Below are 57,671 nucleotides of genomic sequence, written 5' to 3' on the forward strand. Positions count from 1 at the left end.
AGTCGAAGGAGTAGCTGCGGGAAAGGAAGAAATTTACGAGTTTTTTGTAAGTATAATTACTAACAGATGAAATATACGATGAAGCATCATTTAACTCATATCGGTATGGTAATGAGTTTTCACCACAGAGTAACACAGAGTCTCACGGAATTCTATTCTTTCGATTTCAAATCGATTAAATTCTGTGAGACTCTGTGTTACTCTGTGGTGAATGAATTCATACCCGAAAAGGAATGAGCTAACTTTACATGAGCGCTTAATCCAGACTATTAATACACTTATAATGCCATTTACTTACTTCACTATTTCCATTTGAAACGGCGAAGCCGGAAGCCCTGCCTTATTCTTCAGGTTAGCCTCTTGGGGATTATCATCCCAAGCGTAACGAACCTTTACAGGCTGAATAATGTCTTCGCCCCAAACCATCACCTTATTGCCTTCTACGGCAGCCTTTGCCCATTTAAAACGTCCGTCTGCTCCTGCCAGTGCAAAACCTTTCAATTGAGTTACAGGCATTAAATCATTCGTTCCTTCTTCAAAAGAGAGAATGATCTTTCCTTCTTCAACAGATACAGATGTACATAATGGACCGCTATGAACTATATCTTTATGACCATATACCTTCTTTTTAACCTGAAGTGCCACTCTTCTTGCCAGTTCTTTCTTATTTAATGGATGAATATCATTCCACTCTCCCAAGTCTATTGCTACGACTAAAGAAGTATTAGGCAACTTCAAGGTCACTTGCCGTTGAGCCTCTCGCATACCCGCCCAACCACTCTCTACAGGCTGCAGATGCGTCTGCATAAAATTGGGTAGCTGCATAATAAAGAACGGGAGATTTTCATCTGCAAACTTCACTCGCCAATCTTTTATCATAGCAGTCAATAAAGCCTCATATTCACTTGAACGCCCTGCATTCGTCTCGCCCTGATACCACAAAGCTCCTTTAAAATGCAAATTTCGTAAAGGAGAAATCATGGAATTATACATGCCGGTCGGAATATTCTGAAAAGACACCCCACCTCTTCCGGCAGGCATTTCACAACCTAATCTATATTTCCACTGTTCCGCCAAACGAACCGTGTCTCCATCTATCGCCATACAATAAGGCTTGTCTTTGACAAAGCTGGGGCGACCACCTGAATTGATAAGACGAACCGTCACCAGATTCTCACCTGCTTTCAATACCGATGCAGGAACTTTATAAATACGTGGCGGATATTGATACGAAGTGGTACCTACAAATACACCATTCACATACACAGAGTCCGCATTCACCATACAACCCAAACGCAATATGGCATCTTTATCAGCTTGATCAGCCGTAAGACGAATATCCTGACGGAACCAATGTGAGCCACTTACCGGATAGCCATTCTTAGTGCCCAATTGATAGGAAAACATATTCACTTCCTCCCAATCGGAATCATCCAATTCCGGTTCATACCACTTGACCGGAGCATGAAGTCCTTCATCCCCTTTATACAAAGAGAGATTCCAAAACCTCGACATCATACCACCTGCCTTATTCATCAAAACCTTATATTCGTCAGAGTTATAAATATCCCTTTCACGCAAATTCTTTGGGAATTCCTGTAGAGCATCCTCACTCATCCAAGCCTCAATAGAACTTCCGCCCCAACTTGAATTAATAATCCCGACAGGAACTTTCGTCTCATTATACATCTCTATAGCAAAAAAATAAGGTAGTGCGGCATAAGACTGAGCAACCTCCGGATCCAAGGATGTCCAGTCCATCCGGGAAATATCTTCTTTCGGACCATGCAAATCATTGCCATAGGGAGTTTTAACGTAACGGATCATTGGATTTTCGTAAGCAGCCGTTTCCTTGCCAAACATATCCGCTACACGTGCCACGGTCAGTTCCATATTCGATTGCCCTGAGCACAGCCACACATCCCCTACCAAGATATCCTTTACTATCACTTCATTCACCGTCATCTCATAAGGACCGCCAGCTTTCATAGCAGGGAGCATGACCTGCCATCTGCCATTCTCATCAGCCTTTGCCGTGTATTTCTTCTTCTTAAAAGTTACCACTACATCCTCACCCGCTTCAGCTGTTCCCCATATCTTAATGGGTCTTTCACGTTGTAATACCATTCCATCCGAAAGAACGGAGGGGAGTTTAACCTTAGCTTCAGCCCATACAGAACATATACAGACCAATACTACCAATAAAGTAAATTTATATCTCATAATATTGTAATTTTTAACATTCCTACTCCTTTATCAAACTTTCAGGTGCTCCCAGGAAAGAAGGTTTCAAACCTCCCAGGTCAATCATTATTTTCTGCATAACAAGTGCCGGATCAAGCGGACGGATACGCAAGGTATGCCTTCCTTTCTTATCAAGTAAGTGTCTGCTTTGAGTAGTAATTATGTGCTCTGCCTGCAACTTGCCAAGCTCACCTTTATAATCACTGTTGATATTGACTAATTGTTCTTCACCACCATCCAAACTGACCGCATAACGCAATCCTTTATAATCATTGAAATTCAAAGTTGAAGAAAAACGAACGATAACTGTAGCATCCCCACTTTTCTCCGTTTCAAAATCATATTCCAAACACATATCTGCTCCCGGAACAGCTGTGGCAGGTGAAGTAGTGACAGCAGATAACGTACGCCCCAGGTTAGGAATTGTAATCCAATGAGCAGATGTACTGTTAGCTGAACGGGTATAATGTTCTGCTTCGATAGATACATACCCATCCGTTTCCACAAACACAGGTGGTGCGGGAGCGATACGAGGTTCGGGAACGAAAGTTACTTTAGGCATAATATTATGTTTCGGATCATTCCAGAAGCTATATCCGATATGTGTCTGATCCATGATATGATTCCATTTGCCACCGCTCATTACATGGTTATATTGATAAGTCAATACGGAGTCACGTTCAAAACACGCACGTGCCTTATCAGCCCATTTATTGGCTTGCACATCGTTGCCCTCTGCCAGTTTACGATTCATCGCTACGGCATAATACATATCATATAGGTTGGAACATGCTTGTATCGGGAAAAGTACCAATTGATCAAAAGCATCCCGATACTCGGCAGGCATCAGATAATAGAGTTTCAAGGCATCCAGGCATAATGCGGCATATTCATCTCTTACACTTTGCCATTCATTATAGTTTTCCAGACTGTAAGTCCTGTCATCCAACATTTCCGGAGTCACCCTACGATTATATTTAGTATAAGTATCAATCAGACGGGCTGCTTCTTCGGCATAGTTTCCACCAAACTGCTGACGACAGAAATCTACTGTATGCTGAAACAGATTATTTTCGTTGAAACGTTGCGGACCCCAGGCCATATCCAGGAAGAAGGTGATCGGATACTCCATTGGTTTCAGATCGCCCACATTCACCACCCACAGTTCACGTACACCATAGTCATAAGTCAGAGTCATCTGCTCCCATGTACGCTGTATCTGGGTGATATTTATCCATTTAGAGTTGCGGGGAGCTCCTACATAATCGAAATGATAATACATACCATAACCACCCTTACGGGGCTTAGCTTTCAAATCGGGTAATTTACGTACATTCCCCCAGTTATCATCACAGAGCAGCAGTGTTACATCGTCAGGTACTCGCATACCTTTATCATAATAATCCTGTACTTCCTTATAAAGTGCCCACACCTGTGGAGTTTCTTTCGCCTTCTTACCAGTAGCTTTTTCTATAATCTTCCGCTGATCTTTCACAATATTCTGTAACAGGGAAATATTTGCATCTTCACTCATTGGTTCATCACCATCACCACGCATAGCAAGGGTTATCACTGCTTCCCAATCTTTACAGCGTTCCATACCTTTCTGCCAGAAGTCACGTAATACAGCAGCATTTGTGTTATAGTTCCATTCCCCTGTTCCACGACGTTTCCAGTCTTTCTGAGCCTGTCCCATCGGTTCATGGTGAGAGGTACTCATTACAATTCCCATTTCATTGGCCAACGGGCCATTCATCGGATCATCATCATAGAAGGCACTGTTCCACATAGCAGGCCACATAAAGTTTCCTTTCAAGCGAAGCACCAATTCGAATACAGTTTCATAGAATTTACTGTTAAAACCACCGAAAGTAGCACTGGCCCATCCACCCAAAGAAGGCCATTCATCATTCAGGAAAATACCGCGATACTTCACAGCAGGCTCACCATCCGTATAAATTCCTTCCTTGATAGATATAACATCATGTTTTTCTACCGGTACATCCGCCCAGAAATACCAGGGAGATACTCCCATCTGCCGGGCAAGTTCATAAATGCCATAAATAGTACCACGTTTATCACTACCGGCAATCACCACTGCTTCTTCTACTCCGTCTATGGGATTTTTCACAGTCTGTAGAATATACTTCTCACGTTTGCCCTGCAAATCAGCCGCATTGATCTTCCCGGACTGCAACAGTTGTTTAATCCAAGAACTATTTTCTATAGAACCGACAATCAACATACGCTTCGCGGATGCAGAGTAAATAATTTCAGGTGTAACACCCGTTACCTTACCCGCATCTGTCTGCAAATTTACTACGGCACGCACTACACCTTTATCTTCCTGCGGATCTATCAATATGGGATAAGCTTTTCCCTGCTGTATCCAGACAAAACCACTCCCCTCATTTGCTACAAACCGTTCTGTTGCAGATAATGGCTGTAATAGCACTAAACTCATCAAGCAATAGATAACCCAACTAATTTTTGTTTTCATGGTATGATACTTTTTAATTAATTTCTGTCTTGTACAAAAATAGTCTATTACAATATATTTTCTTGTTCCGCATGTTCCCACTTACTATAGTCGATGTTACATCCGGCATTTTCATGTTACATAAATTTCCATTCATGTAACATCTGCCCTGCAAACAACCATAATTACCAAAAAGAATCCGCATTTTGTGATTTTCCTCATTCTTCTCTGACAAATATAGCAAGAAACAATTTTAATATTCATAAACATGAAACATCTATTTCGTAATTTATTGCTTATAGCATTTATCGTATGCTGTAATTTTCAACAGGCTCTTGCACAACAGATGCCTCCTATTCCAATCGATTCCAATGTACGCATTGGAAAACTGGATAACGGCCTAACTTACTATATCCGCAAAAACAATCTCCCCGCCGAACGGGCAGACTTTTATATCGCTCAGAAAGTAGGTTCCATCCAGGAAGAAGAGAACCAACGCGGTCTGGCACATTTCCTCGAACACATGTGCTTTAACGGAACCACCCATTTCCCGGGTGATGCCCTGAAACAATATCTGGAACGCATCGGAGTTAAGTTCGGTGAAAACCTGAATGCCTACACTGCAGTAGATGAAACCGTATATAATATTTCGAATGTACCTGTCAATACTCCGGGAGCCATCGATTCTTGTTTATTAATTCTGCACGACTGGAGCAATGACCTGACTCTGGACCCTAAAGAGATTGATAAAGAACGCGGAGTCATCAACGAAGAATGGCGTACACGCATGAGTGCAGTGCAACGTTTCCAGGAAAAGTTGCTTCCTGCCATGTTTGCCGGTACCAAGTATGCTACTTGTTTCCCCATTGGAACCATGGATGTAGTGATGAACTTCAAGCCGCAGACACTAAGAGACTATTATGAAAAGTGGTATCGTCCCGATTTGCAAGGCATTATTGTGGTGGGAGACGTAGATGTAGATGCCATCGAAGCACAGATTAAGAAACTGTTCGCCGATGTCCCCGCACAGCCCAATGCCGCCAAACGCGAATATTATCCGGTAAACGACAATAAAGAACCGATTGTGCTGATTGCCCGAGATAAAGAACAGCCCCATATCCAAGCTATCATCTTTAACAAACACGAAGCAACTCCCGACTCGGAGAAAGGCAATATGAATTATCTGATACAAGACTATGCCATCGACCTCATCAATAACATGCTGAATGCCCGACTGAACGAACTGCTTCAAGCTGCCAACCCTCCGTATATCTACGCAGGAACCTATGATGGAGATTTCTTCGTTGCAAAAACCAAACAAGCCTTTACCGGCATTGTTGTTTGCAAAGAAGATGCAGTGGAAAACGGTATCACCACCCTGGTTCGCGAAATGGAACGTGCCCGTCAGTTTGGCTTCACCGAAAGCGAATACCAACGTGCCCGTGCCGAGTATCTGCGCAATATGGAATCTGACTACAACGAACGTGATACACGTAGGAACGAGGTATTTATTGATGAATATGTACGCCACTTCCTTGACAACGAACCCATACCGGGTATTGAAAACGAATACGCCATCATCAACCAAATAGCTCCGGCCATCCCCGTACAAGCATTGAATCAGATGATGCAGATGTTGATAACAGATACCAACCAGGTAGTCGCCATTTTCGGTCCCGAAAAAGAGGAACTGAAAATGCCGACAGAAGAAGCTATCAAGAAGATTCTGAAAGATGTAAAAGCCGAGAAGCTGACTCCGTATGTAGACAAAGTATCAGACGAGCCCTTGATGAAAGAAGCCCCGAAGGGTGGAAAAATCATCTCCGAACAAAAAGATGATGTATTCGGCACTACCATACTGACATTATCCAACGGAGTAAAAGTTATCATCAAGAAAACTGACTTCAAAGCTGATGAGATTACCATGAAGGGTGTAAGCCTGGGAGGAAGTTCACTGTTTCCCAACTCTGAAATCATCAACATCAACGGTTTGGATGCCGTTTCTGCAGGCGGTTTAGGCAATTTCAGCGCTGTAGACCTTGAAAAAGTATTGGCAGGCAAAAGGGCTTCCGTAAGTTACGGTATCGGTGATAAGACCGAAACTGTCAATGGCTACTGTTCTCCGAAAGACTTTGAAACGATGATGCAACTCACCTATCTGACATTCACTGCTCCGCGCCGTGATGATGAAGCTTTTGCATCTTATAAGAACCGCAACAAAGCAGCATTACTGAACCAGGAAATGAACCCGAACGTTGCATTCAGCGACAGTATTACCTTTGCATTGCAAATGGGACATCCCCGTACCATCCGCATGAAGGCCGATATGATTGACAAGATGGATTATGATAAAATCCTGGCAATGTACCAAGACCGTTACAAGGATGCCAGCGACTTCACCTTTATCTTCGTAGGCAATGTAGACGTTGAAGAAATGAAACCGCTTATTGCCGAATATCTTGGAGCATTGCCTGCCATCAACCGTAAAGAATCATTTAAGGATAACAAGATAGAATACCGCAAAGGTGTATATAAAAATGAGTTCATCCGTGAACAAGAAACAGCTAAAGCCTCTAACTTCGTCAGTTTCATCGGTACGTGCAAATATGATTTAAAGAATTCCATTCTGCAGGACATGACTTGCCAGATTATGGATTTAGTTTATACCGAGAAAGTACGCGAAGATGAAGGCGGAACTTATGGGGTATATGTAGGTGGCAATCTCTCCAAATATCCAAAGGAAATAGCCGGAATACAAATTGTTTTCGATACAGCACCTTCTAAGAGAGAGAAACTGATGAAAATCATCTTTGCCGAGATAGAGCACATATCCAAAGAGGGGCCGTCTCAAGCCAATCTTAATAAGGTGAAGGAGTTTATGCTGAAGAAGCATGCCGAAAACCTGAAAGAAAACAGCTACTGGATGGGAAGTATTGATGAATACTTGTTCACCGGAATGAATCCGATAAAAGACTATGAACAAATAGTCAACAGTATTATGGCAAAAGATATTCAAAAGTTTGCCTCTGACCTGTTCAAACAGAAAAATGAGATAGAAGTCTCAATGATCAGTCCGGATAAAAAATAATAGTATATAATAATAATAAAGAAAGGCTGCACTGTGTTTCAAGCACAGTGCAGCCTTTCTTTATTAACTTCTTTCTGTAGGGTTATGAGTTAAGCCGCTGCATCGCCACTTTTATCTCTTTTCGCTGCGACGGTTAATGAAAATCATAGTAAATACTTATTCTTTCCACCATGGTAGAAAGAATAAACGTTCGGATGGAAAAGGCTAACCGCTGGAAGGGAAAAAGCATAGGAATGCCTAAGAAAGGAGTTAGCTATTGCATTTCGTCAAATCCATCCGCTTCTTGATTTGTTAGTAACGCGGAATCAGTAGTTGAAATTTGTTTGTTTTTGAACGGACTATAAATTATTAGATTCTAAATCCTGATACCCAAACAAACTGATTGTAATCTGCCAGAATAAGTTTAACGGCATATTTGAAATAAGCCTCTGACATAATTGCAAAACAATATTATTTGGATTATAAATATTTATTGCTACTTTTGTAACAGCTTACTTCTATGTGTAGAAAGTGGCTTTGAAAATTTTGATTTGAGAACGGTTATTTATTGCATTCCCCTATAAATTCCGCTAAAATTTACAACGGATGACAATAAGTGACAGGTCTCACGCACATTTGTATATACACCTTGTTATATACCCAATGGAGCGTGGGGCTATCACTTGTGTCGTTGTAAGGTCCTAGCGGAGCCTTTAGGGGACATGAGTAGATAGTTTCCCACGCTCTTCTTTTTATAAACCACGCATCACAGGGAAATGATGCGGCAACCAAAATAAACCATGTACGAGGACTTCAAAGAATGTGTCATCCGGTTAATGCAACATCCCATCATGAGCAAACCTGTTTCTTTTTTAAGCGATTCCGAATGCCTGCAAGCCTATGATCTTATCAAACAATTAATCGACCTATCCGTGAATGAAGAGTATACCCAACTGGATTATATCCAGATGGCACGCCTCAAATACCACCTCGGAGAATTAGCCTATCAATTAAATACCGACAACGAAAACACAATCCTGCACTACAAATCCCTTCCCCACCTGTTAGAAAAAGGCGGTTTCGACCTCAGTCTCCGTAAATGGGCAGAACTGGTCAGCCTGAGAACCAAAGAATAAAAAGAGTTCAAAGAGTTGTCCGCATTTTTACTTCTGAATATTTTTACATGTTTTTTACGGATAACCTTTGCTATTCAATAAAAAATATATAAATTGCCATATTTAAAAACACGAAGGCGGTATTGCCCGATAATAAAAAATAAAACTATGCAGTATGAGAAGGATGTGATTTACTCCCTGAAAGTAACCGGGACTATGATAACAAATGATTGTCATTATTATCTGATAGAAAATGAAGGAATCAAATACAAGGTAAAAATGCTGAAATTCCAGCACAAACTACCGGTTCCCGATGAAGTGAAATGTATCGTTTATAGCTATGATGCCGACGACACTCCTCTCTTTGCACAACACAAAGGTGAAATATCACGCAAACTTTATACAGTCGGCAGCACTTATCCTTTCGTTGTGCAACAAAAGCCAGGCTATCAATCCGGACACCGCAACATCTATTATGGATATGATATGAATGGTATACGCGCCTTAATTCAGGTAGGAATAGGAAAAGAACTGACTATAGGAAGAAATGTCCGCTGCACGGTCAAGCATATCAATCCGGATGGAATCTTGGGCGTCGTTCCTGTCAACCAGGAAATGGACTGTGAAACCAATTTCATTACCTTCGAGCAATTGATGCATAACATCCATACCGAGCAACTGCCAGCCTGTATTCAACTGGAAACATTACGCACCGACTCGACCGGAGATCCGAAAACACAGCAAGTATTGAAACAATATGACAGTCACGAAGGAGAATGGCTACTATCGTTCCAAAGTATACTGCTTGCCAAAAGAGAAGAAAAAATAGAAAAAAAAGATTGGGAAGGAGTATGCGAATTAATACACTACCAACTTCTTATCACCGAATGGATACTCGAGGATTCCCTGTTCCTTACATTCTACTCGTCGTCCGTAGTCCAATCCCTGCGCGAAAAGGGAGAACGGGAAATATTTGTCTGCGAAGCAATACTGAAAGCCATAGAACTTATCCGGAGCAATGCTGTGGATAATTTTCTAAAACATATATTTACAAAAATACGAACTTCGGGATATTTGTCCGACCGGAGCCGAAAGGCCGAATTACTGACTGCCTTGTTCCGGCTGGACGACACATTGGCTGATAAAAACATGTTTACCCTCACAGAGTTCTGCCAATATATAGCCTGCAACACTTCAACTACGGAAACTTCCTCCCTGACATCCATTATAGAACTAATCAGGAGGATGATAGAGAAAAACAGAGCTGTGCATGACGTTTCCCCCACTAAAATCATGCACTTACTGGCCATCTACCTGCTGCTTTGCTACAACCGCGAAGCACATACGGCAGTCTATCGCATCATGCTTTATCGTTATGCAGCTTTGGCAAGCCCTTCTTCCGCCGGGATTCTGACGGATAAGGCATTCGATGTATTGACACGGGCAAATCAATCTTACCGCACGGAGTTTAGTTGGGAAGATGTCGTCCACTTCAAGCCTGAGCCATTCATTACCAAATTACGCTCATTCATGACGGATACATCTGATGATAAAGACAAGCTGATAGCCCAGCATATCACACAGGGAGGACGGATATTGCTACGTAATGGAAAGTTCGGGCTCTATGCCGGTTGCAATCCGGGCGCACTGCTACCCGAACACCAGAAGGTAACAGAGATGGTGTCCGTATTCGACGACAGAATTAGTGTATATGCAAAGAAAGACATCAAACCGAAAGCAAATGAAGCACAAAATATTTTTGTATTAAAGAATCTTTGGGGAGAGTTGTCAGGACAGCTATCCGAACACATAACGGCATCTACCAAAAAGACACCGGAAAAGATTCTTCCTACGGAAGGAACGCGTGTCAGGATCACGCTGAAAGCATTCAATCCACGTTTTCCACTGATGATGTTTGCAGAAGTAACAGAACCGGGATACGAAGGAACCGGCGCACTACTGGCCAATGAAGTAACCCGTAGCCATATCCACAGCATGGACGGCATTTTTTATGAAGGAGATACCTTTGAAGCCACAGTATCGAAAGTCGGGCAGAATGGGCGTCTGACATTCAGCATCCTTCGGGAGTTGTTTGAATTTGTAACGGGAACAATCAAATACGGCCATCGTGTATATGCCAGGCTGATACGAATCTCCAAAGGAACAGGTGTATGGGTATGTGAGGAAGGATACACACTGTTCACACCGGGCGCAACACTCTATCCTGAAGTAGGCACGGTAGCCCTGCTGGAAGTGAGGGGCATCAATGATGCAGGATACATCAATGCCACCTGTATAGAAAAATCCGATAAAGAGATAGAAGAAACTGAGGCTCTGGCTAAATTAGTCAGCGAATATATCAATTTCTGTTCTCCACAGGATGAAAAAGCCGAAGAGGAAGAGGGTAATTTCGGACCAGTCTTCACAGACGAGGACGCAATGCTGACCGGAGAGCAGTTATCGCTCCCCCTAATGTGCGAATTACCTTGGCTACTGGTAGTGACAGCATCCGCCGAAAAGTCGCTGGTGAAGCGTTACAACCTGCTGGGAACAGCTTATCTGCTGGCCGGAATGCTCAATGATTCAACCTTAAGCGAATATCTGGCGCTGCAAATGAATTATGAGGAAAACATCTACAGTTTTGCCACCCATAACGGCCAGGCACGATGGACGCATTTTTCGCGCATAGATGACGCGGCGGTTTCACGTTATCCCTCACTCCGTCCTAAAAAAGAAATGTTACAAATTCTCAGTTTGTTTTATACCCATAACTTCGCCCCGGAGCTTGCAGTAGGCATTGCAACCACCAAAGATGAAAACAAAGAGCGCATAGTCCGGTTGGTGCTGGCCCATACTCTTTTACTGAACTCCCTGCCGACGGCGACATTAATCCCTTTGCGCAATGAACTCCTGCAACGCATAGGCGCCGGAGAATTTGCATTGCCCGATGAACCGGCGGCAAAATCTCCATCTGCGGCAGAACACGAAGACATCCCCCACATGGGGAGAGAGAATGATAAAGTAGAATTTAAATCATCCGTGGTATATCCCGCCGGACGTACCGTACCTGACATGAAACGGCAGTCGGAAATTATACTGCACACCATTGCAGGCTTCCTTAATGCCGCCGGCGGCACACTCTATATCGGCGTATCCGATGCAGGGGCCATAATTGGGCTGAAGGAGGACTACACCTACATGGTATGCAATTCGGATGCCTACGAACGTTTCATCCGCCAACGCATCATAGCAACAATGGGAAAAGACATCAACAGCATCATTAAAATAGATTTTCCCCGATATGGCAACCGTGAAATATGCTGCGTTACAGTGCCTTGCTATGGTAAACTGATTGAACTGAAAGGAGTGATATGGCAAAGGCAAGGCAATTCGACAGTGATGCTCGACGGCAATGCCCTGGCCAAGCAGAGAAAAAGGAAAAATGAGATGTTACAAGCAGAACTTAACCAGATTGCGGAAAAGGAAATAGAGCTAATCAACGAAAGCCTGTTGCAAACCGGAGAAACACAGACAGCAGTTGCCGCCGCCTTTGCAGCCAGTCTGGAAAAGAAGAAAAAGAAAGTGGAAACCGTATCGGAAAAGGCTATAATACAAACATCCCTGATACGCACCAATGCGTTGACGGAAAAAGAAGATGGTACACAGGTGGTGTCCTATCTGTCACTGCTCGATAATGGCGGATATGTATTGAAAGACGAATACTCACATATAGACAATGCCATACTCACATTGGGAATCAGTAAAGAGGAAATCGACGGTGCACTGCTCCTCTGCTATGAAAACGGTTATGTCAACCGCGTTCCGTTGAAAATCTTATTGCAGAAAAAGCGTGATTATGTTTATAAGAATGGTGTGAACAAAGATTCACATTTGATATTCGCTACCATTGAAAATGGTGAACCGCACGTCCTGGCACGTACCGCCAACCAAAAGAACGAATACCTGAAAATGTTTCCCGTTGCCAAAATAAAGCAGAATATGGATCTGGCTTTAAAAGGAACTCCGCTTTTCTCTTATGATTTCGGAAAGGTAATTGCCTGGGAAGTGATACCAGAAATGGAATCAGAAAAGCTACAGAAACTGTATAATGACAATCCGGCACATCAGGGATACGCCATTACATCCGAAGCCGTATCTAAAGAAAGGGAACTATTACAAATAATGGGATGGAATATTGAAAATTAATGATTTACCTGTATAGCACAGAAAGTATGGACATAAAAAAAGGAGTACCGCTGTACTCCAACCTTTGTTAACCTTAAATCTAATACTATGAAAAACACATTGCAAAGGTACGGACTTTTCTGAATTTCGCAAGCTCCGTGTGCGAAAACAGCACATTTATAACACCATTTAAGAGAAGTCACTCCGTTTTTCACTTCCTTTTTCATATCTTTGCCACAAACAATCAAAACGACTTATGCCTGACTATGATTTGATAGCTATATTAGGTCCTACCGCTTCCGGAAAAACTCCTTTTGCCGCGGCACTGGCAAATGTTCTTGACACCGAAATCATCAGTGCGGATTCCCGGCAAATCTACCGTGGCATGGACCTTGGTACGGGTAAAGACCTCATTGACTACACCGTAAATGGTAAACAAATCCCTTATCATCTGATTGATATTGCCGATCCAGGGTACAAATACAATGTTTTCGAATATCAACGTGATTTTCTGACAGCTTACGAGACTATTAAACAAAAAGGGAAATTACCCGTTTTGTGTGGAGGTACAGGGTTATACTTGGAGTCCGTATTGAAAGGGTATAAGCTGATCCCTGTTCCCGAAAATCCGGAACTGCGTGCACGGCTGGCTGATAAGTCTTTGGAAGAATTAACCGGGATACTGAAACAGTACAAGACCTTGCACAACACAACGGATGTAGATACAGCCAAGCGTGCTATCCGTGCGATTGAAATAGAAGAATATTACGCACATACACCGGTAGACGAGCGTACATTCCCCCAACTGAACAGCCTCATCATCGGTGTGGATATAGACCGGGAATTACGTCGCGAAAAGATATCCCGCCGACTGCGCCAACGTCTGGACGAAGGAATGGTGAATGAAGTGCGCCAGCTGATAGAGCAAGGCATACAACCGGATGACTTGATTTATTACGGCCTGGAGTACAAGTATCTGACGCTTTACGTCATCGGCAAGCTGACTTACGAAGAGATGTACCAGGAACTGGAAATCGCCATTCACCAGTTTGCCAAACGGCAGATGACCTGGTTCCGGGGGATGGAACGCCGAGGATTTACCATTCACTGGATGGATGCCGGGCTGCCAATGGAAGAAAAGATTGCTTTTGTACAAGCGAAACTCAAAGGGAATTAGTATCTTTGGAGCAGCAAAGACGAAGCCTGGGAGGGTAACTAATGATTATGTAGGACTTTACTAAGAGATAACAATATGAGCGTAGAACCCGAAAAGTGGGGAGTGATATATAACCCCAAAGCCGGCACACGAAAAGTGCAAAAACGGTGGAAAGAAATAAAAGAATATATGGACAGCAAAGGCGTGTCTTATGATTACGTGCAGTCCGAGGGGTTCGGATCAGTGGAACGTTTGGCCGGTATTCTTGCCAATAATGGATACCGTACTATTGTCGTAGTAGGTGGTGACGGTGCACTGAATGATGCGATTAACGGCATCATGTTGTCCAATGCAGAAGATAAAAGAGAAATCGCCATAGGCATCATTCCGAACGGTATCGGGAATGACTTCGCCAAATACTGGGAAATGACCTCGGAATACAAAGATGCGGTGGATTGTATTATCAATAACCGTCGCCGGAAAATCGATGTCGGCTTCTGTAATTATTACGACGGCGAGCAACACGTTACCCGTTATTTCCTCAATGCCATCAATATCGGTTTAGGAGCCCGCATTGTGAAGATCAGCGACCAGACCAAACGTTTCTGGGGAGTAAAATTCTTATCTTACCTCATGGCACTCATTTCACTTTTCTTTGAACGCAAGCTTTACCGGATGCATCTTAAAATAAACGGAGAACATATCCGCGGACGTATCATGACGGTTTGTATCGGCAGTGCATGGGGATATGGACAAGTTCCCAGTGCCGTTCCCTATAATGGTTGGCTCGATGTATCCGTGATCTACCGCCCGGAATTGCTACAACTTGTATCAGGCTTGTGGATGTTACTTCAAGGACGCATATTAAACCATAAAGTCGTAATGCCTTACAGGACACAGAAAGTGAAAGTACTGCGTGCACAAAATGCCTCTGTCGATCTGGATGGACGCCTCCTCGACAGACACTTCCCATTGGACATCGGCATCATGCATGAGGCAATCACCTTGATTATACCCAACTAAAATAAACGATTAACGTTTAGTGATAAGTGATTAGCAAGCTGTGTTATCACTTGCTAATCACTTATCACTAATCACTAAACACTAAATACTAAATACTTATGATTGAATTAAAAAATAACCCTGCCGGAAATTTCTTCTTATTGGCAGGTCCTTGTGTGATTGAAGGGGAAGAAATGGCAATGCGTATTGCCGAACGTGTGGTAAACATCACAGAGAAACTACAGATTCCCTACGTCTTTAAAGGTTCTTACCGCAAAGCAAACCGTTCACGCCTGGACTCATTTATGGGAATAGGTGATGAAAAAGCACTGAAAGTATTGCAGAAAGTACATGATACGTTTGGAGTGCCCACAGTTACAGATATTCATTCCGCCGAGGAGGCTGCCATGGCTGCCGAATACGTGGACGTACTACAGATTCCGGCATTTCTCTGCCGTCAGACGGACATTCTGATAGCTGCCGCAAAGACAGGAAAAGTCGTAAATATCAAAAAAGGGCAGTTCCTCTCCCCTCTTGCCATGCGCTTCGCTGCAGAAAAGGTAGTAGAAGCCGGCAATAAGGAGGTGATGATCACCGAACGTGGAACGACTTTCGGATACCAGGACCTCGTTGTAGACTATCGTGGAATACCGGAGATGCAAACTTTCGGTTATCCGGTTATTCTGGACGTCACCCACTCGCTGCAACAACCCAATCAGACAAGCGGAGTTACAGGCGGTATGCCACAGCTCATTGAAACTGTAGCCAAAGCCGGTATTGCCGTAGGCGTCGACGGATTGTTTATTGAAACACATGAGCATCCCGAAATAGCCAAGAGCGATGGTGCCAACATGCTGAAGCTGGATCTGCTGGAAGGATTGCTGACAAAGTTAGTACGGATAAGAGAGGCTATAAAAGAATAAGTTCACTCTTGTAAAGTACACTGAGATAAATGGGAATTTAGCAAGTTTTGTCGCTAGATTCCCATTTGTGTAAAAAAACAATCCTCCTCTTGTGATTTCTTTTTCCGTCCTTCGACAAATAGAGTAAGAAACAATTTTAATCTTCATTAATATGAAACATTCATTTCGTAGTTTATTGGTGGTAGCATTCGTTTTATGCGCCAGTTTCCAGCAAGCGGTAGCACAGCAAATGCAGTTTCCGCCTCTTCCCGTGGACAAGAATGTCCGTATCGGCCAATTAGACAATGGCTTGACGTATTACATCCGTCATAACAAATTACCCGAAAACCGGGCTGAATTTTATATTGCCCAGAAAGTAGGTTCCATCCTCGAAGAGCCGCAACAACGTGGTCTTGCTCACTTCTTGGAGCACATGGCCTTCAATGGTACAAAGAATTTCCCCGGCGATGACAAAGGTCTCGGTGTTATCCCCTGGTGTGAAACCGTAGGTATTAAATTTGGAACAAACTTAAATGCCTATACCAGCATAGACGAAACCGTCTACAATATCAGCAATGCCCCGATAGACCGTGCCGGTGTATTGGACTCTTGTTTGCTGGTTCTGCACGACTGGTCTAACTACATCCTGCTTAAAGATGACGAGATAGACAAGGAACGTGGAGTGATCCGTGAAGAGTGGCGTAGCCGTAACAGTGGTATGTTGCGCGTTTATACCGACCTGCTTCCCACCATATATCCGGGTGATAAATACGCAGATTGTATGCCTATCGGCTCTATCGATGTAATCAATAACTTCCCCTACAAAGATATCCGTGACTATTACCACAAATGGTACCGTCCCGATTTGCAAGGTATCGTTATCGTAGGTGACATTGATGTTGACGCTGTAGAAGCTAAGCTGAAAGCAGTATTTGCCGATGTACAGAAAGCTGTAAATCCGGCAGAGCGTGTTTATTATCCTGTTGCCGATAATAAGGAACCTATCGTAGCCATCGGTACAGATAAAGAAGTAGACGATCCGTCTATCGAGGTTTACTTCAAGCAAGATGCAACCCCCGATTCAGAAAAGAATAACGTAGGTTATCTGGCTTCCCAGTATATGACAAGCATGATCACCAGTATGCTGAACGCACGTCTGAGTGAACTGACCCAGAGCGCTAATCCGCCATTTAACCGTGCATATAGCAGTTACGGTAATTTCTTTGTAGCTAAAACCAAAGAGGCCCTCAATCTTTCAGCATCAAGTAAAGCGAACGGTATTGAAGAAGCCCTGAAAGTCCTGTTACAGGAAGCAGAACGCGCCCGTCGTTTTGGTTTCACAGAGTCTGAATACGCCCGTGCCCGCGCTAACTATCTGCAACGTCTGGAATCTGCATACAACGAGCGTGAGAAGACCAAACACGGTTCTTATGTACGTGAGTATGTACGTAACTTCCTGGATGCCGAACCTATCCCTGGTATTGAAACAGAATATGCCATGATGAACCAATTGGCTCCCAACATTCCGGTACAGGCTATAAACATGGCAATCCAGCAACTCGTTCCGGACAGTAACCAGGTAGTTATCATTGCCGGTCCCGAAAAAGAAGGATTAAAATATCCGCAGAAAGAAGAAGTTATTGCTTTGCTGAAAGGTATGAAGAGCCTCGATCTGCAACCGTATGTTGACAAGGTGTCTGATGAACCTCTGATGAAAGAAGCACCGAAAGGCGGCAAAATCGTATCTGAGAAGGAAGGTGAAATCTATGGTAGTACGAAGCTTGTTCTTTCCAACGGTGTAACTGTTTACATCAAAAAAACCGATTTCAAAGCAGACGAGATCCGTATGAAAGCAACCAGCCTGGGTGGTAAATCTCTTTTCCCCGATAAGGATGCACTGAACTTTGCTGTTATGGACAATGTGGTTGCTGCAGGTGGTTTGGGTAACTTCAGCCAGGTAGACCTTACAAAGGTATTGGCCGGAAAGAAAGTTTCTGTTCGTGCCGGACTAGGTGCTACTACTGAAAATGTATTCGGAACTTGTTCTCCGAAGGACTTCGAGACCATGATGCAGTTGACCTATCTCACATTCACCGCTCCCCGCAAGGACATGGAAGCATTCGAGTCTTATAAGAACCGTACAAAGGCCGAACTGGAAAGTGCACAGGCTAATCCGCTTTCTTCCATCAACGACACATTGCAGAAAGCTATGTACAACAACCATCCGCGCGTGGTAATAATGAAACCGGAAATGGTAGATCAGATCAACTATGACCGTATTCTGGAAATGTACAATGACCGTTTCAAAGATGCCAGCGACTTTACATTCTATTTCGTTGGAAACATTGACCTGGAAACAGCTAAACCGCTGATTGCAGAATATCTGGGTGCATTGCCTGCCATCAACCGTAAAGAGACTTTCAAAGATACCAAGATGGAGATCCGTAAAGGTACATACAAGAATGAATTTGCCAAAGAACAACAGACTCCAATGGCAACTATCGTATTCCTGTATACCGGAAAAACTCCTTATACATTGAAGAATGAAATTCTGTTGAGCTATATGACCCAGGTGCTGAACATGGTTTATACTGAAGAAGTACGCGAAAAAGAAGGCGGTACATACGGTGTAAATTGCATGGGTAGCCTACAGAAGTATCCGAAAGAACAATTGCTGATGCAGATTGTCTTCCAGACGGATCCTGAGAAGAAAGATAAACTGGCCGGTATCGTAGTAGACGAGCTGAAGAAACTGGCAGCAGAAGGACCGTCTGATGTACATTTGCAGAAGGTAAAAGAGTACATGTTGAAAAAGTATGCTGATAACCAAAAGGAAAATGCATACTGGCTGAACAACCTGAACGATTACTTCTACTATAATATGGATATGACGCAAGGATACACAGATATCGTAAACAGTATCACTGCCAAAGATATCCAGAAGTTTGCAGCAGACTTGCTGAAACAAGGTAATGAGATCGAAGTAACGATGACGGTACCTAAAAAGTGATTAAGGAAGTAGTGATTAGTGATAAGTGAAAATACAGTTCTTATCACTAATCACTAACGACTAATCACAAATTAATCACTAACGACTAATCACTAAAAACATGAATCTATTTCTTGAGCTACGTAAACATGGAAAGTTAGCAGAAAAGCGGCATCCGATGTACGAAAAGAGTAAGTTCGGAAAGTTTTGGATGTACTTCATGAGTGTGTTCTGGGCAGCTTATCTCATATTCTTCGGAACAACCTTCGCCTTTGCTTTCGATGGTGGAGCCAGAGAAGCCTACCATGTAATGAACAGCGGACTCATATTTGTGCTCGCCCTCGACTTTCTCATGCGCTTACCCTTCCTGAAGACACCTACACAGGAAGTCAAACCCTACTTACTGCTTCCCGTAAAACGGAGTCGTCTGATTGACTTCCTTCTCCTGCGTTCCGGGCTTAACAGCTTCAATCTGCTCTGGCTCTTCTTGTTTGTCCCATTTGCCATCATCACAGTTACTAAATTTTATGGAGTGGCAGGTGTGTTGACTTATTGTATTGGTATCTGGCTACTCATCATATTCAATAATTACTGGTATTTATTGTGCCGTACGCTGATGGACGAACGCATCTGGTGGTTCCTCCTACCGGTAGCCCTATATGGTGGTATTGCTGCTGCACTTTTCATTCCGGACAACAGCCCGATATTTGCCTTTTCAGTCAATTTGGGTGAAGGATTCATCACCGGAAATATACTGACGTTTATCGGAGTTCTGCTGGCCATTTTTATCATGTGGTTCATCAACAGGAGCATCATGCAAAGATTAGTCTATAACGAACTAAACAAGGTAGAAGATACAACCGTACAGGTAAAGACTGTATCCGAATACAAATTCCTGGATCGTTATGGTGAAATTGGTGAATATATCCGGTTAGAGTTGAAGCTGTTGCTTCGTAATAAAGTCTGCAAAAAATCACTCTATAACATCACTGCTGTAGTATTAGCTTTTAGCCTCATCATCAGTTTCTCTGATCTTTATGAGGGAGGTTCACGCGACTTCTTCGTACTTTACAACTATATCATCTTCGGTATTCTGTTCCTCTCTCCGCTAATGAGTTATGAAGGTAACTATATCGACGGACTGATGAGTCGTAAAGAATCCATCTATTCGTTACTACGTGCCAAATACATCTTATATAGCCTGGCTCTGATCATTCCGTTTATACTGATGATTCCCGGCATGGTGACAGGTAGGGTATCTGCCTTGCAATGCATCTCATGGCTTATATTTGTTCCAGGCTGCGTTTATTTCTGCATGTTCCAACTGGCAGTGTACAATAACAAGACCCTTAACCTGAACGCCAAGATGACCGGTCGTCAGAACGTGGGGACAGGATTGCAGAACCTTATTTCAGCTGGTGCATTTGGTGTGCCTCTGCTACTGATGTTCGGGTTAAAGGCAATGGTTGGCAAAGAGGTTACACCATGGATTCTTATAGGTATCGGACTTGCATTCATTATAACTTCAAGATGGTGGTTAAGAAATGTGTACCATCGTTTCATGAAGCGCCGGTATAAGAATATGGAAGGATTTCACGATAGTAGACAAAAATAATTACGAATATGATAGAGATAAACAATCTTCAAAAAAACTTCGGCCAAAAGAAAGCCGTAGATATTGAGAAATATGTCATAGAACAAGGTGACATGCTGGGTTTGGTAGGCAACAACGGAGCTGGTAAAACAACCCTTTTCCGCCTGATGCTGGACTTACTCCAGGCAGATCAAGGCAATGTAACCATTAATGATATCGATGTAGCCAAAAGCGAAGACTGGAAACAATTCACCGGCGCTTTCATCGATGATGGCTTCCTGATCGATTACCTTACTCCCGAAGAGTACTTCTACTTTATCGGTAAGATGTACGATCTGAAGAAAGAAGAAGTAGATGAGCGCCTGCTTCCTTTCGAACGATTCATGAATAATGAGGTCATCGGACAAAAGAAGTTCATCCGTAACTTCTCTGCCGGAAACAAGCAGAAAATCGGTATCATATCTGCTATGCTGCATCATCCGCAATTGCTGATCCTGGACGAACCGTTCAACTTCCTTGATCCGAGTTCACAATCCATCATCAAGCACTTGCTGAAGAAGTATAATGAAGATCATCATGCCACGGTCATCATTTCAAGCCACAACCTGAACCATACAGTAGACGTATGCCCTCGCATTGCTTTGCTGGAAAATGGTGTCATTATCCGTGACATACAAAACGAACATAACTCAGCAGAGAAAGAACTTGAAGATTACTTCAACATAAGAGTGGAAGAAGAAATTGAGGAAGAACTGGCAGAAACAGTGATTGAAGAAACACCTCTTCAGGAAACAATCATTGAAGAAACTATTGCTGAGGAACCTATCACTGAAGAACCCTCCACTCAACCGGAAAAGAAAGAAGAACAGGAATGAAAAAATACTTCTTATATATAGTTGCCCTCATCGGATTGACATTCAGTTTAAGCTCATGCCATACATCAGCACCCCGGCTCAATTACAAGGCACTGGCAAAAGCTTCTGTCCGCATGGGTGTTGACATAAATATGGAAGATAACCACAAGTTGTACATTGCCTCCGCGGAGTGGATGGGTGTCCGCTACCGCGCAGGCGGTGACAACAAGCACGGAGTAGATTGTTCCGGACTGGTATCGCAACTCTATAAAGAAGTATATAATATCCGTTTGGCCAGAAGCACCGATGGTTTACTTAAAGAAAGCAACAAAGTCTCCCGCCGCAATTTGCGTGAGGGAGATTTGGTGTTTTTCACCAGCCGTACATCCAAGAAGAGGGTGGCACACGTGGGTATCTATCTCAAAAACGGGAAGTTTATTCATGCAAGTACCAGCAAAGGAGTTATTGTCAGTAGCCTCAACGAACAATACTATACGCAATACTGGCTTTGCGGCGGCAGAGTAAAATAAGAATCTTTTTTCTTCCCCTGTGATTTTTCCTTTCCCTCCCCGACTTATAGTTCAAATAAAACTTTAAAAAGGAAAAATGATGAAAAAGATTTTAGGTGTCCTTCTCTTTATCGGCCTTGCGCTGAACGCCAACGCACAATTACTTTGGAAAATCTCCGGTAACGGACAAGAAAAGCCCTCATACATTTTAGGTACCCACCATCTGGCACCTCTCAGCATCAAAGATAGCATTGCCGGATTGCCACAAGCCATAGAAGGTACTACTCAGGTATACGGAGAAGTAGTTATGTCCGATATGATGTCACCCGAGTTCATGCAGATAATGCAGCAAAGAATGATGATGGCAGGCGACACCACTCTCCAGAAACTTTTTACCCCGGAACAATATGAAGTAGTAGGCAAGGTAGTGAAAGAGAACCTGATGGCAGATATAGCTATGTTGGGCAAATTAAAACCCGCTGCCATAACCCAACAACTGACCCTGATATTGTGCATGAAGCATCTGGGTGGTTTTAATCCACAGGAGCAATTAGATACTTACTTCCAGCAACAAGCATTGCAAAGCGGTAAGAAAATAGGTGGTTTGGAAACTCCGCAGTCTCAGTTAGATATGCTCTTTAAAAGTCAGACTCTACAGCGTCAGGCAAACTTACTCTATTGCCTCGTAAGTGACATAGATAAAGCTATGGAACAAACTAAACGTCTCAACAACGCATACAAGGCTCAGAACCTGGATGAAATGCTGAAGCTGATAGAAGAACGTGATGGCAACTCGTGCGATCCGCAACCGGGCGAAATGGAAGCTATGCTGGATAACCGTAACAAAGCATGGATTGAGAAAATGCCTGCTCTCATGAAGGATGCTCCTACCCTTTTTGTTGTCGGTGCAGGCCACCTGCCAGGAACTAACGGAGTCCTGAATCTGCTGAAACAGCAGGGATATACTGTAGAACCTATGAAATAAAAACTATAAATTCTCTCTTTACTGACATTTTCTGAAAACTAAGAAAATGCAAGATACCGGGTGATTGCAAGTGATTTGTGGTCACCCGCTTTTATATATCAAGAAATATGCATATCTTTGGGCAAATTTAAAGTTCAACTTAAAATCCGCCACAGCAATGAATAACAATTTGATATACAGAAATCTAACAGATGAAACCAAACGTCTTGTCTATCATTTTCCTGTTATAACGATAACTTAACGAAGCTCACCATTACCCAGAGCTATTTTCATCTATTCAGGTCTTGGCAGTTTCAAATCCGGAAAGGCCTATATGCTTCCACCCTACTTTGCCAATATCGGTAAACGCTTGGTAAAAGCAAATAAGATATATTTCTATGATACCGGCTTGGCAGCTTACCTGCTTGGGATAGAGAATGAAGAACAATTAGCTACTCACCCGGCTAAAGGAGCCTTATTTGAGAATCTTATCGTAAATGAGGCAATGAAAAACAGGCTCAACAGGGGAAAAGATCCCAACTTATATTTCTACAGGGACAAAAGCCAAAAAGAAGTAGATCTTCTGTATACCCAGGCCAACAATATTCAGGCATACGAGATTAAATCAGCTCAAAGTTTCCACAAGGAATTCTTCAAAGGTATTGACTATCTGAACGGGATCTTTGGAGATCGCCTAACAAAAACAGCTGTTATATTCGACGGGCAAGAAGAGTTACATACAGAGAAAAATGGAGTTTATAATTTCCGAAATTTCTATTTGAAATAAAAAAGAGTTCTGAATCTGCTGAAACAGCAGGGATATACTGTCAATGCAAGATACCGGGTGATTGCAAGTGATTTGTGGTCACCCGCTTTTATAAAAAAGGGTACATCAGGAAATCCCCCCGACATACCCTCTAATCTTAGTATATGTTCATCATCACATATTCATCGTATTGGCTCCTAAAGCTCCCAACACCGCTGATGCTACAGCGATTACTATTTTTAAAATCTTATCCCAAATCGTCTTTTTCATATCAATTACTTTGCATTTCAATAATTCATAGACTGCGCAGCCTTTAATTCTTAATTTCTAATTCTTTAAATTCTAAAGCTTCAGCTTTAGACCCTATCCCAGAGGATCATCTTCAATACCTCCGTCTCCACCTGAACCACCTCCGTTACCATCATCCGGATCTTTACCATCATCGGAAGAAACATCCTTACCCGTCCACTTCTCAAATTCAACACCCTGCCACAAAGCCCGGGTAGTTCCCAGAGCAGCCGGACGTGTATATTCAGGAGTAAACATAAAATGTAATGACGTCACCTGATTCGGACTCACATCCTTCTCTGCATCCACACCCTTTCCGCGTGTCCGTGCAATCACCGTAAATGTTCCCAAACCATCCAGACGAACCGAACGGCTGTTCAACAACTGTAAACGCATCACCGACATCAGGTTTCTGACCACATTATGTACATCACCCGGTGTTGCCGAACACTTTTCAGCCACCATTTCTCCCAACTGCTGCAGATTAACAGCTCTTCCCACTTTCTTCAATGCCAGATGCCACTGCTTAGCACCCTCTTTCGTTTTCAACTGCGATTGTCTCGCATAATACAATAAAGGCATAATCTTTCTCCTTTGCTTTTAAATTCAACTTCATTTTTATTAGCTTGTGTTGATCAACAGTGCAAAGGTGGGGATATTACCAGGTATAAACAAAAAAAACAGCCCACCAGGAGCTGTTTTCTAATATTAATATATAATTAATTGATCTTAAGTATTTTGATGTAATCGGAAGAATTTCCTCATAAACCATATATATATAAAACTAAGTAATAGAACAGTGCATAGCAAAAATATATAGCCATGATCCAAACATTCTATATATCCTATTATTACAACTGCTTGTACTGCCATATAAATCAATGATACTACCACATGAGGTATTTTCAACTCGTTCGCCATCAACTGATACATGTGTTTGCGATGAGGTAAACCAATGTTTTCATGAAGCATCAAACGATGAATGATAGTCAAAACACTATCGACGCCATAAACTACCAATAGGATTATCCAACTGAAATCTTCTGTCTGAATAATTAGCTTCCCAATCAGGAAAAGAAGAATAAAGGCGATACTCACAGAACCGACATCACCGGCAAAACACTTCGCCTTTTTACGGAAATTAAAGAAACAAAATACGAATACAGAGCAAAGGACAGTATAAATCAAAGCGGGTTCAACAAAAGTGATTATCTTAGAATTTATATAAGCTAATGTACCTAGAATAACCAATGAATAGCCACCGGTAATGCCGTTGATACCATCCATGAAATTATAAGCATTAATAATACCTGTGCAAACTATCAATGCGATAATTATCCACCACCACGAAAGAGAAAACAGCCCCCATTGGTAAAACATCAAAGCCATAGCTGTAAAGTGAAACACTAACCGAAAGCCTTGAGAAGTGGAACGAATGTCATCCACAAAACTGATAAAGGTAATTAGGGTCAATGCCAACATGAACCAGGGATAATCCCATTCATTACTCAAGAAATAAGCCAAAGCGCCAAAATAGAAAATGATTCCGCCACCACGCAAAGTAATCCGGGTATGGGAACTTCTCTCATTGGGTTTATCGATGATATTGTACTTATCAGCTATTCTAAAATAAAAAAGTTCTGCCAGAAATAGCAGAACCAATATAATCAGGTAATACATAACCGTACTTGCCCCCTTAATTTTTAATTGTTAATTCTTAATTTGAAAACGATTTTATCGTTTTCATAATCCCATCAGCAGCACGAACTGGCATTTGTTCAATGCCAAGTGCTGCTTTAATCTTCTCATTACTCACCACATAATTCTCTGTCAGTTTCCGCAAACGTTCAGTATTCAGCGGCAGATGAAGTAAAGTTCCTAAACCAGCACAACCTTCCATCATCTTCCGGTTCATCTTCCAGATATGAGGTATTTTACCCATAGCCTCACACATGAGAACAATTAATTCATTTGTAGATAGGGGTTCGTCATCACCCATGTGATAAATGCCACTCGCAACATTCTTCGTCAGCAAACCTTCCACCACATAACATAAGTTATCAATCGAAGTGAACGAACGCTTGTTTTCAAAATCTCCCAAAGGCCAGGGAATACCTTTCTTTACCACATTATAAAGCAGATTCAGGTTTCCTTTATTGCCCGGTCCATGAATCATGCAAGGTCTCAATATATATACCTGCTTCCTATCATCATGCAGTTTTAATTTTTCATTTTTATTTTTTAATTTATCGAGAATATAATTCTCTGCCGCTATCTTACTCTCTCCATAAGGCCCTATTGGAGTAGGTATCACATCTTCCCTCAACGCATCCCCTACTACACTATCGGCAACAGCCTTCACTGAACTGAAGAATATGAACTTCTTAGCTGTAGATTCCAGAAAGAAATCAAAAATCCTCTGTGTTAGCCCTGTATTGATATCAAAATATGCCTGTGCTACAGATTGATTCTTTGTATCATGTGCTTTACCGGCCAGATGGATGATGGCATCAAATTGTGGCAAACGCTGCATTGGAAAAGAGGTCGTTTCAATATCTTTCCAAGCAAAAGTCTTCACGACTCCCTCCTTTGTTAGAAAAATGATATCGAGACCATAAAGGGTATGGTATTTGTGTAAAGGTGTAACAAGATTAGAGCCTACAAAGCCATGAACCCCTGTTATAAGTATATTCATATAAGAGCAGAATAATTATCCCTTTATCTGTGATTTGAGATATAACTTCTTCACAAAATACATATCATGTTCAACCATGATTCTCACTAACTCAGAGAAACTTGTTTTCGTTGGATTCCAGCCTAATAAAATCCTTGCCTTAGTTGGATCTCCTAATAATTGTTCTACCTCACAAGGACGAAAGTATTTGGGATCAACCTCTACCAGCACCTTGCCAGTTTTTGTATCAATACCTTTTTCGTCTACTCCTTTTCCTTCCCACCAAAGTTCAATTCCTACTTCTTTGAAGGCTAGTGCAGCAAATTCACGTACTGTATGCATTTCACCTGTGGCAATAACAAAATCTTCCGGTGTGTCATGCTGAAGAATCAACCACATACATTCTACATAATCTTTAGCATATCCCCAATCACGCAAAGAATCAAGATTTCCCAAATATAGTGTATCTTGAAGTCCCTGTGCAATGCGTGCAGCAGCCAATGTTATTTTGCGGGTCACGAATGTCTCTCCCCGACGTTCACTCTCATGGTTAAAAAGAATACCGTTTACGGCAAACATACCATAACTCTCACGATAGTTTTTGGTTATCCAAAAACCATACTGCTTGGCTACCCCATATGGACTTCGCGGATAGAATGGAGTGGTTTCTTTTTGAGGAACTTCCTGCACTTTACCAAAGAGCTCTGAAGTAGAAGCCTGATAGATTCGTGTTTTATGCTCAAATCCCAAAATCCGTACGGCTTCCAGCATACGCAGTGTTCCCACAGCATCAGCTTCAGCTGTATATTCCGGCACGTCAAAACTCACTTTTACATGACTTTGCGCAGCAAGATTATAAATTTCATCTGGTTGTACTTGCTGTATAATGCGAATAAGCGAACTGCTATCTGTCATGTCTGCATAATGCAAATTTACCAGACGATCTTTCTTCATATCACGTACCCATTCATCAAGATACAGATGCTCTATACGCCCCGTATTGAAGGACGATGAACGACGTAGAATACCATGAACTTCATAACCTTTCTCTATTAAAAACTCAGCAAGAAACGAGCCATCTTGACCTGTTATACCAGTAATCAATGCACTTTTTTTCATTATTCTTTCGTTAAAAACAATTCAAATATTTTAATAAAATATTTCAGAAAAAGCAGAGGCATGCATGTCCATATACCATTTTCACTACATGCACGAACTATTTCTTTATTTAATATTATATTGCTCTTTATAGAGGCAGTACTTATTCCACCAGTTCGCATTTTCATAAAATCTAATGGAATATACGCAGTCTTTAATTGATGAGTATGTAAAAAACGGACTAATAATTCATAATCAGCCGCAATACGATAATCTGTTTTATAATATCCAAATTCTTCAAAATATTTCCTATAAGTAAAGAATGTAGGATGTGCAGGCATAAAACCATATCTAAAACGCCTCAATGAAAAGCTTCCAGATGAGTAATAGCGCACAGTCTTACCAAGGTTATCTGGATTTACAAAACGCACATCTCCATAGGCCGCTTGTATTTTTTTATTTTGAAACGTCTCTACAATCTTTGAAATAATATCTCTCCGATGATAAAAATCATCTGAATTAATTATACCTACTATATCACCTGTTGACATGGAAATACCTTTATTCATTGCATCATAAAGACCATTATCCTTTTCACTTTTCCACTTGAGACGTCCCTGAAATAGTGGTTCATATTCGCGGATAATATCAACCGTGCAATCTTTAGATAAACCATCAATAACAATATACTCTATATCAGAATAAGTTTGATTTAGTACTGATTGAATTGTATCACGAAGAGTTCTTTCACTATTATATGTGACTGTAATTAGTGATATCATCATCATCAATTCACATTTAAAAGGTATTTATCTATGTCTAGACTAATAAATTTACTACCTAAAATTTCTGCAGCAAAGGCAGGAAATCCTGATCGTCTTAAACCATGTCCATAAATATTATAGACTAAAGAAGCATTTCCTAATAAATAAAAATCCAAAAAAGATTTTTCATATACGCTAAGAGGCTCGTTATTAGAAAAATCCAGATGAACCACTCGCCCTGGAAAAACATGAATTCTCTTCTGTTTAGACAACTTATTCAAGCAAGTAATACTATCAGATGTTACCAAAATATCTATATGTTTAGTCAATAATTTATTTATTGCTCTTTCGCATAGATCAAGTAACATATTTTTCTCCACATCATCCAATTCTTTATAATTTCTTTCAGAAAAATCTCCTAATAAATTCTGAAATCGAAAACACACCGCTACATAATTATTTCCTAAAGAATTAGTAATGGCATCAATTTGCCTCTGCAATTGATTTGAAGGCTTAAATAATTCATTATACAACATACCATATGAATAATTCGAACTATATATAGCATTCAGTTGCTTAAGGTTGTGACCATTACTATATATGTGAGTCTGACGTCGTAAATGAAAGCCTCTAAAAGCATACTCTTCACCTGTTCTAACTTTTAAGGAAGTATTAAACAAACTATATGACAATTTAAAGGACTTCCAATCATAAGAATTTGGCTGAAGTAATAGAGACAAATCAAATGGACTACAAAATAACAACTTAAATACCAAATCATTTTTTTTACAATAGGCATAAGTGTTAAGAATACCATATAACCGATCAGCTAATCCACCGTGACGCAATTTCCCATCAATCATAAGAACCATACACTTATCTCCTTTAGGAGCAAACAGCTTATAATATTTGATTCTTAAACTAAAAGCCCTTAAAAAATTAATGATCCTTCGCAAAAAGGCATTATTACTCAAAAACAGATAAAACTTCGATGTTAAATAATCCATCTTTCAATTATTTCTAAGTAAAACAATGAAGTTTTTAATAACTCCAGGAAATCTTGCTGCAAATAACTTAATACTATAATTATGAGGATTCGATATATAAACTTTAGCATATTCATAAAGTAAGAGAATGGTATTATGGCATAAATGCACAAAAGGTATTTTTTTTCTAGATGCAGATCCATCACGCATCCTCACATAATAAGAAGCTACTTTAGCACAGTATAGCCGATTTATATTAGCAGTACAAGATGTCACAAATAATGCATCTTCCCCATTAGTGATTCCATTCTTAAATCTAGTTATACCTATTGCACTTCGTGGTATTAGCTTTGCCCATGGAACAGACAAAATTGATCTAAATCGAAATAAATCAACAACTATATTTTCTCGATATTTTTGCAAATAGTTGTTAAGAAAAAAAGAAGAAGATCTGTCCCCAAAAGCAACAACCTCACAAATAGCAATAGAATCACTATTTGCAATTTTATATAATTCAGATAAATAATTGGGCGAGATATAATCATCGTCATCAATAAATGCAATATAATTTCCCCTCGCATTATCTAATCCTATATTCCTAGCAATAGATACTCCTTTATGTACTGAATATATCAAGTTATAGTTAAACGAATATTCACGCAATTTAGCGGACAGCTTCTCTCTATATGGATGCTCTTCTCCATTCAAAATTATTAAAACTTCGAAATCATTAAAGGAGAAATCTTGCTGATTAAGGGATTTTAAACAGTCAAAAATATAATCAGAAGGATTACTTGTTGGTAATATAACTGATATCAATGGAGTATTTGACATAACCTACAACTATTCTATAAACATGATTACAAAATCATACATATACAAATAAAGATAAAACACATTACTAGTATTATAAACATCTGCTATTTATAATTTTACAAACAACCTCATTAACAAAAAAGCACCAAATGGATTCATAATTCTAAAAAACAATGAGACACTCAATCTAGACTTTATCTTAATAATTCCAAAACCCTCCACCCTTGTTTTATATTATTTTTACTCTCCAAAACAAACTTACGAGCTTTAGCACCAAAACTCATAAGTTGTTCCTCTGTATGTGAAAGAGCTACTCTAATAGCTTCAGCATATCCTGCTACAGTCTCTTCCTCAAAAAGATACACATATGGATAATACTCTTGTGGCATTCCTGGAAGTTTTGTAGTTAGAAGTGGAGTGCCTGACACCATATATTCCATATTCTTTGAGGGAAAAGAATATTTTGTAAACTCCTCTGTAGAAAAACGAGGATTAATCAACAAAGATGCTCTCAATTCTTCTTCTACTACTTCTTCATTAGGAACAACACCACGATATTCTACACGAGAATACCGATGACATACTTCCTTCAACTCTTTTACGTATGAACCATTACCAAACAGAATGAGATGAGCGTCTACATCCGATTCAATGAATCCTTCAACCAACATTTTGAGGCCATACTTCTCAAAAAGGCCACCAGCATAAAGCACAGTACGAGGAGAATGTTTTTCTCCCATTTCTATTTTTTTATCCTTTACAGATATATCACAAAGTGCTTCCATAACCATATATGGACGACACTTAGGATTGACAATCTTATTCATCTGCTCAGTAAGTAGTACATATTTATTAAATGAGTTCACATAAAGATTATGGAACCTATAGGCACAAGAAGAAATAAAACTTACTACTTTACTTTTATCGTTATCCACCATCATTCCATAAATATCAGTTACAACACCCACACTTTGAATTCTATTAATTTTAGTTGCCAATAAAGAACCCATACAAGCACTCACATTCAATACGTCACATATGATGGCTTTTTCTGTTCTATGACTCAATCCCCAAAAAAACACATAGCAAAAAGTATAAAACATCACACAAAAGTGTTTTATTATAGGTAAGTTAATGAATGGAATATATTTATATAATATTCCATTTTCCTCCTCATGTCCCATACAAACTATAATCTTAGACGAAATGCCTCTAATAATAGGTGGATTGGTGAATGCAACTACATTAGCACCATTTGCATTTATTCCTTTTACTAATAATCGACTAAATTTCTGTACCGAATACCCTGGATTATTTCCTGTTTCTTTATAAATCTGATTAATTAACTTCTCTGAAGAAAGAGACGAAATATATAAAATTTGCATTATATTGAAAAAATTAAGCGATATGACCAAAAATGAGCTAGTACACAAACAGTACCAATAGCAGACAGAATATAGAGCCTAATATATTCTTTCCTCCCTTCCTGCTGAAGTATGGCACAAATAGACCAGCCGATGAATAAAGGCATCTGCATAATAATGCGGTTTGTAAGCATCAGACTTGTAGATAGAGCAAAAGAGAGTCCGGCAGTTAACACAAATAATCCCCAATAGTAAAAATCATGCTTCTTATTTTTTAAGACCAGATATAATGAAAAAAGATAAACATATACCATAGGAATCTTATCTCCATATCCAATAGATGTTGTAAACAAAGGAAGAGCATTCTCAATGCTAGCGTAAGCTGCATAATGATTGTCAGAATTTTCGGCAACTACTACCGTGAGATTTACCAAATATGATGGTGAAATATAACCTATTATCAATATAGCCAAAAAGAACAATATGACAATCTTCCTATTCAGATTTACTTGTTGCATGAAAAAAGCTATCATATATAACAGAACAAAAATAACTAATGAGAAATGAGTGAATACTGCTCCAATCACAAAAAGAACAGCGATTGTTTTATTATTTTTATTAAACTGAAAAAAAGAACAATACATGAAAGCAATGGCTGCAAGATTTCGTGAGATTTCTTGCACCCAAATAAATGGGGCAGACATTAATATATAAAAAAGAATAATACCTCGAATCCGTTTCAATCCATAATTTCTCCTCAATAACTCACATATCACTATATAATAAATAGAAAGATAGAGAGTTGTTACTAAATTCAAAGGAATTCCTGCCCTATTAGCTAAATATAATGAAGAGGAATAAATAAAGTCTATATGTATAGAGATCTGAGATTCAATATAATCTAATATGTTATGATAGTGTAGCACATCGTCCTTTACCGAATCGTAATATCTAGTGATATCCAATGCATCGGGAAACACATAAAAATGCATTGATGCATACAATAAAAGAACTAAAAAAAAATAAAACCGATATGGCGGTTTCTCTCTATATTCCAATGACAATGATTGATTCATGCTCAACAATGGCAATACTCAAATTTATTAACGTATCTTCAAGTAATTTCCAAGTATCAAATCCCACTCTTTCGGAACAAACTTTCCATTCCCTGAATTCGGGTAAAATGTTATTTCTCCAAAATAGATACTACCATTGATATTGTATAAATCAATCCTTGAAAATAATAAGTCAGCAGATAACTTTTCAGCGATTCCTATCATATCTGATAAATTAATTGGAATATCAAGTTTCTTATCGAAATCTGGCAAACATATTAATTCTCCAAATTCCTGAATATCTGCATTCCTATTATAATAATTTGCACGATGCTTGGTATTTCTATCAAAATCTATCTTGAAAAATTTTACATTTCCATTAAAACAATAAAACTTATAGTCAATCAAGTCAACATTTTGTGGATGAGTATTGTCCTCCATAAACGTCTCTGCCATAATACGAGGCTTGATACCCTTATAAGCCCATTCCCCCATATTTTTATAAATGTCATAAGCCATTGATTTATGAAGTTTCACCCTTGCATCCGCCTTATCAAATTCTCGTTTATTCCTACAAATAACAATTCCCGAATTTCCTCCTCCATTTGTGGTTTTTAGAACAAATTGATCCGGCAAAGAGTCAAAATCAATTTCATCAAATGTATTCCATATACCCAACGTAGGAATAATATATTCCTTACCTATGACATTTGTGACATAATCCTTGACAGCAAATTTATCCACCAAAATATGATATTTAGGATTATGATCATGCAATTTCAACCAATTGATTTTTTCATTAAATGTAGTAGGATTCTTCAAATTTGGTTTCTTACCTATCGACAGCCAATACATTCCATATACTAAAGCTTTTTGATCATTAAAAAGCCTAGCATATCGTAATACAACCCCAATCACTAATCTTGAAGGTCGGTCCAAGATTCTTCTCAATTTAATTAATATATTCACTGCTTATTCTCATGTTTTATGACATCCTTGTATATATTCAATAATGTATTTATGAGTATATCAGGATCGTGTTTTTTACGATACTTCACTTTTGTTGTAGTAGAGAATTTTTGAGCCAATTCATCGGATTCAAATATTCTACTAATATACTCAGCAAGCATATTTGGTTCATTGTAACAATAGAGAAAACCTTCGGTATTATGTTCCAACATGTCCATATTCCCTCCCACAAACGAAGCTATACAAGGAACACCTATGATTGTAGCTTCAGCAAGAGAATTAGGTGCATTCTCAATAGAAGAAGGAATAATGACAACATTTACACTTGCCATTTTTATCGCCATCTCCTCAGCAGAGAGTGTCCCCGTAAAATGAACAAGGTCATCAATATCAAATTTTTTTATCAGATATTTTAGAAACCTCATATATCCGCTACTAGATAGTTTCTGTCTCAATTTGGTCGGATGTAAACGATCATATCCAGCAACATAGAGCTTTATATCGGGATATTTTTTCTTAAGTTTGGCAATAGCTTCAAATACGAAATGCAAACCTTTTAGGGGAGTTACAGCTTGACTCACAAACAGTGTATGCCTTTCCATTCTGTCAATGCTCCATTCTTGATTAAAGAAAGGCTCACGTATCATTCGAGGGCAAAAATAGTATTTTAAATTTGGATTGATATTCATTGACGATACACGATCCCAAGTAGAACGCCCCTCCACATATTTTACATTGAGCAACTGCCTCTGTTCATTCTTGGATCTTTTGATAAAAGAATTTCTACCAGAGAAAAATCCCGTAGGCACAAATAAGTCCTGCAAAGCAGTGAAACGTAACATTGTAGAGAAATCAATGCCAGCGTAATAGTGATGCTGATATTCTGTCAAAATACCTTGCAAGGACACAATGATAGGCAAATCTGTATGATTAAACAATAATATATTGTGTTTACCTTCTGTACCATATGCATGGATAATATCAGGCTGAAAATCACTTATAATTTTCAGCCAATAATCTATCTTGTCACAATTCATAGGCAAGATATAATATCTTACCCCATCTAAATCGTATATTTTCATTTTATTTACATTGGCAATAGTAGCCATTGCAAGAGAAACGTTATCAAATTGGGTAATTTTTATGCTCATAGCGTCTACCCATGAAATAGCATGTCCACTCTCAAAACCAAGTTTAGCAGCAACCTTAGGCATTAAACTATTTATTGTCCAAAGTATTCTCATATTTTGATGTATTATAAAGGTAGAATCCTGTTTATCAAGTCGTATAAAATTATTAGGGAATCGTTTTATTTTGAATACCCAACATATCTTCAAAATAATACAATAGTTTATCTCTGTGTGCTTCACAATTAATAAGATTAAATAATTGCATCAACCACTTTCTTGAAACTAATGAAGGCAACAGTTTTCTGCATTGAGCAGCACGTATCCATCGATTTTGAATAGGTTCAAGATAAAACCCAACAATTTTCTTAGAACTTCCATAATACTTATCAGTACTCACCTTCAGCTTTGTAGCATCAGTAATAATTTCGTTTATCGATTTCAAAGATTGTTCAAAGGCATTTAAATCCAATAGTGTTACTGTTGGTTCTTCCTCGCATTGACTATACGGGATAATTCTAAAAGATATAGATCGTTCAAATGAGATTTCAACCATATATCCATAATTCCACTTGTCATTTATACGAACAGGTTCTATATCAAAACAAAAATTCCCCAATCCATAGAAGATAGGTTTATCATGATATATCTCATAGCCACTGTAACAATGTTGATGATGATTTACCACTACATCCGCTCCAACATCGATAAAAAAACGATAGGTTTCTTGCATACGAGGGGAAGGCAACTGATAATGCTCATGACCACCATGTACAATTACTAACACATAGTCAGCTTTCTTACGAGCTTCCAGAATGCTATAATATTGCCTTATAGGATTAAGCGGGTTAGCACCAGCTTTCATTTCTGTTGCAATAGAAAACTCATGTTCACAACAATTGATAATAGCAAGGAGCATACCTTTAATATTCTTATATAATATAGAGGATGATTCATTTATATCACTCCCAAACCCTACTGTATCTATCCCTGCTTGTTCAAGTAATAATTTCGTAACTTTACCATTGTAATCTTTTTGATCAAGAATATGATTATTTGCTAATGTAACACATTTAAATCCCGCATATTTAACTGCATCTATACTTTCTGGTTGCCCTTTTAAACAAGGTCCATATTTATCAATTGGAGATTCATTTCCTTTTACTATAGGAAACTCAAAATTAACTATGCTATAATCTGCCGACTCTACTATAGGCTTTATATCATAAAACAATCTATCAAATTCTTTCCTCTTTATACTTTCAGACACTCTATATCTATCACAAAAGTCGCCTGCTATTAATACTTTCATTGGAATAATCTATTTATCAAAGACCTGAAATGCAAATATACTTTCATAGGAAAAGAAGGCCTTTGCCATGTTATTTTATACATCTTATTTTCAAACTTTATACTAGGCAAAGGAAAAGGAGGCTCATTTTTTATTGAATAGTATTCATCAGAATATATTGCTTTAGTATTAAATATACTAACTTCCTTTGATTTATTATGTGTACCGACTAAGCCTATATTACTAACAAGTAACACTTTGGGATAAATGCACATCGCATTATTCATAAACATCATATAATGAAAAATGCCATCCCAGCATTTTGTTCTTCTCAAATTGTTCACATTATCTTTTATGATTCTAATTCTGTCTTTACATTGTTTTTTTTCTGGGAATAAATACTTTATTTTATCAGATTTAAGAAAATCATCTATTTTAATCAAATCCCAATCAATCTTATTCCATCGATCTCTCCATGATGCCCATCCATAAATTTGAAACATATAAGAATATATATAATCATACCCTTCAGGATTGTAACTAATATAGTTATCTCCACTGATCATCCATACTTTTGTATCATCACGGAATTTTTCAATTAACTGATCACAAAAACTAAAAAAACCCATTGTAGGCACGCAATCTTCTTCAAGTATAATACCTTGTTCTTCATTATCAAAAAGCCAAGTTATAGCTCCTCTTAACGAATCATAAACATTAACACATTCATCTCTAAACCAAATATGTAATTCACAATTCCAATCAACTTCACTGATATAGGAGCGAATCTCTTCATTACGTTCTATTTCACCTTCTTTTTCAATTCTACCTTTATTGGAATAAAAATAAAGTTTGCTTGGTTGAGCTGCCCTTATGCTATCAAATGTCTTTCGAGCATAGTCTGGTCGTACAAAAGTTATGAATAAAACTGGAGTTTTTACCACTTCTCTAAATTTTAAAAATATCTTCAATTCTAGAATTAGGCAATTCTCCCAATTCATTTTTTATTTTATTCCCATCAATTCGCAAACTTTTTATATCGCCATCCCTACGAACTTCTTTGCCAAAATACTCATCTCGACATGGAACATGATATACAGCAAACAAACGTTCTATTAGATGTTTAATACTCAAAAATTCACCACCTCCAATATTATAGATCCCTGATGGAATATTTTTATTAATTGCTTTATCTACCATCAGAATCATCTCTTCAAGAGTAATAAATTGACGAGTTTGCAAACCTGCACTAAAACTCGGAGCTGATGGATTTTTACCTGCATTATAATCCTGAAGATATTGAAGAGTATAAGGAATAAGGCGCGTTCCTGGCTTCAAATCATCTTCAGAAAACATATTAGGTAATATAAAGTGATAATAAACAAAATCTGATTTAAAATCATTCATATATCGCCCGTATAATCTTTTACTTAAACCATAGTCATTCGTAACCGAAAAAGCAGAACATACTACTTCTTTCTCAGTAAATGCTCTACCACATTCATTATTGAGACCTATCTCCATATATGACCCAAAAGAAATATACTTACCTTTATATCCTCTCTTTTTCAACTGCAAAGTTATCTCAATTGGAACATTCACATTTAGTGCATACATCAATGAGGAATCTGTTTTCAATGCAGCTTGTACTCCCGCTCCAGATGCATAAATAATAATGTCAGATAAAAGGAGGGCATCATACTTAAGTTCATCTGTTAGCAAATTTACTCGATAGAAGTTATTATATGTATAGCCTTTAGGTACATCAAGTCCATAAACATCGACTTGACATCCTTTCTTAACAAAAAAGTATTTTGTAAGAGCAACAGATAACATTCCGTTAGTTCCTATAATTGAAATTATCATATTCTATTTATGTTCACCAATTAAAATTGAGTCAATTCTTTTTACGACAGGGATAAGCAAGCAGGAAATAAATAAAACTATTGAACCATACAGTATCGCTTCTATTTCTGGATAATTCTGAATACTGAATGGTAATAGCTTAAATAACAGGGACGATGCAATTACTAAAGCAAAAGCATAAATAGACAATAGTGAATTATCAAGAATAATCGCTAGCATAAGCGTAGATACACAAAATACTAATGCAGTCATTATAAATAGTGAATAACTACCATATTGAAATAATGACATCGCAATAAGAGACTTATCGCCGCTATTTAAGTTGAATAAAATACACCCTAATAAATTGCAAAGAATTTTGCTGTATCTATAAACGTTATTCGCTTTTAAGTCATTACCTACCTATAAATTTATCTATTTCTTCTACACAAAGGTTATAAACATCTTCTGTTTTATACCTCTTATACCAGTCTGCAACAAGAGCAATACACTGCTGCATATTCAATCTTGGTTTCCATCCCAAACGAGTTTTAACTTTATTTATGTCAAGTGTCAACAAATTCGCCTCATGAACAGCATTCAAATCTGATGAATCTTTCAGCACACCAAATTCGAAATTTTTTACAAGCTCTGTAACAACTTCCCAAACAGTTGAAACTGAATCATTCTCCGGCCCAAAATTCCAACCTTCACAATACTCAGTAGGATAATTCCACATTTTTTGAGCAAGCATCATATAGCCAGAAAGAGGTTCCAATACATGTTCCCAAGGACGAACAGCCTTTGGAGAACGAATATTAATTACCTTACCCGCTTCCAATGCACGAATGCAATCAGGAATAATGCGATCTTTTGCCCAATCACCACCACCGATAACATTACCAGCTCTTACAGAGGCAATGCTAACAGCATGCTTTTTGCCATAATCAATTGGATTAAAAAAGCTACGGCGCCAAGATTGGATAGCGATCTCACATGCTCCCTTTGATGAAGAGTACGGATCATATCCCCCAAATGGATCAGTCTCTTTATAGCCTTGTATTTGCTCCTTGTTGTCATAACACTTATCAGTGGTAATCATCACACCTACTTTAACACTCTTTGTAACACGAATAGCTTCCATTATATGAATGGTCCCCATAACATTCACTTCGTAAGTGTCCACAGGCTGTTCATAACTTAAACGAACCAAAGGTTGAGCTGCAAGGTGAAACACTATTTCCGGCTGATATTTAATAAAAATTTCTTTCATCCTTTGACCATCACGAATATCCGCCCTTATATCAGCTTTTATTCTACGACCTATACCTGAAAGGACAAAATTGTCTTTTTCTGAATAAGAGTCAAGTGAAAGCCCTACCACTTCTGCTCCCTGCTCATGAAGCCAAATAGAAAGCCACGACCCCTTAAAACCCGTATGACCAGTAACTAGGACTTTCTTACCTTTATAGAAATTATTGAAAATATCTATCATAATTATTCTATTGTATAAGCTATTGTATCAGAAGGGTCATAAAGCTTGTCTGTATATGCAAGCAAAATAAAGTCTTCATCACTATTATTTAGCACTATATGAGCAACATTATTAGGAATAAAGACTGTGATAGCTTTTTCAAGAGACATTTCTATATCCAATTTTTCACCTGTGTTAATGTCTTCAAGTTTCAATATTGCACGCCCTTCAATAATAGTAAACCATTCCACTGCCTCAGGATGATAGTGGCCTCCCCTCGCTTGTCCTGATTTAGCCATCGTCAGATAAATTTCACCAGTATGGGAAGGAATACCTTTTTCTGTACCAGTAATAGCCTTTAAGAACCACCCTCGATTATCTGTTATGAAACATCTATTAATAATTGTAACTCTTTCTACAAGTGATGCCATATTCTATCCGATAATTAATTTATTCTTGTATTCTAGATTTGGCACCTGACGATCCCATTTTTTCCAAGGAGCTTTATCCTCAGCAAGGAGCTTCTCCAACATATTCTTTTCACGAATATTATCCATACATTGCCAGAAGCCAGTATGTACATATGACATCAACTCCCCCTTCTCTGCCAACTTAGCAAGTACAGTCTTTTCAAAAACACAAGTATCATCTGTAAGATAATCAAAAATATCAGGCTGAAGAACCATATAACCTGCATTAATGGGGGTACCATCACTGATATTCTTCTCACGGAATGATCGAACTGCATTATCTCCATCAATATCAAGAACACCTTTCTCTTGGGACATTTTCACTGCTGTAAGAGTTGCCACTTTACCATGTAATTTATGGAATTCAACAAGTTTAGTGATATCCACGTCACAAACACCATCTCCATAAGTCATCAAGAATGGTTCATCACCTACATATTTCTGAATACGTTTAATACGTCCTCCCGTCATGGTATTATAACCAGTATCTACAACTGTAACTTTCCAAGGCTCCAAACTGCTCTGAAGAACAGTTATTTCATTCTTACCATTTCGAAAATCAAAGCTAACATCTGAATTGTATAAAAAGTAGTTTCCAAACCATTCTTTAATATACTCTTGTTTATAACCTGCACAAATGATAAAATCAGTATATTCATAATGTGCATATTCTTTCATTATATGCCAAAGAATTGGCATTCCACCAATCTCAATCATTGGTTTAGGCTTAAATTGACTTTCTTCACTAATACGTGAGCCAAAGCCACCAGCTAAAAGAACTACTTTCATAATCTACTTTTTACCTTATGGACCACTGTTTTATTTATTATATTTATCATTATCATTTTTTCATCTTTTGTAACACCAAAAAAATAAATAGAAATACATGTCCACAAACTAGCAATAACCATGTAAAGAAATGTAGCTATGATAGCATGAGGGAACAGCATCTTTAATAAGAGAAGAGGTAAAAATGCAAATGCTGTTGAAAGAAAAGATGGTACCAAAGTACGTTTTACATATTCCTTCATCTTAAAAGAAGTAAGTTCTATCATAATGTATAGTTGAAACACGAGCGTCACTACTGTGAGGAATAACATTACGACTACATTAATATATGGCGGTAATCCAAATTCATAAAGAATAAAGATAATAGGGAGAAGAGCTAAATTAATCAAACTATAGCCTATTTGATTCTTTTTGACTTTACCCGTAGCCTGAATTGTAGCATCAAATCCAGCACCTAGATTAGAAAACATTCCATTTACTAACATGAAATTAATAAATATCATTGTAAATTCCGGTGGATCACCCAACCAAATAATCAACAAGTCATCCATACATAATAATAATGGTATGGCTATTATATTCATACATAAATAAGAATAACGCGACATTGCATAAACTAATGTTAATGATCGACTTTCATCTCCCAAGCTTTGGCTCTTCATGATTTGAGGTATGGCTGCTTGACGGAGAGTAGTTGTAAATTGACTCACCGCATTACTAACTTGGGAAGCTAATCCAAAAGCAGCATTTAGAATAGTGCCAAAAAAATAATTAATAATCATAGCTGCGCCCTGCAATTTACCCATTACAGCCACTGTTCCCAACGACATCCACCAAGCAAACCCAAGTACAGCTTTATAATCATCAATATTTTTATTAAAGTTCCATTTAACCACAGCTGCATCCTTAATTCTACAATATATTTGATAGGCAATTGGTGACAACAACTGTATTAAAGCAAGAATTATCGCATAAATACGGAGTCTATTTCCATCCATATACATCAGGAGTACTATAAGTAATAATTTTGTAATTGCACTCAAAGAGTCAACTACAGACATATATAAAAATTTCTCCCTCGCAATAATCAATCCATTCATTGGAACTGTAATAACTACAAAAGCCGTTGTCAACAAACTTAAGTGAAGTACAAATAATGCATCAGGAATCTTAGAAGGATCTATATTTAAATAATTATTAACATAAAAAACGCCTAATGTCTCACCAATAATCAACAAGAAAACTGCCAAAATTAGGTGAATAATGAATATTGTATTATAGACTCTATTAGGGGCGCCCTCTTCTTTTCCTAACTCTACAGTCATATAACGGTAAGATGTTGCTACCATAGTAGTGCTTAAGGTGTTTAACATAGCAACAACACCACCAACCACATTATAAAGCCCATAGTCACTGGCTCCTAATGCGTCCAATATGAGGCGTGATGTCACAAAACTGATGGCAATATTAATAATCAGTTTTATATATAGAACTGTTGTATTTAAAACTATTTTTTTATTATTTAAGGAATTATCAGACATTATTACTTCCCATTTATGCACTGTTGTCGAAAGTAGCCAAATCCATCATCAACCTTATGCAGCCAAGAATCTTTATTTCGTAAAAATTTAAGTGTAGAATGAAAATTCTTTGGTTTGGCCATTTTACCTCTCTAACTTTTAGTTGCCCACTGTTCCTTTCTCCAAACCATTTTATCCACCACTCCCGTATAACTCTGAATAAGCTTCACAATCTTAGTCGATACATTCTCATCAGTGTAATTCGGTACCGGTAATCCATTATCACCATTCTTCACCATCTCAACAGCTGTACCCACTGCCTGCAAGAGATTGTATTCATCAATACCCGCAAGAATAAAACATCCCTTATCAAGCGCTTCAGGCCTCTCTGTAGAGGTACGGATACAAACCGCCGGAAAACTATGTCCTACAGAAGTAAAGAAAGAACTTTCCTCAGGCAATGTACCAGAATCGGACACTACTGCAAAAGCATGCATCTGGAGACAATTATAGTCATGAAAGCCAAGAGGCTCATGCTGAATAACGCGAGGATCAAGCTTAAAGCCACTGGCAGCCAGTCTATTCCTTGAACGCGGATGACAGCTATAGAGGATTGGCATATCGTACTTCACTGCCATCCTGTTGATAGCCGTAAAAAGGGAGGTAAAGTTCTTCTCCGTGTCGATATTCTCTTCACGATGAGCGGAAAGAAGAATATATTTTCCTTTCTCCAATCCAAGTCTTTTATGGATATCAGATGTCTCAATCTCAACAAGATTTTCATGAAGCACTTCAGCCATGGGGGAACCACTGACATAAGTACGCTGGGGAGCTACACTACTCGCATTAAGATAACGTCTCGCATGTTCACTGTAACAGATATTGACATCAGAAATAATATCAACAATTTTTCTATTGGTTTCTTCAGGAAGGCATTCATCAAAACAGCGATTACCGGCTTCCATATGAAAAATAGGAATATGGAGACGTTTGGCTCCAATCACAGAAAGACAACTGTTGGTGTCCCCCAAGACAAGAACCGCATCAGGTTTGAGTTCGACCATGAGCTTATAGCTTTTGCCAATAATGTTGCCCATGGTAGCACCAAGGTCATCCCCCACGGCCTCCATATAAACGTCAGGATCAGCAAGCTTGAGGTCTTTGAAAAAGACACCATTAAGATTATAGTCATAGTTCTGCCCCGTATGGGCAAGGATAACATCAAAATACTTTCTGCACTTATTGATGACGGCAGCCAAGCGGATTATTTCAGGACGTGTGCCTACAATGATGAGAAGCTTAAGCCTGCCATTATTCTTAAATGATACCATATATTTTTATTCTACAGGTTCAAAAAATGTGTCGGGATGGTTGGGGTCAAAGCACTCGTTACACCACATAAAGGTGACGAGATTTTCTGTTTCCGACAGGTTGATAATGTTATGGGTATATCCGGGAATCATTTCCACCACTTCAATCTTATCTCCACTGACCTCGAAACTGATAACTTCGTCAGTATCAATCTTGCGGAGTTGAATCAGACCATGACCGCTAACTACCACAAACTTCTCATTTTTTGTATGGTGCCAATGTTGACCTTTAGTGATTCCAGGCCTGGAAATATTGACTGAGAACTGGCCGCAACCGACTGTACGGATAATTTCAGTAAAACTACCCCGATCATCGATATTCATCTTAACAGGATAAGTGAACTTATCCTTGGGCAAGTAACTGAGGTAAGTGCTATAGAGCTTCTTTACAAAGGCCTCTGACAGATCGGGAACTCCCAAGGTCTGCGGCATCTCCTTGAAAGAATAGAGCAGATCTACGATATCACCCAAGGTAATAGTGTATACTACAGGTACTACACAATAGTTGCCATCGTAATGTTCAGACTGGTTCAAGGCAGCTATAAGTTCTTCAACCACGTCATCGATATAAACCAGATTCATCATAACACTAGGGTCGTTGACCTGTATGGGGAAATCATTGGCTATGTTATTGCAAAAAGTAGCGACAGCACTGTTATAATTGGGACGGCACCATTTACCGAATACATTTGGAAAGCGGTATACCAATACCTTGGAACCGGTTTCCCTAGAGTAGGTAAACATCAACCGTTCGCCTGCACGTTTGGATTCGCCATAAGGATTATCTAAAGAAGCTTGGGTGGATGAAGAAATCATCACCGGACAAGTGTTATGGTGCTTCTTGAGAATATCCAACAAGGTGGAAGCAAAACCAAAATTACCTTTCATGAACTCTTCAGTATCCTTAGGACGGTTCACCCCAGCCAGATTGAAAACAAAGTCGGCTCGCCGACAAAATCCATTCAAGAGCATAGGGTCCGTATCAAGGTCATATTCCATCACCTCAGAAATAGTGACAGGATAGTTTTTGGCCTTACCGGACATAATATTCTTGAGTTGGGCACAAAGATTCTTACCGACGAATCCATGCGCCCCTGTTACTAAGACCCTCATAATTCTATTCGGAACGAATTTCTTTAGCCTTACTTCTTGGTTCGAGACCAAGATCTTCACGAATAAAACGGAGTTTGAGAAGAAGATTCTTCATACCTGTAATATCAAGACGGCGGGTATTATGGCTATGGTAATCTTCTATTTTACTGACTTCTTCACTACCGCTAGTAAAAAACTTGTCATAGTTAAGATCACGGGTATCACAAGGTATCCGATAATAATCTCCCATATCAATGGCCTTGGCCATTTCCTCACGTGTGACAAGGGTTTCATAAAGTTTTTCTCCGTGCCGGGTACCAATAACTCTAACTTCCGTCTCACCATACTTCGGGTCGACCTGTGCATAGGTCTGCTTAAGAGCCTCAGCAAGAACATCAAGAGTGGCAGCAGGGGCCTTCTGTACGAAAAGATCGCCATTCTCACCATGAGTAAAGGCATAAATAACCAAATCTACCGCATCATCAAGAGTCATCATGAAACGGGTCATATCAGGATCGGTTATCGTAACAGGTTTGCCTTGTTCCATCTGTTCTACCCAGAGGGGAATCACAGAACCACGGCTGGCCATCACATTGCCGTAACGGGTACAGCAAATGGTAGTTTGCGCATTCTGTCCGAGTTCACGCCCCTTGGCAATGGCTACCTTTTCCATCAATGCCTTGGAAATACCCATGGCGTTGATGGGGTATGCTGCTTTATCAGTAGAAAGAACAACAACGTTCTTCACTCCATACTCTATGGCAGAAAGGAGAACATTATTGGTACCTACAACATTAGTCATGGTAGCTTCCATAGGAAAAAATTCACAGGAAGGTACTTGCTTAAGGGCAGCGGCTGAGAATACGTAGTCCACTCCCCTCATAGCAATATCTACAGATTGTCTATTGCGTACATTACCAATATAGAACTTTACTTTAGGGTTCTGAAGGGCATGACGCATATCATCTTGTTTCTTTTCGTCGCGGGAAAAAATACGGATCTCTTTGATGTCGCTATCCAAAAAGCGACGGAGTACAGCATTACCGAAGGAGCCCGTACCACCTGTTATCAACAGGACTTTGTCTTTGAAAATGGACATGATTATTTATTTCAGTATTTATTTTTTCATATAAAATATTTTATACCATTCGGCAAATTTACGTAGACCATCACGAAGTGGAGTATGAGGCTTAAAGTTGAAATCACGCTCTAAAGCAGTGGTATCAGCATAAGTAATAGGAACATCACCTAGTTGCATAGGAACAAGCTGTTTATGGGACTCGAAATTATAGTCTTCAGGAAGAATTCCGGCACGAATAAGCTCTTCCTGAAGTATCTGCACAAAGTCAAGCAAGTTCTCAGGATTACTGTTACCTATATTGTAGACCTTGTACGGAGGTACAGGTAAACCATCTTCTCCGATTTTGCGTTGGGGAGCACCATGTATTATACGTTGTAAACCTTCAACTATGTCATCAATATAAGTGAAGTCACGTTTACAGTTACCGTAGTTAAAGATCTGAATAGTATCTCCTTTTATTAGTTTATTTGTGAAACTAAAGTAAGCCATATCAGGTCTTCCCGCAGGTCCGTAAACAGTAAAGAAACGAAGACCTGTGGAGGGTATGTCATAGAGTTTACTATAGGCATGCGCCATCAGTTCATTACTCTTCTTAGTAGCGGCATAAAGACTGACAGGATTATCAACTTTGTCATCGGTACTATAAGGAACTTTTGTATTACTACCATAAACAGAACTGGAAGAGGCATACACAAGATGTTGTACCCCACTCTGCCCATTGTCGTAACTGTGACGGCAGGCCTCGAGGATATTGTAAAAACCGATAAGGTTACTTTCAATGTAAGCATCAGGATTAGTGATACTGTAGCGAACACCAGCTTGTGCAGCTAGATTAACCACCACATCGAAACGGTAGTCAGTAAAAAGCCTATTGACGAGAGCTTTGTCAGCAAGGTTACCCTTGATAAAAGTATAGGTACTCTCAGGATATTGAGCCGCAATCTGTTGTAAACGGTTGAGACGATACTCTTTAATAGTGATATCGTAGTAGTCGTTCACACTATCGAGACCAACTATCCGAATAGGACTCTCAGCAATAAGGAGCCGCTCCACCAAGCTAGAACCGATGAAGCCGGCAGAGCCGGTAACTAATATGGTCATAAAAAAAGGTTAGTCCCTACGGAAAATATCACGGGTGAATACTTTATCTTTTACATCATCCAAACCTGTATCATAACGGTTAGCAATGATAGCATGGCTCATCTGTTTGAATTTAGTAAGATCATTCACAACAGCACTACCAAAAAAAGAAGTACCGTCTTCAAGTGCAGGTTCGTAAATGATAACCTGTGCACCTTTGGCTTTGATGCGTTTCATGACCCCCTGTATGGATGATTGACGGAAATTATCAGAATGGGATTTCATGGTAAGGCGAAAGACTCCTACCACTATTTGTTGTTCTTTCTGCACATCCCACCGACTGGAAGCCGTATAGTATCCAGCTTTTCGGAGTACTTGATCTGCAATGAAATCCTTGCGGGTACGATTACTCTCCACAATGGCTGTCATCATATTTTGAGGTACATCTGTATAATTGGCAAGTAACTGCTTAGTATCCTTGGGCAGACAGTAACCACCATAACCGAAACTGGGATTATTGTAGTAGGTACCAATACGTGGGTCAAGTCCAACACCTTGGATAACGGCTTGTGCATCAAGTCCTTTTACTTCAGCATAGGTATCAAGCTCATTGAAGTAACTGACGCGTAAGGCCAGATAGGTATTAGCAAAAAGTTTCACAGCTTCAGCTTCCTTGATACCCATAAAAAGAGTTGGGATATCTTCCTTGATGGCTCCCTCTTGCAGCAGAGCAGCAAAGGTTTTAGCGGCCTGCTCAAGCATAGGTACATCGGTTATTGCTTTAATAGATTCGTTTTCAGCACCGAACCGATCGTCGTCCATAATCTTGGGATAACCTACTATGATGCGACTGGGATAAAGATTGTCGTAAAGCGCCTTACTCTCTCGAAGGAACTCCGGTGAAAAGAGCAAATTAAACCGCTTAACTCCTTGCTGAGCATACTTGACATAAAGACTACGACAGTAGCCCACAGGTATGGTAGATTTGATGACCATAACAGCATCAGGGTTAACACTCAACACAAGATCAATGACATCTTCAATATGGTGGGTGTCGAAGTAGTTCTTCACCGGATCATAGTTAGTGGGAGCGGCAATAACTACAAAGTCAGCATCTTTATATGCTGCAGCCCCATCAAGGGTGGCTGATAAACACAATGGCTTTTCTGCCAAATATTGTTCAATATAATCATCCTGAATAGGAGATATCTTATGATTGATCTTATCAACCTTTTCGGACAGTACATCGACTGCCACTACTTCATGATGCTGTGCCAGTAAAGTGGCAATGCTCATCCCGACGTAACCAGTTCCGGCTACAGCTATTTTTATCTCGTTAAATTCGCGCATGAAAAGAACTTAGATTAGATAATAATCTTATTATATTACTTCAAAAGGATAAGGATTTTCTTCAATATTCTTCAACTCTTCTATTGCCTCTGTTTGCTCAGTTATCAAAGCCGACTTATTCCAATTGTCTATAATGCTATGAGCTTCTTGAAGCATAGACTCCTCATAAACTTCACCATAAGTATAAGTCAACAGACGAACCTTAAGCAAAGAATCGGGAAGTTTCTCCAAAATATTATAGATTCGATCTAAAACAGCTTGTTTTTTCTGCCCTTTATCCCCATAATCATAAATGGTAGCATTATAGCCCATCAGAAGAGCCAGACACAAATTGGCTTCTTCCTCAATATTGGAACTCTGAGAGGAAAAAAGGGAATCGGCCTTGACGAGAAGTTCCTTATTTAACCGACAAAAAGTATCGGAATAGATAGGTTCACCGTCCATACCAAGATACATCAACTCATGAGCAGCATGTTGAAGCTCAAGAGCACGAGAAAGTAAAGAATTCATTTGGTATATGATTAAAATATGATTAATCTCAATTAAGATAAGACTACTTTATCATTTTCAGATAAGATTTGGGCACTTTGACACTGGCAACTAAAACACCTTTGATACGAATAACGACATAAGTTTTATTGGATTCCGTAGCTATTTCACCTTCAATGCCACAAAAATCTCCTTTCACGACTTTCACTTTGTTTCCTATAGCGAAAGGTTCAGTATCAAAACTAACCCCATCAGGATTCAAGTCCATGACAAACATGAAGTCTTCCATTTGCTTATTGGGAACAATCAGCATAGAATGGGTGGAAAGATCCTTCATATAAAAAAGCTGGGCACTATAAACATTAGAAATATCACAAGCAACTTGTTTGGTGGCACAAATGAAGATCAAATTTCGAATAACAGGAACTTCACTACGCTTACGACGGTATTTCAGTTGTGATATAACAATTCGTGTGGGAAGATAGTAATCAATATCCAAATTTTCCTCAGATTTAAGTTTATCTAAGAATCTTCGGACTGCAAATTCTTGCTTATCACGAGTACGAGCCGCAAACCAATATTTTTGATTTTCAACCACTTATATAAAGAAAAAGGAGAATTTCACGATTGTTTCGGGTGCGCTTCGCGGTTTGAATGAGACATATTCTCTTCCAAACCGTACAAACAGGTATTCCAGCTTAATATACTGTAAACGAATCTATTAAAACAGAAAAATGACTTTTAATCGTTCGTTTAATGGGCACAAAGGTAATGGGTATTTTTTGAACTTGCAAGGTGTTTAATAAAAATATTCCTAAATGAATATTTTATCACAGTTAAATATTTTATAATCAACATTATACTGCTAATAATAAAGGAATTTAATATCCTTTCATTTTTGTGCTTTCTAACCTTTTTCTTTTTTGTAAATCTTTACGTATATTAAACGAACGTTTTTTAAACACCCCCTTTTCTCCACACCATCCACCTATATATCAACTACATACACCACATTCAAAAACTTTCAGAATCATTTTTTCTGTCAAACCTATCTATTTTCAAAAATAACATAGTACTTTTGTCATTTTTTTACATTTTATACGTATTTAAATATTTAACTAAAAAACAAGAAAAATGAAAAAAGAAATGAAGGCTGAAAACCTTGAAAAAAAGAGCCGGAACAGGCACAGAAATTAACTTCAAAGAACAATGTATCAGAGACTAAGAGAAAACCCGGACGCCCTAAAAGTAAAGCAGTAAGAGGCATCCTCCATAAAGATCGGAAAAAGGGAATGAAACTCTTACTCAATTTAAGAGAAGAAGGATGCTTTGGTAATAAAAACGAAGTATCTATAAAAGAATTCGCAGAATGGGCAGCAAAAGGTAAGTTCTTTCTATCCGCTCAAGATAATCATTTAGTTTCAAAGACAATAGAAGAGGAAATGGGAGAAATATTAAGAAGCGAATTTCCTCGTAAAATAAATAAAAGAGGAAAAACATCAAAAGAATAATCTACAAAATAATCGGACAATAATTAAATAGTTATATCCTATCTACAATTCGCTATATCTTTGCCCCCGCTTTAGCAAAGATTAAGCCCCGCAAATGAGAAGATGCCGCTTTTTCAAAAAGTGACATCTTCTCTCTTTTTATGCCTGACATAAACACCTACTAAACAATTTAAAATTCAAGAATTTAAAATTAAAATGCAATGAAAAAGCGAAAGAAGAACGCTTCACTTCACGAAGCACTCAGAAAGAAATGGGCAATACGTATTATGCTTGAAAAAGAATATACGAAAAGCGCAGCACAGTGGATGACGGACAGACTGGAAAACCTTATTGACTACATGCTCTATGGATATGCTCTCATAGCATATTACAAGCAAGACGGAACATTCAAGTTTGTAAAAGCAACCCTACTACCCTATGAAAGCCACTTTCATCAAGGATACGATATACAGCGTATCGAAGGACACGTTGTGTATTGGGACGTAGATATACAAGCATGGAGAAGCTTCCAACTGGAGAACTTTCTGGAATGGAGACCGGTAGTAAATTAAGAATTAAAAGTTTTAAATTAAAAGTTATGGCAATGACGTATGGAGGGATACAATATTATCCCATATCAGTGGTACTCTTTGATGAAGTACCCATGGAACTGACCGAGGCAAAGTTCGGCATGAAAGGAACGGCAGCAGTAATGAAACTGTTGAGTAAAATATATAAAGAAAGCGGATATTACCTGCTTTGGGGAAAGGAGCAATGTACCCTCTTCACTAATAAGGCCGGCAGAGAACTTACAGAAGATGAGATGCAGGGAATTGTAGATATCCTGGTAGAAAAAGCATTCTTTGATAAAGAGACTTATGAGAAATATGGCATATTGACATCCGTGGAGATTCAGAAAGTATGGCTTGAAGCAACCAAACGTAGGAAAAGGGACTTAGCGTCCCTACCCTACATGCTGGTAAAAACGGAAGAAGAGACGAAGGAAGATAAAACCAGAAAGGGAGAAAAAGATACAGACTGTATGCAAAATCCACAAAATAGCATGCAGCATGTAGACAATTCACCCGAAAATGCAGACAATTCCGGACAAAGTATAGCAGAGCATAGTATAGGAGAAGAAAATAAAGAACTTCCCCCTCTAACTCCCCTTGGGGAGAACGGAGGAGGAACGACGGATATTTCCTTCTATGAAATCCCCGGATATGCATATAACAAAAAGACGCATAATTTAGAATGCTTATTACTCAGACTGGACCAACTGTGTATCATTGACCCGAAAGAGATCAAAAGCATACTGAAACTCTCGAACTACGGAAAATTAGGAGGGTATGTATGGAAGGTGATCAGCAATGCACGATGGAGCACAGTAGATTCGAAAGGAGCATACCTGATTTCATCCCTGAGAAAAGAGAGAAATAACCAGTAGAAAATACATACTGATTATCAAAGCATTACAAGAAGTTAAATTCCTGTCAACAGGAATTTAACTTCTTGTTGACAAACTCTTAACTTCTTGCAAACAGGAAATTCTAACGAAGTATGAACTTCAGCGTTCCACCTTTTACCAGTTCTTCATGACTGATACGGTAACGGGATAATTTCTTCCCGCCTAACTCCATCTCACGGATGTATAAGGATTCCGCCGAAGGACGTTCAGTTTCTATCACCAGCTTATCGCTTCCCCAAGTATCAGGGTCAAGGCGAATCACTACCTTATCGAATACAGGTGTAGTAAGAGTATAATACGGAGCACCGGGACAGTCGGGGTAGAATCCTATCATGTTAAAGATGGCCCATGTAGACATCGTACCGGTGTCATCATTACCGGGGATACCGTCGGGAGCATTCTTAAAATATTTCTGCAAAAGCCGCTGGGTCTCCTTTTGCGTACGCCATTCTTCACCCTTGAAATAAGAAAAGAGATGAGCATAAGCAATATCGGGTTCATTGGCAGGATCATAGAGTCCATCGTCAAAGACACGCTGAAGCTTTTCAATAAAAGGTTTCTGTCCACCCATGAGACGGGCAAGTCCTTTCACATCGTGAGGAACATAGAAACTGTAGTTCCAAGCACAACCTTCATGAAAACCGGGATTCGGTTCAAAATTTTCTCCCTGTCTCGGATTGAAAGGTGAATAGAACTGACCATCAGGCAAAATGGGACGGAAAGTACCAAATTCCTTACTATAATAGTGTCTATATCCCAGTGAACGGTTATAAAAAAGACGGGCATCAGCCTTCTTACCCAAAGCATCCGCCAGCAGGGAAAGAGAATAATCCGCAATGTAATACTCCAATGCATGAGAGACCGAATTATCATACTGTTCACGCAAAGGTACATATCCCAATGACATATAATCATCATTATCCGGCCTCAGCAAATTCTCGGCACCGGGCAAGGTGGCAGATTTATACATAGCTTCATAAGCCAGATCGATATCAAAATCGCGTAGGCCTTTCAACCAAGTATCAACGATAACAGGAATAGACGGGTCGCCCTCCATAGTTAACGTTTCACGTCCGTAGAGTTCCCATTTGGGGAGCCAACCATGTTCACGATACATATCGAGCATGGAACGCACCATTTGTAACTGACGTTCGGGGTAAACCAACGTAAGGAGTTGGTGAACGTTACGGTACGTATCCCAAAGCGAGAAAACAGTGTAACGGTCTCCATCTGTAGTCAGTATTTCATTACTCTCCATAGCAGGATATTGCCCATTGACATCTTGCAAGATATTGGGATGTATCAATGTATGATAAAGGGCAGTATAAAAAACAGTTTTCTGTTCTTCCGTTCCGCCCTCGACAAGGATACGCGAAAGGTCCTCATTCCAACGCATACGGGCATCTGTCAATACCTGACTGAAATTCTTTCCACTTTGTTCTGTATCCAGATTCAGGCGGGCATTTTCGATGCTGACAAAAGAAACTCCCATTTGCACTTCGATCTGTTCACCTTCCGTTGTGTTGAAAGTAAGAAAAGCACCTATATCATCTCCGGCAATTTCCTTACGATAACGGGTATAAAGTTTATAGTGTCCGTTATCGGGATCCCATTCAGCTTCAACTCCGGTCATGGGACGTTGTTTTTTCCAATAACCGCTGGATACCGGTTGCTTGTTGACACGCATTACAAAATAAATGGGAAATACTGCCTGGGGGTTATAGCAGAAAGTTCCCAATAATTTCATACCTTCAAATTCGGTGTCATTCACCTGTTTCAAGAAAGCACCGGTTTCATTCGTCAGTCCTTCACCTAAATTCAGTAATACATGGCTTTGTCCGGCAGGAAACGTGAAACGTGAAACACCCGTGCGGGGAGTGGCAGACACCTCGGTCTTTACATTATAGCGAGTGAGAAAATTACTGTAATAACCCGGAGAAGCCTGTTCATCTTTATAACGACTTCCATACTCCTTGTAATCTACGGACAATTCACCCGTAGTAGGCATCAGCAATAAAGATCCCAGTTCGGGACACCCCACACCACTCAGATTGACATGCGAATATCCGGTAAAAAAGCAATTGTGATACTCGTAAGGAGTAGACCACCAACGGGCATCTTTATCATACTTATTATCTTCCGATCCCATCACATTGAAAGGAACCACGGACATCATTCCATTGGGACAGACCGCTCCCGGATTAGTAGTTCCGAAGTTGGTAGTACCAATGAAAGGATTGACATAGCTTATAGGTAAAGCCCCATCTCCACCTCCGGCAAATGCCGGAAGCAGACAAAGGGCAGAAAGTGTGTAAGCCAATAAAATACGTTTCATAGTCAACTGATTCTTTAAGGGATTAACTACACAATGCTGTTTTTCTTCGTAAATTCTATGATTTCCGAAATATAACCAAAGGCCATACCTACAACTGTATCGGCAGCGCCATAATATACTGCCACTTTATCTCCATCCTGCAAAGAAGCACAAGGGAATACTACATTGGGCACATCTCCCTGCAATTCATAAGGAGCAGCAGGAGCAAGCAAGTACGGACGTGTGCGATACAATACCTTTGCCGGATTTTCTTTATCAAGAATAGCCGCTCCCATAGAATAACGGAAACCGTTGCAGGTAGTAATAACCCCATGATAGAATATCAACCACCCCTCTTCAGTAAGGAACGGTACAGAACCGGCACCTATCTTCGTACACTGCCATGCACTTTCAGGGAAAGGAGTAACTTTCATCACACAACGGTGTTCTCCCCAATATTTCATGTCCGGACTGTAACTGATGTAAATATCTCCAAACGGTGTATGACCATTATCGCTCGGACGACTCAGCATAGCATATTTACCATCTATCTTCTGCGGAAAAAGTACCCCGTTACGGTTAAAAGGCAAAAAGGCATTTTCGCACTGGAAGAATTCTTTGAAGTCGAATGTATAGGCGATACCGATAGTAGGTCCATGGTAACCATTACACCAGGTTATCCAGTAACGGTCTTCAATCCAGGTGACACGCGGATCGTATTTATACTCAGACTCTATCATCTCCGTATTCCCCGCCTTGAAACAGATAGGCTCATGGTTTATTTCCCAATTGATTCCGTCTTTACTAAAGCCCGCAAAGATATTCATCTGCACTGCCTTATTGTCACAACGGAACACACCGGCAAATCCATCTCCGAACGGAACTACCGCACTGTTGAAAATACTGTTGGAAGTCGGAATGTGATAGCGTCCGATAACCGGGTTTTTAGAGTAACGCCACATTACATCTGAGCAACCTTCCGGGCGTTCTTCCCAAGGCATATTCATCATCTGTTTCATAATTCTTCTATTTATTAGTTATATATTTCATTGATTCTTCTTTTCATCCGGATAGGTGAATGGTACAAAATAAGTGATCAGAAATGCCGGAATAGTAGCAAACATCGTAAAAATAAAAAATGCCTTATATCCCAACGCATCACTGACAAAACCACTGATAGATCCCGGAAGCATCACTCCCAGATTCATGATACCCGAAGCAAAGGCATAATGGGCCATCTGATGTTTGCCGGGAGCCACTTGCTGCATCATAAACAATGTCAAACCTACAAATCCGAAACCATATCCGAAGTATTCAAGCACGATGGCACCGCCTATCAGCATACCATTCTCCGGCTGATAAATGGCCAGCAATGTATAAGCCAAAAACGGCAGGTTGAAGACACAACACAACGAAAACAATGTCCGGCTCAGTCCTCTGTGAGAGATGTAATAACCTGCCAACAGGGATCCCAATACAAAAGCAGCTGCCCCGTAAGTACCATAATACAGACCTATCTCCTGTTCTCCCAGTCCCAAGCCTCCAACAGAGCGTTCCGCCTTTAAAAACAACGGAACAATCTTCATGACAAAGCCCTCGGCCAGACGATAAAGAATGATAAATGCCACATAATACCAGATATGCTTCTTCTGAAAGAAAGCACGGATAACTTCCACCAACCGGTTCCAGGTTTCCCTGCCGGACGCTGCGCCTGTGGCTGCAGTTCCTCCCGAAGGCAACATACGCATATGGTATACTCCCAGAAATACCATTACAGCAGCCAGAATCAACATAACCATCATCCATGCCTGCACAGTCGCTTCATGGCGAACAGCTTCTTCAGCTCCCTGAACTCCTCCGAAGTATTTCAGCAACCAGCCTGCCAACCAAACCAGTCCGCCGGATGCAACAATCTTAGCAATATTATAGAAAGCACCTTGCCAACCGATATACTTGGCCTGATCCTGCTTATTCAGTTCCGACATATAAACGCCATCTGTTGCAACATCATGTGTCGCCCCGCTGAAAGCAATAACCGCCAACAAAGCAATACACACGGCAAAGAAAGCCGGAAGATGCAACGCCAATGCTACCAGGGCAAAACCTGCCCCGGTAATCAATTGTGTCAGCACCACAAAGAACTTCTTTGTCTTGAACATTTCCAAGAACGGACTCCAAAGGAATTTCAGTGTCCAAGGCAACATAATCAGTGATGTCCACAAAGCAATCTGTGCATCACCAATCCCCAATCCCTTGAACATCAGCACAGACACCATATTCAGTACAACAAAGGGAAGCCCCATGGCAAAGTAGACGGTGGGTACCCAGGAAATCGGATTACGACTATTTTGATTCATACCTATTGACTAAATCATTCTGCTTCACTTCAGAGGAACATTCCCCATCGTCAGTTCCAACGTACCACCATCTACTATATCCTGATGCGCAAAGAAAGGCTTATCCAACTTCTTTCCATTCAGTACCATACTCTGCACATACTTGTTCTCGCGACTGTTATTATGTGCTATGACAGTGAATGTCTTGCCATCTTTCAACTGAATGGTAGATTTTTCGAATAATGGGCGACCGATAGAATAAACCGGCTTACCCGGACATACCTGATAGAAACCCATAGAATTGAGAATGAACCACGCGGACATCTGCCCGCAATCCTCATTGCCCGACAATCCGTCCGGATCATTGAAATAAAGGGTATGTAATACTTGATCCACCAGTTCTTGTGTCCGCCAGGGTTGATCCACATAGTTATACAGATGAGTAATATGATGGCTTGGTTCATTGCCATGTGCATATTGTCCTATCAAACCGGAGATATCAGCAGAAACCATATCACCCTCCAAAGCAGAATCGGCAATAAACAAAGAATCCAGTTTACCGATAAAGGCATCGCGTCCTCCCATCAGTTCCACTAATCCATCTATATCATGAGGCACAAACCAAGTCCATTGCCAGGCTGTACCTTCGCAATAGTCGTCACTACGGTGATTGGATGAACGGGGATTGAAAGGAGTACGCCAGTTACCTTCACTGTCCAGTCCGCGCATAAAACGGGTAGAGGCATCAAAATAAACCTGGTATCCCTTAGCAAAGGCTGCATATTTTTCCTCATTCGGTTCATCTCCCATAGCATCTGCCAGCACAGAAATACACCAGTCGTCATAAGCATATTCCAACGCCTTTGCTACCGATTCATTATCCTTGTCGCAAGGTACATAGCCTATTTTATTCTTCCAGTATTTAGCTTGAGGCATCAGGTGGGGCAATACTAACGGCGGACATAATATACCGGTCGTATCATATTCCGCAGCGCGGATGCAAGCCTTGTATGCATCTTCCACATCGAAATTACGATAACCTTTTGTGTAAGCATCAGCTATAATAGATGCAGCATGATAACCTATCATTGTTCCCGTATAGTTTCCGGCCAGTTCCCACATAGGATATACACCACCCTCATGCTGCTTCCGGATCAATGAACGGATAAAGGCTTCATTTAAATCAGGATCGATAATTGTCATTAACGGATGATATGCCCTGAATGTGTCCCATAAAGAGAATAT

At 39.6% G+C, this 57,671-nt stretch carries 47 protein-coding genes (1 of these 47 cut by a window edge); 15 read left to right on the plus strand and 32 right to left on the minus strand.

Annotation, left to right across the window (positions count from 1 at the left end):
- Window positions 1–294: 294 nt before the first annotated feature.
- Both DW036_RS04190 and DW036_RS04195 read right to left on the minus strand, forming a co-directional pair.
- A complete protein-coding gene (locus DW036_RS04190; protein ID WP_118461537.1) occupies window positions 295–2,223 on the minus strand; it encodes a sialate O-acetylesterase in 1,929 nt (642 codons plus the stop codon).
- Between the two features lie 22 nt (window positions 2,224–2,245).
- Window positions 2,246–4,744, minus strand: coding sequence for a glycosyl hydrolase 115 family protein (locus DW036_RS04195; protein WP_118461539.1), 2,499 nt, complete (start codon window positions 4,742–4,744; stop codon window positions 2,246–2,248).
- Between the two features lie 247 nt (window positions 4,745–4,991).
- On the opposite strand from DW036_RS04195, the gene DW036_RS04200 reads away from it, so the two are divergent.
- The 12 genes from DW036_RS04200 to DW036_RS04260 all read left to right on the plus strand — a co-directional run bounded on the left by DW036_RS04200 (window position 4,992) and on the right by DW036_RS04260 (window position 23,847).
- Entirely contained in the window at window positions 4,992–7,811 is a 2,820-nt protein-coding gene (locus tag DW036_RS04200) for a pitrilysin family protein (protein WP_118461541.1), read from the plus strand.
- A 779-nt stretch (window positions 7,812–8,590) separates the two neighbouring features.
- Entirely contained in the window at window positions 8,591–8,926 is a 336-nt protein-coding gene (locus DW036_RS04205) for a hypothetical protein (RefSeq protein ID WP_118461543.1), read from the plus strand.
- A 147-nt stretch (window positions 8,927–9,073) separates the two neighbouring features.
- Entirely contained in the window at window positions 9,074–13,111 is a 4,038-nt protein-coding gene (locus tag DW036_RS04210; RefSeq protein WP_118461544.1) for a helix-turn-helix domain-containing protein, read from the plus strand.
- A 235-nt stretch (window positions 13,112–13,346) separates the two neighbouring features.
- Window positions 13,347–14,267, plus strand: a complete 921-nt coding sequence (gene miaA, locus DW036_RS04220; RefSeq protein ID WP_118461548.1) for a tRNA (adenosine(37)-N6)-dimethylallyltransferase MiaA — start codon at window positions 13,347–13,349, stop codon at window positions 14,265–14,267.
- Window positions 14,268–14,342: 75 nt separating this feature from the next.
- Entirely contained in the window at window positions 14,343–15,269 is a 927-nt protein-coding gene (locus DW036_RS04225) for a diacylglycerol kinase family protein (RefSeq protein WP_118461550.1), read from the plus strand.
- 98 nt (window positions 15,270–15,367) lie between these two features.
- A complete protein-coding gene (gene kdsA, locus DW036_RS04230; RefSeq protein WP_118461552.1) occupies window positions 15,368–16,171 on the plus strand; it encodes a 3-deoxy-8-phosphooctulonate synthase in 804 nt (267 codons plus the stop codon).
- 151 nt (window positions 16,172–16,322) lie between these two features.
- Complete coding sequence (locus DW036_RS04235) at window positions 16,323–19,160, plus strand: pitrilysin family protein (protein ID WP_118461554.1); 2,838 nt, start codon at window positions 16,323–16,325, stop codon at window positions 19,158–19,160.
- 100 nt (window positions 19,161–19,260) lie between these two features.
- The gene (locus DW036_RS04240; RefSeq protein ID WP_118461555.1) at window positions 19,261–20,754 is read left to right on the plus strand and encodes a DUF5687 family protein; all 1,494 of its coding nucleotides are present in this window, start codon (window positions 19,261–19,263) and stop codon (window positions 20,752–20,754) included.
- Window positions 20,755–20,762: 8 nt separating this feature from the next.
- The gene (locus tag DW036_RS04245; RefSeq protein WP_118461557.1) at window positions 20,763–21,608 is read left to right on the plus strand and encodes an ABC transporter ATP-binding protein; all 846 of its coding nucleotides are present in this window, start codon (window positions 20,763–20,765) and stop codon (window positions 21,606–21,608) included.
- Window positions 21,605–22,117: a C40 family peptidase gene (locus tag DW036_RS04250; protein WP_118461559.1), complete on the plus strand. Its 513-nt coding sequence runs from the start codon at window positions 21,605–21,607 to the stop codon at window positions 22,115–22,117. The genes DW036_RS04245 and DW036_RS04250 overlap by 4 nt, the downstream gene beginning before the upstream one ends.
- A 79-nt stretch (window positions 22,118–22,196) precedes the next feature.
- Complete coding sequence (locus DW036_RS04255; protein ID WP_118462032.1) at window positions 22,197–23,081, plus strand: TraB/GumN family protein; 885 nt, start codon at window positions 22,197–22,199, stop codon at window positions 23,079–23,081.
- Between the two features lie 313 nt (window positions 23,082–23,394).
- Window positions 23,395–23,847, plus strand: coding sequence for a DUF4143 domain-containing protein (locus DW036_RS04260; protein ID WP_118461561.1), 453 nt, complete (start codon window positions 23,395–23,397; stop codon window positions 23,845–23,847).
- Between the two features lie 153 nt (window positions 23,848–24,000).
- Here the strand turns inward: DW036_RS04260 and DW036_RS25465 are convergent, their stop codons facing one another.
- From DW036_RS25465 to DW036_RS04385, 26 genes are all read right to left on the minus strand, one after another.
- Window positions 24,001–24,096, minus strand: a complete 96-nt coding sequence (locus DW036_RS25465) for a smalltalk protein (RefSeq protein ID WP_158585941.1) — start codon at window positions 24,094–24,096, stop codon at window positions 24,001–24,003.
- A gap of 93 nt (window positions 24,097–24,189) precedes the next feature.
- Window positions 24,190–24,696, minus strand: a complete 507-nt coding sequence (locus DW036_RS04265) for an HU family DNA-binding protein (RefSeq protein ID WP_022394444.1) — start codon at window positions 24,694–24,696, stop codon at window positions 24,190–24,192.
- 147 nt (window positions 24,697–24,843) lie between these two features.
- Window positions 24,844–25,794 (minus strand): glycosyltransferase family 4 protein, encoded by a 951-nt coding sequence (locus tag DW036_RS04270; RefSeq protein ID WP_118461563.1) that lies wholly within the window; start codon window positions 25,792–25,794, stop codon window positions 24,844–24,846.
- Window positions 25,795–25,831: 37 nt separating this feature from the next.
- Window positions 25,832–26,809, minus strand: a complete 978-nt coding sequence (locus tag DW036_RS04275) for an NAD-dependent epimerase/dehydratase family protein (protein ID WP_118461565.1) — start codon at window positions 26,807–26,809, stop codon at window positions 25,832–25,834.
- Window positions 26,810–26,824: 15 nt separating this feature from the next.
- A complete protein-coding gene (gmd, locus tag DW036_RS04280; protein WP_118461567.1) occupies window positions 26,825–27,907 on the minus strand; it encodes a GDP-mannose 4,6-dehydratase in 1,083 nt (360 codons plus the stop codon).
- Window positions 27,907–28,671 (minus strand): glycosyltransferase family 2 protein, encoded by a 765-nt coding sequence (locus DW036_RS04285; protein WP_118462034.1) that lies wholly within the window; start codon window positions 28,669–28,671, stop codon window positions 27,907–27,909. The genes gmd and DW036_RS04285 overlap by 1 nt, the downstream gene beginning before the upstream one ends.
- A gap of 2 nt (window positions 28,672–28,673) precedes the next feature.
- Complete coding sequence (locus DW036_RS04290; protein ID WP_118461568.1) at window positions 28,674–29,657, minus strand: hypothetical protein; 984 nt, start codon at window positions 29,655–29,657, stop codon at window positions 28,674–28,676.
- A gap of 3 nt (window positions 29,658–29,660) precedes the next feature.
- Window positions 29,661–30,470: a glycosyltransferase family A protein gene (locus DW036_RS04295; protein ID WP_118461570.1), complete on the minus strand. Its 810-nt coding sequence runs from the start codon at window positions 30,468–30,470 to the stop codon at window positions 29,661–29,663.
- 176 nt (window positions 30,471–30,646) lie between these two features.
- Window positions 30,647–31,837 (minus strand): glycosyltransferase, encoded by a 1,191-nt coding sequence (locus DW036_RS04300; RefSeq protein ID WP_118461572.1) that lies wholly within the window; start codon window positions 31,835–31,837, stop codon window positions 30,647–30,649.
- Window positions 31,837–32,892: an EpsG family protein gene (locus tag DW036_RS04305; RefSeq protein ID WP_147401432.1), complete on the minus strand. Its 1,056-nt coding sequence runs from the start codon at window positions 32,890–32,892 to the stop codon at window positions 31,837–31,839. Before DW036_RS04305 ends, DW036_RS04300 begins: the two co-directional genes overlap by 1 nt.
- 27 nt (window positions 32,893–32,919) lie before the next feature.
- Window positions 32,920–33,840 (minus strand): ATP-grasp fold amidoligase family protein, encoded by a 921-nt coding sequence (locus tag DW036_RS04310; protein ID WP_233560292.1) that lies wholly within the window; start codon window positions 33,838–33,840, stop codon window positions 32,920–32,922.
- The gene (locus tag DW036_RS04315) at window positions 33,837–35,084 is read right to left on the minus strand and encodes a glycosyltransferase family 4 protein (protein WP_147401433.1); all 1,248 of its coding nucleotides are present in this window, start codon (window positions 35,082–35,084) and stop codon (window positions 33,837–33,839) included. The genes DW036_RS04310 and DW036_RS04315 overlap by 4 nt, the downstream gene beginning before the upstream one ends.
- A 52-nt stretch (window positions 35,085–35,136) precedes the next feature.
- The gene (locus tag DW036_RS04320; RefSeq protein WP_118461578.1) at window positions 35,137–36,279 is read right to left on the minus strand and encodes a CapA family protein; all 1,143 of its coding nucleotides are present in this window, start codon (window positions 36,277–36,279) and stop codon (window positions 35,137–35,139) included.
- Window positions 36,276–37,259 carry a hypothetical protein gene (locus DW036_RS04325; protein ID WP_118461580.1) on the minus strand — a complete coding sequence of 328 codons (984 nt, stop codon included), beginning with the start codon at window positions 37,257–37,259 and terminating at the stop codon, window positions 36,276–36,278. Before DW036_RS04325 ends, DW036_RS04320 begins: the two co-directional genes overlap by 4 nt.
- The gene (locus DW036_RS04330) at window positions 37,207–38,124 is read right to left on the minus strand and encodes an NAD(P)-dependent oxidoreductase (protein ID WP_118461582.1); all 918 of its coding nucleotides are present in this window, start codon (window positions 38,122–38,124) and stop codon (window positions 37,207–37,209) included. Before DW036_RS04330 ends, DW036_RS04325 begins: the two co-directional genes overlap by 53 nt.
- Window positions 38,125–38,518: 394 nt before the next feature.
- On the minus strand, window positions 38,519–39,598 hold the full coding sequence (gene rfbG, locus DW036_RS04335) for a CDP-glucose 4,6-dehydratase (protein ID WP_187374551.1): 1,080 nt from the start codon (window positions 39,596–39,598) through the stop codon (window positions 38,519–38,521).
- 2 nt (window positions 39,599–39,600) lie between these two features.
- Entirely contained in the window at window positions 39,601–40,008 is a 408-nt protein-coding gene (locus DW036_RS04340) for a WxcM-like domain-containing protein (protein ID WP_118461586.1), read from the minus strand.
- A gap of 3 nt (window positions 40,009–40,011) precedes the next feature.
- The gene (gene rfbF, locus DW036_RS04345; protein ID WP_118461588.1) at window positions 40,012–40,836 is read right to left on the minus strand and encodes a glucose-1-phosphate cytidylyltransferase; all 825 of its coding nucleotides are present in this window, start codon (window positions 40,834–40,836) and stop codon (window positions 40,012–40,014) included.
- Window positions 40,833–42,377 carry a lipopolysaccharide biosynthesis protein gene (locus tag DW036_RS04350; RefSeq protein ID WP_118461590.1) on the minus strand — a complete coding sequence of 515 codons (1,545 nt, stop codon included), beginning with the start codon at window positions 42,375–42,377 and terminating at the stop codon, window positions 40,833–40,835. The genes rfbF and DW036_RS04350 overlap by 4 nt, the downstream gene beginning before the upstream one ends.
- 131 nt (window positions 42,378–42,508) lie before the next feature.
- Window positions 42,509–43,687 (minus strand): non-hydrolyzing UDP-N-acetylglucosamine 2-epimerase, encoded by a 1,179-nt coding sequence (gene wecB, locus DW036_RS04355; RefSeq protein WP_118461591.1) that lies wholly within the window; start codon window positions 43,685–43,687, stop codon window positions 42,509–42,511.
- A gap of 6 nt (window positions 43,688–43,693) precedes the next feature.
- Complete coding sequence (locus DW036_RS04360; RefSeq protein ID WP_118461593.1) at window positions 43,694–44,839, minus strand: capsular polysaccharide biosynthesis protein CapF; 1,146 nt, start codon at window positions 44,837–44,839, stop codon at window positions 43,694–43,696.
- Between the two features lie 4 nt (window positions 44,840–44,843).
- Window positions 44,844–45,917: a polysaccharide biosynthesis protein gene (locus DW036_RS04365; protein WP_118461595.1), complete on the minus strand. Its 1,074-nt coding sequence runs from the start codon at window positions 45,915–45,917 to the stop codon at window positions 44,844–44,846.
- An 18-nt stretch (window positions 45,918–45,935) separates the two neighbouring features.
- A complete protein-coding gene (locus DW036_RS04370; protein WP_118461597.1) occupies window positions 45,936–47,000 on the minus strand; it encodes an NAD-dependent epimerase/dehydratase family protein in 1,065 nt (354 codons plus the stop codon).
- A gap of 9 nt (window positions 47,001–47,009) precedes the next feature.
- Window positions 47,010–48,329: a nucleotide sugar dehydrogenase gene (locus tag DW036_RS04375; protein ID WP_118461599.1), complete on the minus strand. Its 1,320-nt coding sequence runs from the start codon at window positions 48,327–48,329 to the stop codon at window positions 47,010–47,012.
- A 30-nt stretch (window positions 48,330–48,359) separates the two neighbouring features.
- The gene (locus DW036_RS04380; protein WP_118461601.1) at window positions 48,360–48,839 is read right to left on the minus strand and encodes a UpxZ family transcription anti-terminator antagonist; all 480 of its coding nucleotides are present in this window, start codon (window positions 48,837–48,839) and stop codon (window positions 48,360–48,362) included.
- 43 nt (window positions 48,840–48,882) lie between these two features.
- Window positions 48,883–49,416 carry a UpxY family transcription antiterminator gene (locus DW036_RS04385; protein WP_118461603.1) on the minus strand — a complete coding sequence of 178 codons (534 nt, stop codon included), beginning with the start codon at window positions 49,414–49,416 and terminating at the stop codon, window positions 48,883–48,885.
- Between the two features lie 694 nt (window positions 49,417–50,110).
- Between DW036_RS04385 and DW036_RS04390 the strand changes: the two genes are divergently transcribed.
- The 3 genes from DW036_RS04390 (at window position 50,111) to DW036_RS04400 (ending at window position 51,755) form a co-directional block, all read left to right on the plus strand.
- Window positions 50,111–50,329: a hypothetical protein gene (locus DW036_RS04390; RefSeq protein WP_022394476.1), complete on the plus strand. Its 219-nt coding sequence runs from the start codon at window positions 50,111–50,113 to the stop codon at window positions 50,327–50,329.
- Between the two features lie 200 nt (window positions 50,330–50,529).
- A complete protein-coding gene (locus DW036_RS04395; RefSeq protein ID WP_118461605.1) occupies window positions 50,530–50,880 on the plus strand; it encodes an SH3 beta-barrel fold-containing protein in 351 nt (116 codons plus the stop codon).
- Window positions 50,881–50,906: 26 nt separating this feature from the next.
- A complete protein-coding gene (locus DW036_RS04400) occupies window positions 50,907–51,755 on the plus strand; it encodes a DUF4373 domain-containing protein (RefSeq protein WP_118461607.1) in 849 nt (282 codons plus the stop codon).
- Between the two features lie 103 nt (window positions 51,756–51,858).
- On the opposite strand, the gene DW036_RS04405 is transcribed toward DW036_RS04400, so the two are convergent.
- The 4 genes in view from DW036_RS04405 to DW036_RS04420 are tightly spaced (at most 27 nt apart) and all read right to left on the minus strand, a layout consistent with a single transcriptional unit that may run on beyond the window.
- On the minus strand, window positions 51,859–54,111 hold the full coding sequence (locus tag DW036_RS04405; protein ID WP_118461608.1) for a GH92 family glycosyl hydrolase: 2,253 nt from the start codon (window positions 54,109–54,111) through the stop codon (window positions 51,859–51,861).
- 26 nt (window positions 54,112–54,137) lie between these two features.
- Complete coding sequence (locus DW036_RS04410) at window positions 54,138–55,109, minus strand: glycoside hydrolase family 130 protein (protein WP_118461610.1); 972 nt, start codon at window positions 55,107–55,109, stop codon at window positions 54,138–54,140.
- Window positions 55,110–55,136: 27 nt separating this feature from the next.
- The gene (locus DW036_RS04415; protein WP_118461612.1) at window positions 55,137–56,447 is read right to left on the minus strand and encodes an MFS transporter; all 1,311 of its coding nucleotides are present in this window, start codon (window positions 56,445–56,447) and stop codon (window positions 55,137–55,139) included.
- A gap of 24 nt (window positions 56,448–56,471) precedes the next feature.
- A protein-coding gene (locus DW036_RS04420; RefSeq protein ID WP_118461614.1) for a GH92 family glycosyl hydrolase crosses the window boundary here: on the minus strand, window positions 56,472–57,671 show its 3' portion. 1,068 nt of this gene lie beyond the right edge of the window; only the last 1,200 of its 2,268 coding nucleotides appear in the window; its start codon lies beyond the right edge, outside the window — the gene reads right to left on this strand; the stop codon is at window positions 56,472–56,474.

Origin of the sequence: Bacteroides sp. AF39-11AC, assembly GCF_003474285.1 — a bacterium.
GTDB lineage: Bacteria > Bacteroidota > Bacteroidia > Bacteroidales > Bacteroidaceae > Bacteroides.

What these genes read in the sequence shown, in the direction of transcription:
- DW036_RS25465 (WP_158585941.1), bottom strand. Translation starts at nt 24,096, where the DNA reads ATGAAAAAGACGATTTGGGATAAGATTTTAAAAATAGTAATCGCTGTA.
- DW036_RS04275 (WP_118461565.1), bottom strand. Translation starts at nt 26,809, where the DNA reads ATGAATATACTTATAACAGGGGTTCATGGCTTTGTAGGCTCTAATCTT.
- DW036_RS04245 (WP_118461557.1), top strand. Translation starts at nt 20,763, where the DNA reads ATGATAGAGATAAACAATCTTCAAAAAAACTTCGGCCAAAAGAAAGCC.
- DW036_RS04340 (WP_118461586.1), bottom strand. Translation starts at nt 40,008, where the DNA reads ATGGCATCACTTGTAGAAAGAGTTACAATTATTAATAGATGTTTCATA.
- DW036_RS04290 (WP_118461568.1), bottom strand. Translation starts at nt 29,657, where the DNA reads ATGGATTATTTAACATCGAAGTTTTATCTGTTTTTGAGTAATAATGCC.
- DW036_RS04300 (WP_118461572.1), bottom strand. Translation starts at nt 31,837, where the DNA reads ATGCAAATTTTATATATTTCGTCTCTTTCTTCAGAGAAGTTAATTAAT.
- DW036_RS04285 (WP_118462034.1), bottom strand. Translation starts at nt 28,671, where the DNA reads ATGATGATATCACTAATTACAGTCACATATAATAGTGAAAGAACTCTT.
- DW036_RS04390 (WP_022394476.1), top strand. Translation starts at nt 50,111, where the DNA reads ATGAAACTCTTACTCAATTTAAGAGAAGAAGGATGCTTTGGTAATAAA.
- DW036_RS04380 (WP_118461601.1), bottom strand. Translation starts at nt 48,839, where the DNA reads ATGAATTCTTTACTTTCTCGTGCTCTTGAGCTTCAACATGCTGCTCAT.
- wecB (WP_118461591.1), bottom strand. Translation starts at nt 43,687, where the DNA reads ATGGTATCATTTAAGAATAATGGCAGGCTTAAGCTTCTCATCATTGTA.
- rfbF (WP_118461588.1), bottom strand. Translation starts at nt 40,836, where the DNA reads ATGAAAGTAGTTCTTTTAGCTGGTGGCTTTGGCTCACGTATTAGTGAA.
- DW036_RS04205 (WP_118461543.1), top strand. Translation starts at nt 8,591, where the DNA reads ATGTACGAGGACTTCAAAGAATGTGTCATCCGGTTAATGCAACATCCC.
- DW036_RS04295 (WP_118461570.1), bottom strand. Translation starts at nt 30,470, where the DNA reads ATGTCAAATACTCCATTGATATCAGTTATATTACCAACAAGTAATCCT.
- DW036_RS04370 (WP_118461597.1), bottom strand. Translation starts at nt 47,000, where the DNA reads ATGACCATATTAGTTACCGGCTCTGCCGGCTTCATCGGTTCTAGCTTG.
- DW036_RS04270 (WP_118461563.1), bottom strand. Translation starts at nt 25,794, where the DNA reads ATGTATTACCTGATTATATTGGTTCTGCTATTTCTGGCAGAACTTTTT.
- DW036_RS04365 (WP_118461595.1), bottom strand. Translation starts at nt 45,917, where the DNA reads ATGTCCATTTTCAAAGACAAAGTCCTGTTGATAACAGGTGGTACGGGC.
- DW036_RS04350 (WP_118461590.1), bottom strand. Translation starts at nt 42,377, where the DNA reads ATGTCTGATAATTCCTTAAATAATAAAAAAATAGTTTTAAATACAACA.
- DW036_RS04235 (WP_118461554.1), top strand. Translation starts at nt 16,323, where the DNA reads ATGAAACATTCATTTCGTAGTTTATTGGTGGTAGCATTCGTTTTATGC.
- rfbG (WP_187374551.1), bottom strand. Translation starts at nt 39,598, where the DNA reads ATGATAGATATTTTCAATAATTTCTATAAAGGTAAGAAAGTCCTAGTT.
- DW036_RS04200 (WP_118461541.1), top strand. Translation starts at nt 4,992, where the DNA reads ATGAAACATCTATTTCGTAATTTATTGCTTATAGCATTTATCGTATGC.
- DW036_RS04410 (WP_118461610.1), bottom strand. Translation starts at nt 55,109, where the DNA reads ATGAAACAGATGATGAATATGCCTTGGGAAGAACGCCCGGAAGGTTGC.
- DW036_RS04405 (WP_118461608.1), bottom strand. Translation starts at nt 54,111, where the DNA reads ATGAAACGTATTTTATTGGCTTACACACTTTCTGCCCTTTGTCTGCTT.
- DW036_RS04400 (WP_118461607.1), top strand. Translation starts at nt 50,907, where the DNA reads ATGGCAATGACGTATGGAGGGATACAATATTATCCCATATCAGTGGTA.
- DW036_RS04320 (WP_118461578.1), bottom strand. Translation starts at nt 36,279, where the DNA reads ATGAAAGTATTAATAGCAGGCGACTTTTGTGATAGATATAGAGTGTCT.
- DW036_RS04315 (WP_147401433.1), bottom strand. Translation starts at nt 35,084, where the DNA reads ATGAGAATACTTTGGACAATAAATAGTTTAATGCCTAAGGTTGCTGCT.
- DW036_RS04210 (WP_118461544.1), top strand. Translation starts at nt 9,074, where the DNA reads ATGCAGTATGAGAAGGATGTGATTTACTCCCTGAAAGTAACCGGGACT.
- DW036_RS04265 (WP_022394444.1), bottom strand. Translation starts at nt 24,696, where the DNA reads ATGCCTTTATTGTATTATGCGAGACAATCGCAGTTGAAAACGAAAGAG.
- DW036_RS04260 (WP_118461561.1), top strand. Translation starts at nt 23,395, where the DNA reads ATGCTTCCACCCTACTTTGCCAATATCGGTAAACGCTTGGTAAAAGCA.
- DW036_RS04375 (WP_118461599.1), bottom strand. Translation starts at nt 48,329, where the DNA reads ATGCGCGAATTTAACGAGATAAAAATAGCTGTAGCCGGAACTGGTTAC.
- kdsA (WP_118461552.1), top strand. Translation starts at nt 15,368, where the DNA reads ATGATTGAATTAAAAAATAACCCTGCCGGAAATTTCTTCTTATTGGCA.
- DW036_RS04190 (WP_118461537.1), bottom strand. Translation starts at nt 2,223, where the DNA reads ATGAGATATAAATTTACTTTATTGGTAGTATTGGTCTGTATATGTTCT.
- DW036_RS04225 (WP_118461550.1), top strand. Translation starts at nt 14,343, where the DNA reads ATGAGCGTAGAACCCGAAAAGTGGGGAGTGATATATAACCCCAAAGCC.
- DW036_RS04240 (WP_118461555.1), top strand. Translation starts at nt 19,261, where the DNA reads ATGAATCTATTTCTTGAGCTACGTAAACATGGAAAGTTAGCAGAAAAG.
- DW036_RS04255 (WP_118462032.1), top strand. Translation starts at nt 22,197, where the DNA reads ATGAAAAAGATTTTAGGTGTCCTTCTCTTTATCGGCCTTGCGCTGAAC.
- DW036_RS04395 (WP_118461605.1), top strand. Translation starts at nt 50,530, where the DNA reads ATGAAAAAGCGAAAGAAGAACGCTTCACTTCACGAAGCACTCAGAAAG.
- DW036_RS04415 (WP_118461612.1), bottom strand. Translation starts at nt 56,447, where the DNA reads ATGAATCAAAATAGTCGTAATCCGATTTCCTGGGTACCCACCGTCTAC.
- DW036_RS04330 (WP_118461582.1), bottom strand. Translation starts at nt 38,124, where the DNA reads ATGATAATTTCAATTATAGGAACTAACGGAATGTTATCTGTTGCTCTT.
- miaA (WP_118461548.1), top strand. Translation starts at nt 13,347, where the DNA reads ATGCCTGACTATGATTTGATAGCTATATTAGGTCCTACCGCTTCCGGA.
- gmd (WP_118461567.1), bottom strand. Translation starts at nt 27,907, where the DNA reads ATGAAAAAAAGTGCATTGATTACTGGTATAACAGGTCAAGATGGCTCG.
- DW036_RS04305 (WP_147401432.1), bottom strand. Translation starts at nt 32,892, where the DNA reads ATGAATCAATCATTGTCATTGGAATATAGAGAGAAACCGCCATATCGG.
- DW036_RS04325 (WP_118461580.1), bottom strand. Translation starts at nt 37,259, where the DNA reads ATGAATTGGGAGAATTGCCTAATTCTAGAATTGAAGATATTTTTAAAA.
- DW036_RS04360 (WP_118461593.1), bottom strand. Translation starts at nt 44,839, where the DNA reads ATGAGGGTCTTAGTAACAGGGGCGCATGGATTCGTCGGTAAGAATCTT.
- DW036_RS04250 (WP_118461559.1), top strand. Translation starts at nt 21,605, where the DNA reads ATGAAAAAATACTTCTTATATATAGTTGCCCTCATCGGATTGACATTC.
- DW036_RS04195 (WP_118461539.1), bottom strand. Translation starts at nt 4,744, where the DNA reads ATGAAAACAAAAATTAGTTGGGTTATCTATTGCTTGATGAGTTTAGTG.